Origin of the sequence: Wenyingzhuangia sp. 2_MG-2023 (genome assembly GCF_030548295.1) — a bacterium.
Lineage (GTDB): Bacteria > Bacteroidota > Bacteroidia > Flavobacteriales > Flavobacteriaceae > Wenyingzhuangia.
Genome location: NZ_JAUOSB010000002.1, coordinates 1 through 57,525, shown reverse-complemented (window position 1 = coordinate 57,525; position 57,525 = coordinate 1). Strand labels below are relative to the sequence as shown.

At 33.6% G+C, this 57,525-nt stretch carries 60 protein-coding genes (1 of these 60 only partly in view); 23 read left to right on the top strand and 37 right to left on the bottom strand.

The genetic code is table 11. The annotated features are described in order from the left end of the window. The 3 genes in view from dnaA to Q4548_RS03690 are tightly spaced (at most 6 nt apart) and all read left to right on the top strand, a layout consistent with a single transcriptional unit that may run on beyond the window. A protein-coding gene (gene dnaA / locus Q4548_RS03700) for a chromosomal replication initiator protein DnaA (protein ID WP_303451685.1) crosses the window boundary here: on the top strand, window positions 1-249 show its final stretch. 1,182 nt of this gene lie to the left of the window's left edge; 249 of the gene's 1,431 nt are visible here — the last part of the coding sequence; its start codon lies beyond the left edge, outside the window; its stop codon occupies window positions 247-249. 6 nt (window positions 250-255) lie between these two features. Continuing rightward, the gene (locus tag Q4548_RS03695; RefSeq protein ID WP_303451683.1) at window positions 256-717 is read left to right on the top strand and encodes a low molecular weight protein-tyrosine-phosphatase; all 462 of its coding nucleotides are present in this window, start codon (window positions 256-258) and stop codon (window positions 715-717) included. 1 nt (window position 718) lies between these two features. Next, window positions 719-1,426, top strand: coding sequence for an SAM-dependent methyltransferase (locus Q4548_RS03690; RefSeq protein ID WP_303451681.1), 708 nt, complete (start codon window positions 719-721; stop codon window positions 1,424-1,426). Window positions 1,427-1,460: 34 nt separating this feature from the next. On the opposite strand, the gene mltG is transcribed toward Q4548_RS03690, so the two are convergent. The 3 genes from mltG to dapF are packed head-to-tail and all read right to left on the bottom strand — an operon-like array spanning window position 1,461 to window position 3,791. After that, window positions 1,461-2,483, bottom strand: a complete 1,023-nt coding sequence (mltG, locus tag Q4548_RS03685) for an endolytic transglycosylase MltG (RefSeq protein ID WP_303451679.1) — start codon at window positions 2,481-2,483, stop codon at window positions 1,461-1,463. Further along, complete coding sequence (locus Q4548_RS03680; protein ID WP_303451677.1) at window positions 2,480-3,013, bottom strand: GNAT family N-acetyltransferase; 534 nt, start codon at window positions 3,011-3,013, stop codon at window positions 2,480-2,482. Before Q4548_RS03680 ends, mltG begins: the two co-directional genes overlap by 4 nt. Beyond that, the gene (gene dapF, locus Q4548_RS03675) at window positions 3,006-3,791 is read right to left on the bottom strand and encodes a diaminopimelate epimerase (protein WP_303451675.1); all 786 of its coding nucleotides are present in this window, start codon (window positions 3,789-3,791) and stop codon (window positions 3,006-3,008) included. The genes Q4548_RS03680 and dapF overlap by 8 nt, the downstream gene beginning before the upstream one ends. A gap of 117 nt (window positions 3,792-3,908) precedes the next feature. Between dapF and Q4548_RS03670 the strand changes: the two genes are divergently transcribed. The 9 genes from Q4548_RS03670 (at window position 3,909) to Q4548_RS03630 (ending at window position 12,554) form a co-directional block, all read left to right on the top strand. After that, window positions 3,909-4,259 carry a phage holin family protein gene (locus tag Q4548_RS03670; RefSeq protein ID WP_303451673.1) on the top strand — a complete coding sequence of 117 codons (351 nt, stop codon included), beginning with the start codon at window positions 3,909-3,911 and terminating at the stop codon, window positions 4,257-4,259. A 66-nt stretch (window positions 4,260-4,325) separates the two neighbouring features. Next, window positions 4,326-5,708: a trypsin-like peptidase domain-containing protein gene (locus Q4548_RS03665; protein WP_303451671.1), complete on the top strand. Its 1,383-nt coding sequence runs from the start codon at window positions 4,326-4,328 to the stop codon at window positions 5,706-5,708. A 153-nt stretch (window positions 5,709-5,861) separates the two neighbouring features. Next, window positions 5,862-6,746 (top strand): 4-hydroxy-tetrahydrodipicolinate synthase, encoded by an 885-nt coding sequence (dapA, locus tag Q4548_RS03660; protein WP_303451669.1) that lies wholly within the window; start codon window positions 5,862-5,864, stop codon window positions 6,744-6,746. 9 nt (window positions 6,747-6,755) lie between these two features. Further along, window positions 6,756-7,568 (top strand): outer membrane protein assembly factor BamD, encoded by an 813-nt coding sequence (locus Q4548_RS03655; RefSeq protein ID WP_303451667.1) that lies wholly within the window; start codon window positions 6,756-6,758, stop codon window positions 7,566-7,568. A gap of 5 nt (window positions 7,569-7,573) precedes the next feature. Next, a complete protein-coding gene (locus Q4548_RS03650; protein WP_303451665.1) occupies window positions 7,574-7,900 on the top strand; it encodes a DNA-directed RNA polymerase subunit omega in 327 nt (108 codons plus the stop codon). A 7-nt stretch (window positions 7,901-7,907) separates the two neighbouring features. After that, entirely contained in the window at window positions 7,908-9,119 is a 1,212-nt protein-coding gene (gene coaBC / locus Q4548_RS03645; RefSeq protein ID WP_303451663.1) for a bifunctional phosphopantothenoylcysteine decarboxylase/phosphopantothenate--cysteine ligase CoaBC, read from the top strand. Then, entirely contained in the window at window positions 9,112-10,008 is an 897-nt protein-coding gene (locus Q4548_RS03640) for a DUF4835 family protein (protein WP_303451661.1), read from the top strand. The genes coaBC and Q4548_RS03640 overlap by 8 nt, the downstream gene beginning before the upstream one ends. Window positions 10,009-10,024: 16 nt before the next feature. Then, on the top strand, window positions 10,025-11,683 hold the full coding sequence (gene recN, locus Q4548_RS03635) for a DNA repair protein RecN (RefSeq protein ID WP_303451659.1): 1,659 nt from the start codon (window positions 10,025-10,027) through the stop codon (window positions 11,681-11,683). A gap of 55 nt (window positions 11,684-11,738) precedes the next feature. Next, window positions 11,739-12,554 carry an enoyl-ACP reductase gene (locus Q4548_RS03630; protein ID WP_303451656.1) on the top strand — a complete coding sequence of 272 codons (816 nt, stop codon included), beginning with the start codon at window positions 11,739-11,741 and terminating at the stop codon, window positions 12,552-12,554. Between the two features lie 79 nt (window positions 12,555-12,633). Here the strand turns inward: Q4548_RS03630 and Q4548_RS03625 are convergent, their stop codons facing one another. Continuing rightward, window positions 12,634-13,293, bottom strand: coding sequence for a hypothetical protein (locus tag Q4548_RS03625; protein ID WP_303451654.1), 660 nt, complete (start codon window positions 13,291-13,293; stop codon window positions 12,634-12,636). 147 nt (window positions 13,294-13,440) lie between these two features. On the opposite strand from Q4548_RS03625, the gene Q4548_RS03620 reads away from it, so the two are divergent. Together Q4548_RS03620 and Q4548_RS03615 are read left to right on the top strand one after the other, a co-directional pair. Continuing rightward, entirely contained in the window at window positions 13,441-14,757 is a 1,317-nt protein-coding gene (locus Q4548_RS03620; RefSeq protein WP_303451652.1) for an aspartate kinase, read from the top strand. 88 nt (window positions 14,758-14,845) lie between these two features. Continuing rightward, complete coding sequence (locus Q4548_RS03615) at window positions 14,846-15,010, top strand: hypothetical protein (protein ID WP_303451650.1); 165 nt, start codon at window positions 14,846-14,848, stop codon at window positions 15,008-15,010. 149 nt (window positions 15,011-15,159) lie between these two features. Here Q4548_RS03615 and Q4548_RS03610 read toward each other — a convergent pair whose 3' ends face one another. The 6 genes from Q4548_RS03610 to Q4548_RS03585 all read right to left on the bottom strand — a co-directional run bounded on the left by Q4548_RS03610 (window position 15,160) and on the right by Q4548_RS03585 (window position 19,996). Next, window positions 15,160-16,419 carry an ammonium transporter gene (locus tag Q4548_RS03610; protein WP_303451648.1) on the bottom strand — a complete coding sequence of 420 codons (1,260 nt, stop codon included), beginning with the start codon at window positions 16,417-16,419 and terminating at the stop codon, window positions 15,160-15,162. Window positions 16,420-16,422: 3 nt separating this feature from the next. Further along, complete coding sequence (locus Q4548_RS03605) at window positions 16,423-16,761, bottom strand: P-II family nitrogen regulator (protein WP_303451646.1); 339 nt, start codon at window positions 16,759-16,761, stop codon at window positions 16,423-16,425. 131 nt (window positions 16,762-16,892) lie between these two features. Then, window positions 16,893-17,231: a P-II family nitrogen regulator gene (locus Q4548_RS03600; RefSeq protein ID WP_303451644.1), complete on the bottom strand. Its 339-nt coding sequence runs from the start codon at window positions 17,229-17,231 to the stop codon at window positions 16,893-16,895. Window positions 17,232-17,340: 109 nt separating this feature from the next. Beyond that, entirely contained in the window at window positions 17,341-18,516 is a 1,176-nt protein-coding gene (locus Q4548_RS03595; RefSeq protein WP_303451642.1) for an ammonium transporter, read from the bottom strand. A 35-nt stretch (window positions 18,517-18,551) separates the two neighbouring features. Beyond that, window positions 18,552-18,890 carry a P-II family nitrogen regulator gene (locus Q4548_RS03590; protein WP_303451640.1) on the bottom strand — a complete coding sequence of 113 codons (339 nt, stop codon included), beginning with the start codon at window positions 18,888-18,890 and terminating at the stop codon, window positions 18,552-18,554. Window positions 18,891-18,979: 89 nt separating this feature from the next. Next, window positions 18,980-19,996: an outer membrane beta-barrel protein gene (locus Q4548_RS03585; protein ID WP_303451638.1), complete on the bottom strand. Its 1,017-nt coding sequence runs from the start codon at window positions 19,994-19,996 to the stop codon at window positions 18,980-18,982. Between the two features lie 214 nt (window positions 19,997-20,210). Here Q4548_RS03585 and Q4548_RS03580 point away from each other — a divergent pair, with 214 nt between their 5' ends. The 3 genes from Q4548_RS03580 to Q4548_RS03570 all read left to right on the top strand — a co-directional run bounded on the left by Q4548_RS03580 (window position 20,211) and on the right by Q4548_RS03570 (window position 22,695). Beyond that, entirely contained in the window at window positions 20,211-20,627 is a 417-nt protein-coding gene (locus Q4548_RS03580; protein WP_303451636.1) for a MarR family winged helix-turn-helix transcriptional regulator, read from the top strand. A gap of 24 nt (window positions 20,628-20,651) precedes the next feature. Continuing rightward, window positions 20,652-21,215 (top strand): YceI family protein, encoded by a 564-nt coding sequence (locus Q4548_RS03575; protein WP_303451634.1) that lies wholly within the window; start codon window positions 20,652-20,654, stop codon window positions 21,213-21,215. 130 nt (window positions 21,216-21,345) lie between these two features. Continuing rightward, window positions 21,346-22,695, top strand: coding sequence for a dihydrolipoamide acetyltransferase family protein (locus Q4548_RS03570; protein ID WP_303451633.1), 1,350 nt, complete (start codon window positions 21,346-21,348; stop codon window positions 22,693-22,695). A 208-nt stretch (window positions 22,696-22,903) separates the two neighbouring features. Here the strand turns inward: Q4548_RS03570 and Q4548_RS03565 are convergent, their stop codons facing one another. Further along, on the bottom strand, window positions 22,904-23,728 hold the full coding sequence (locus Q4548_RS03565; RefSeq protein WP_303451631.1) for a 1-acyl-sn-glycerol-3-phosphate acyltransferase: 825 nt from the start codon (window positions 23,726-23,728) through the stop codon (window positions 22,904-22,906). 52 nt (window positions 23,729-23,780) lie between these two features. Next, window positions 23,781-24,410: a CoA pyrophosphatase gene (locus tag Q4548_RS03560; protein WP_303451629.1), complete on the bottom strand. Its 630-nt coding sequence runs from the start codon at window positions 24,408-24,410 to the stop codon at window positions 23,781-23,783. Between the two features lie 20 nt (window positions 24,411-24,430). On the opposite strand from Q4548_RS03560, the gene Q4548_RS03555 reads away from it, so the two are divergent. Next, window positions 24,431-24,709 (top strand): hypothetical protein, encoded by a 279-nt coding sequence (locus tag Q4548_RS03555; RefSeq protein WP_303451627.1) that lies wholly within the window; start codon window positions 24,431-24,433, stop codon window positions 24,707-24,709. Here the strand turns inward: Q4548_RS03555 and Q4548_RS03550 are convergent. Continuing rightward, window positions 24,699-24,992 carry a DUF6787 family protein gene (locus Q4548_RS03550; protein ID WP_303451625.1) on the bottom strand — a complete coding sequence of 98 codons (294 nt, stop codon included), beginning with the start codon at window positions 24,990-24,992 and terminating at the stop codon, window positions 24,699-24,701. The genes Q4548_RS03555 and Q4548_RS03550 overlap by 11 nt on opposite strands. A 59-nt stretch (window positions 24,993-25,051) precedes the next feature. Then, window positions 25,052-25,471, bottom strand: a complete 420-nt coding sequence (locus tag Q4548_RS03545; RefSeq protein WP_303451623.1) for a thiol-disulfide oxidoreductase DCC family protein — start codon at window positions 25,469-25,471, stop codon at window positions 25,052-25,054. Window positions 25,472-25,540: 69 nt separating this feature from the next. Between Q4548_RS03545 and Q4548_RS03540 the strand changes: the two genes are divergently transcribed. Next, window positions 25,541-26,389 (top strand): hypothetical protein, encoded by an 849-nt coding sequence (locus Q4548_RS03540; RefSeq protein ID WP_303451621.1) that lies wholly within the window; start codon window positions 25,541-25,543, stop codon window positions 26,387-26,389. 93 nt (window positions 26,390-26,482) lie between these two features. On the opposite strand, the gene Q4548_RS03535 is transcribed toward Q4548_RS03540, so the two are convergent. The 4 genes from Q4548_RS03535 to Q4548_RS03520 form a co-directional block, all read right to left on the bottom strand. Beyond that, window positions 26,483-26,902, bottom strand: coding sequence for a hypothetical protein (locus tag Q4548_RS03535; protein ID WP_303451620.1), 420 nt, complete (start codon window positions 26,900-26,902; stop codon window positions 26,483-26,485). Between the two features lie 104 nt (window positions 26,903-27,006). Next, window positions 27,007-27,942, bottom strand: a complete 936-nt coding sequence (locus Q4548_RS03530) for a peptidylprolyl isomerase (RefSeq protein ID WP_303452390.1) — start codon at window positions 27,940-27,942, stop codon at window positions 27,007-27,009. A gap of 1,605 nt (window positions 27,943-29,547) precedes the next feature. Beyond that, window positions 29,548-31,134: a peptide chain release factor 3 gene (locus Q4548_RS03525; protein ID WP_303451617.1), complete on the bottom strand. Its 1,587-nt coding sequence runs from the start codon at window positions 31,132-31,134 to the stop codon at window positions 29,548-29,550. A 101-nt stretch (window positions 31,135-31,235) separates the two neighbouring features. Further along, on the bottom strand, window positions 31,236-32,312 hold the full coding sequence (locus tag Q4548_RS03520; protein WP_303451615.1) for a serine hydrolase: 1,077 nt from the start codon (window positions 32,310-32,312) through the stop codon (window positions 31,236-31,238). Window positions 32,313-32,595: 283 nt separating this feature from the next. Between Q4548_RS03520 and Q4548_RS03515 the strand changes: the two genes are divergently transcribed. Further along, the gene (locus Q4548_RS03515; RefSeq protein WP_303451613.1) at window positions 32,596-33,105 is read left to right on the top strand and encodes a peroxiredoxin-like family protein; all 510 of its coding nucleotides are present in this window, start codon (window positions 32,596-32,598) and stop codon (window positions 33,103-33,105) included. 45 nt (window positions 33,106-33,150) lie between these two features. After that, complete coding sequence (hpf, locus tag Q4548_RS03510) at window positions 33,151-33,456, top strand: ribosome hibernation-promoting factor, HPF/YfiA family (protein WP_303451611.1); 306 nt, start codon at window positions 33,151-33,153, stop codon at window positions 33,454-33,456. Window positions 33,457-33,522: 66 nt separating this feature from the next. On the opposite strand, the gene Q4548_RS17380 is transcribed toward hpf, so the two are convergent. From Q4548_RS17380 to Q4548_RS03440, 14 genes are all read right to left on the bottom strand, one after another. Next, the gene (locus Q4548_RS17380) at window positions 33,523-34,800 is read right to left on the bottom strand and encodes a hypothetical protein (RefSeq protein WP_303451609.1); all 1,278 of its coding nucleotides are present in this window, start codon (window positions 34,798-34,800) and stop codon (window positions 33,523-33,525) included. 25 nt (window positions 34,801-34,825) lie between these two features. After that, window positions 34,826-35,368 (bottom strand): rhomboid family intramembrane serine protease, encoded by a 543-nt coding sequence (locus Q4548_RS03500; RefSeq protein ID WP_303451607.1) that lies wholly within the window; start codon window positions 35,366-35,368, stop codon window positions 34,826-34,828. Between the two features lie 3 nt (window positions 35,369-35,371). After that, on the bottom strand, window positions 35,372-36,142 hold the full coding sequence (locus tag Q4548_RS03495) for an ion transporter (RefSeq protein ID WP_303451605.1): 771 nt from the start codon (window positions 36,140-36,142) through the stop codon (window positions 35,372-35,374). Next, a complete protein-coding gene (gene speD, locus Q4548_RS03490; RefSeq protein ID WP_303451603.1) occupies window positions 36,139-36,441 on the bottom strand; it encodes an S-adenosylmethionine decarboxylase in 303 nt (100 codons plus the stop codon). The genes Q4548_RS03495 and speD overlap by 4 nt, the downstream gene beginning before the upstream one ends. Before the next feature lie 220 nt (window positions 36,442-36,661). Beyond that, complete coding sequence (locus Q4548_RS03485) at window positions 36,662-38,209, bottom strand: polyamine aminopropyltransferase (protein WP_303451601.1); 1,548 nt, start codon at window positions 38,207-38,209, stop codon at window positions 36,662-36,664. A 162-nt stretch (window positions 38,210-38,371) separates the two neighbouring features. Next, window positions 38,372-39,241 carry a DUF350 domain-containing protein gene (locus Q4548_RS03480; RefSeq protein WP_303451599.1) on the bottom strand — a complete coding sequence of 290 codons (870 nt, stop codon included), beginning with the start codon at window positions 39,239-39,241 and terminating at the stop codon, window positions 38,372-38,374. A 29-nt stretch (window positions 39,242-39,270) separates the two neighbouring features. Next, window positions 39,271-40,068 (bottom strand): hypothetical protein, encoded by a 798-nt coding sequence (locus tag Q4548_RS03475; protein ID WP_303451597.1) that lies wholly within the window; start codon window positions 40,066-40,068, stop codon window positions 39,271-39,273. 22 nt (window positions 40,069-40,090) lie between these two features. After that, window positions 40,091-40,642, bottom strand: coding sequence for a DUF4178 domain-containing protein (locus Q4548_RS03470; RefSeq protein ID WP_303451595.1), 552 nt, complete (start codon window positions 40,640-40,642; stop codon window positions 40,091-40,093). A 15-nt stretch (window positions 40,643-40,657) separates the two neighbouring features. Next, entirely contained in the window at window positions 40,658-45,475 is a 4,818-nt protein-coding gene (locus Q4548_RS03465; protein ID WP_303451593.1) for a DNA repair ATPase, read from the bottom strand. A gap of 166 nt (window positions 45,476-45,641) precedes the next feature. Then, window positions 45,642-46,139, bottom strand: coding sequence for a transposase (locus Q4548_RS03460; RefSeq protein ID WP_303451591.1), 498 nt, complete (start codon window positions 46,137-46,139; stop codon window positions 45,642-45,644). 88 nt (window positions 46,140-46,227) lie between these two features. After that, window positions 46,228-48,276, bottom strand: a complete 2,049-nt coding sequence (locus Q4548_RS03455) for an SPFH domain-containing protein (RefSeq protein WP_303452388.1) — start codon at window positions 48,274-48,276, stop codon at window positions 46,228-46,230. Window positions 48,277-48,336: 60 nt separating this feature from the next. Further along, window positions 48,337-49,035 carry an OB-fold-containig protein gene (locus Q4548_RS03450; protein ID WP_303451589.1) on the bottom strand — a complete coding sequence of 233 codons (699 nt, stop codon included), beginning with the start codon at window positions 49,033-49,035 and terminating at the stop codon, window positions 48,337-48,339. Window positions 49,036-49,102: 67 nt separating this feature from the next. After that, complete coding sequence (locus Q4548_RS03445) at window positions 49,103-49,801, bottom strand: PspA/IM30 family protein (protein WP_303451586.1); 699 nt, start codon at window positions 49,799-49,801, stop codon at window positions 49,103-49,105. Between the two features lie 93 nt (window positions 49,802-49,894). Beyond that, window positions 49,895-50,290 (bottom strand): molecular chaperone Tir, encoded by a 396-nt coding sequence (locus tag Q4548_RS03440; RefSeq protein WP_303451584.1) that lies wholly within the window; start codon window positions 50,288-50,290, stop codon window positions 49,895-49,897. 203 nt (window positions 50,291-50,493) lie between these two features. Here Q4548_RS03440 and Q4548_RS03435 point away from each other — a divergent pair, with 203 nt between their 5' ends. Beyond that, window positions 50,494-51,225 (top strand): helix-turn-helix domain-containing protein, encoded by a 732-nt coding sequence (locus Q4548_RS03435; RefSeq protein WP_303451582.1) that lies wholly within the window; start codon window positions 50,494-50,496, stop codon window positions 51,223-51,225. Window positions 51,226-51,284: 59 nt separating this feature from the next. On the opposite strand, the gene Q4548_RS03430 is transcribed toward Q4548_RS03435, so the two are convergent. From Q4548_RS03430 to Q4548_RS03410, 5 genes are all read right to left on the bottom strand, one after another. Further along, window positions 51,285-52,805: a Dabb family protein gene (locus Q4548_RS03430; protein ID WP_303451580.1), complete on the bottom strand. Its 1,521-nt coding sequence runs from the start codon at window positions 52,803-52,805 to the stop codon at window positions 51,285-51,287. An 18-nt stretch (window positions 52,806-52,823) separates the two neighbouring features. After that, window positions 52,824-53,327, bottom strand: a complete 504-nt coding sequence (locus tag Q4548_RS03425; protein WP_303451577.1) for a heme-binding protein — start codon at window positions 53,325-53,327, stop codon at window positions 52,824-52,826. Beyond that, window positions 53,327-54,013 carry a type 1 glutamine amidotransferase domain-containing protein gene (locus Q4548_RS03420; RefSeq protein WP_303451575.1) on the bottom strand — a complete coding sequence of 229 codons (687 nt, stop codon included), beginning with the start codon at window positions 54,011-54,013 and terminating at the stop codon, window positions 53,327-53,329. The genes Q4548_RS03425 and Q4548_RS03420 overlap by 1 nt, the downstream gene beginning before the upstream one ends. A 77-nt stretch (window positions 54,014-54,090) precedes the next feature. Then, window positions 54,091-54,672, bottom strand: coding sequence for a Crp/Fnr family transcriptional regulator (locus Q4548_RS03415; protein WP_303451573.1), 582 nt, complete (start codon window positions 54,670-54,672; stop codon window positions 54,091-54,093). Window positions 54,673-54,817: 145 nt separating this feature from the next. Then, window positions 54,818-55,036, bottom strand: a complete 219-nt coding sequence (locus tag Q4548_RS03410; RefSeq protein ID WP_303451571.1) for a TM2 domain-containing protein — start codon at window positions 55,034-55,036, stop codon at window positions 54,818-54,820. A gap of 105 nt (window positions 55,037-55,141) precedes the next feature. Between Q4548_RS03410 and ligA the strand changes: the two genes are divergently transcribed. Then, window positions 55,142-57,139, top strand: a complete 1,998-nt coding sequence (gene ligA / locus Q4548_RS03405) for an NAD-dependent DNA ligase LigA (protein WP_303451568.1) — start codon at window positions 55,142-55,144, stop codon at window positions 57,137-57,139. The last annotated feature ends 386 nt before the right edge of the window (window positions 57,140-57,525 follow it).

Sequence of the window (57,525 nt, the reverse complement as noted above, 5' to 3'; positions counted from 1 at the left end):
TATTTTGAAATTGATTTGGCAACATTACAGTCTAAGACAAGAAAAAGACATATTGTACAAGCAAGACAATTGGCCATGTATTTTTCTAAAAAGTTGACCAAATCTTCATTAGCAAGTATTGGTTCTCAGATAGGAAAAAGAGATCACGCTACTGTATTACATGCATGTAAAACAGTAGATAATTTAACTGCTACAGACAAACAGTTTAAGAAATATGTTGACGATATTTCTAAAAAATTATCTTTTTAAGTTGTTATGAAAACTGCTAACGTTTTGATGGTTTGTTTAGGGAATATATGTAGATCTCCTCTTGCAGAAGGGATTTTAAAGTCCAAATCAAACGGATTGAATATTATGGTAGATTCAGCGGGAACCGGGGCTTATCATGTAGGTAATTTACCAGATGCTAGATCTATTTTGGTAGCAAAACAACATGGAATTGATATTACTGACCAAAGAGCTAGAAAATTAGAAGCATCGGATTTGGACGCTTTTGATTTTATTTATGCGATGGATGAATCTAATTATAGAAATATTTTGATGCTGGCAAAAAACGAAGCACAAAAAAGAAAAGTCTCTATGATTATGAACGAAGTGGTTGAGGGAAGTGATATTTCTGTACCTGATCCTTATTATGGAGGTGATCAAGGTTTTGAAAACGTGTATCAAATGTTAGATAGTGCTTGCGATGCTATTCTGGCCAAAATAAAACAATAAGATGAAAGGTAATTTGTATCTAATCCCAACTACATTAGGCGATAATGAGCCATTGGAAGTAATGCCTATTTCTGTAAAAGCTGTTGTAGAACAGTTGACACATTTTATTGTGGAAAATGAAAAATCGGCAAGAAGGTTTATTAAAAAAATTACTCCCCTTAAGTCGCAACCTAGTTTGCAGTTAAAGTTGATAGATAAGTATGTAAATCCTATTGAGGTAAATACATATTTAGATGCTTGTTTGGAAGGTGAATCCATTGGTTTGTTGTCCGAAGCTGGTGTTCCTGCGGTGGCAGATCCTGGTTCTGATGTGGTAAAACTAGCTCATGAGAAAGGAATTAGAGTAGTTCCTTTGGTAGGGCCTTCTTCTATTTTAATGGCTATGATGGCTTCTGGAATGAACGGGCAGAGTTTTGCTTTTAATGGTTATTTACCTATTGAAGCATCGCAAAGAAAAAAAGAAATCAAAAGACTAGAGCGTTTGTCTAAAGAACAAGGTCAGTCACAGATTTTTATAGAAACACCTTATCGTAATCATAAAATGTTGGATGACTTAAAAACTACGTTGTCTCCAAATACACGTTTGTGTATTGCTGCGGATATTACCATGCCTAAGGAATACATAAAAACATTTACCATTGCAGCGTGGAAATCACAAAGTCCAGAACTGCATAAAATCCCAGCTATTTTTATCATTCACGCATCGTAATAATTCAAAAAACATCATTTATAAGTATCTAAATTTATCGATGTATTCTCTGTTTGTTTAGCCAACGTTGGTAAGCTGCTGCGTTTCGGTTGTGTTGACTTAGGTTTTTGGCGAAATTGTGAGTTCCTAATTTTTGAGGACTCGCACAGAAATAATAATAAGGATGTTTTTCTGCATTCAATACGGCATCAATAGCATCTATATCTGGCATGGCAATGGCTGCTGAGGGAATTCCTAGTGAAAGATATGTGTTGTAAGGAGATTCGATTGATAAATCTTTCTTTAGTACTCTTTTGATGACAGTGTCTCTTCCGTATTTTTCTTTCAAAGCATATATAATTGTTGGGTCGGCTTGTAATGGCATTCCCACGCGTACTCTGTTCAGATAGACTCCTGCTACTTTAGATCTTTCTGCTTTGTGTGATGTCTCTTTATGAACAATAGAAGCAAGAGCAATGACTTCATTTTTGTCAAGGTTAAAGCGTTTCGCTTTGGCAATTCTGTCTGCATTCCAAAATCTATTGTAGGCATTTAAAAGTTTGGTTCGTAATTGGTTTGGGCTGATGGTCCAGTAGCATTCATAAGTATAAGGCATACACATATGTAGTACTGTTTTGTGAGTAAAGCCTTCTTGTTGTAAAAAATCAACATCAGTAAGACTGTTGAGAATACTTAACGAATCTGCTTCAATTTGTGTTGCTAGTCTTCCTGCTAAATCTTCAATATAGGTTTGATTGTTGAACGTAACTTTTATTGGGGTTTGTCTTCCGCTTCGTAACAATGTAACTACTTGGTTGGCATTCATTCCTTTTTTTAGAATGTATCTACCTGCTTTTACATGGGTGTATTTTTTTAAAGAAATTACAGTTTTCACGTGATCAATATCAAGACAGATACTGTCTAAATTCTGAACAACTTGAGCTATAGAATCAGTTGACTTTATGTAAATAGAAGTTTCTTTTTCTATTTGAACACTGTAGATGATTGTATAAAAGTAAAAGGCAACACCAAGAATCAACAAACTAAAGATTCCGAGACTGTAATATATTTTTTTCATGAAATGTTAGAAGGATAAATCAATTGATAAAAGGCAACATCTTTAAAGGCATGATTGTTATAAATCCAATTTTTTCTAGTACCAACATATTGGTAACCTAGTTTTTCAAACAAATGGATGCTCTGTTTGTTTTTCGTGTCAATATTGGCATAAACTTGCTGAAGGTTAAGGACTGAAAAAGCATAGTTTTGGGCAAGTTGAATAGCTTGCAATGCATATCCTTTTTGTTGGTGTTCTGGGGCTATTAAAATACCAATACCTGCTCTAAGGTGTTGTGGGTTGAAATCAAATAAATCAATCAAACCTACAAGAACTCCTTGGTTGTTTTCAATAGCAAGTCTCAACTGCTTGGCTTCGTAAATATCCAAATGAGCATTTTCTAAATATTGTTTTAAAAGAAAGCGAGAGTAGGGCGTTTGCGTATTGCTTACTTCCCATAAATTCTCGTTGTTTTCAATTTGATATAGAAAATTCAAGTCCTCTGGTTCTAAGGCACGCAATTGTATGTTTGTTCCTTTGAGTTTAAGCATTGTATGAAATTACACCTTGAAAAACAAAAGTAGCAGGTCCTTTTAAAAAGACATTTTTATATCCATTTTCTGTTGGTTCAAAAGAAACTTCTAAGTCACCACCTTCCACTTTTAATGGAATTTTGGTGTTCTGAGTTTGTTTTTGTTCAAACATAGCAATGGCTACGGCAGTAACTCCAGTTCCACAAGCCAATGTTTCATCCTCTACACCTCTTTCATAAGTCCTTACTCTAAAGGCATTATTAGGCAAAGCTTCTACAAAATTTACATTGGTTCCTTCCTTAAAATAAGGAGCACCATATCTAATAGTTTCTCCGTTGTCTTTTACATTGTACGTTTCTATGTTGTTAACCATTTGAACATGATGAGGAGATCCAGTGTTTAAAAAACAATGTGTGTCAAAAATGTTGATTGTATGTACATCAATCATTTGCAAATTGGTAACTCCATCTTCATAGGTTGCGTAATGCAAGCCGTCAACAGCATCAAAAGTTGTTTCTTTGTCAATAATTCCTAGTTTATTTGCAAAAGCAACCAAACATCTACCCCCATTTCCACACATGGTACTTTCGCTACCATCAGCATTGTAATAGACCATGGTAAAGTCGTGTTTGTCAGAAGGATTCAACAGCATCAATCCATCGGCACCAATACCAAATCTACGGTCGCATAAAAAATGTACCAGTTGAGTATTCTTAGTGGGAAAGCTTAAATTACGGTTGTCTATGATGACAAAATCATTTCCTGTTCCTTGGTATTTGTAAAAAGTAATTTCCATTATAATGTCAGATTGGTTCGCAAAAGTACAAAGAAAATATAGTAGAAAAATAGTGTTGTGTAGATTGAACAAAATTTTGTGTTTCGTTAAATAGAATTGTAATTTTAAAAATAAAACATGAGAAATTATATTGTACAGATTTTAGTAAATGCTATTGCCGTTTTTTTAATAGCAAAATTTTTGCCAGGAGCTGGAGTAGAAGGCTTTGTAACGGCTGTTTGGGTAGCGTTTTGGTTAAGTGTGTTAAATTTATTGGTAAAGCCTATTTTAGTGATATTAACACTACCTATTACCATTCTTACATTAGGGCTTTTCTTGTTGATCGTCAACGCAATCATTATTAGTATTGCAGATTCTTTGATTGGAGGTTTTTATGTGAATGGAATTTTTGTAGCGCTGATTTTTAGTTTGTTACTTTCTGTAGTTCAGTCCTTTTTACATTCTTTATTTGGCTTAAAGGAAGATTAGATACTTGTGTTTTAAATGTGTTGGCATAGTTTTTGAAAAATTGATATTAATTAAAAATATAAAGACATGAAACAGAATATTAAATTATTTGTAGTAGCCTTATTAGGAGGTTTTATTTCATTGACACTATATAGTCGTTTTTTTCAAAATGAAGTTAAAGTTGTAGCGTCTGATGAAAAACAACAATTGCCAGTTTTAACAGCAAATACACATACAAGTCTTGTGGCAGCTGAAAAATTGACAGATTTTACAACAGCGGCTGAAGCAACTTTAAACGCAGTAGTCCACGTTAAAAACACATCTGTAGGAGTGCAACAAGATCCTTTTGCAGAATTGTTTTATGGTCATGGTTATGGAAGTAGAAAGTATGAGAGAGTAGGAACAGGAAGTGGTGTGGTTATTTCACCAGACGGCTACATTGTAACAAACAACCATGTGATTGATGGGGCTAGTGAAATAGAAATTAGCTTGAACAGTCAGAAAAAATACAAGGCAGAGTTGATTGGTGCTGATAAAGATAATGATATTGCTTTGTTAAAAATTGATGCCGATGATTTGCATTACATCACATTTGGAGATTCTGATACCTCAAAAATTGGTGAATGGGTATTGGCGGTAGGTAATCCTTACAATTTAACTTCTACAGTTACCGCAGGAATTATTAGTGCTAAAGGAAGAGATTTGGAAGGGAATTCTAACATAGAATCTTTCATTCAGACAGATGCAGCTGTGAATCCAGGAAACAGTGGAGGTGCTTTGGTAAATACCCGTGGGGAGTTGATTGGAATTAACACGGCAATTTCTTCTCAAACAGGATCTTTTGTAGGGTATTCTTTTGCAGTTCCTTCTAACATAGCAAAACGTATTATTGAAGATTTGATGGAGAACGGTTCTGTAAAAAGAGCAGTTCTAGGTGTCACGACTCAAGCTAAATCAGATATTGATGGTGTGTATATTTCAGAAGTTTCTAAAAATACAGGAGCAGACAAAGCAGGTATGAAATCTGGTGATATTATTAAAAAAATCAACAATGTGAAAATTCATAAGTTTTCAGAATTGGTAGGGCAATTGGTTGCCAAAAGACCAGGAGATGAGGTTTTAGTTACTGTAGAAAGAGATGGAATTGAGAAGGTTTTGAATGTGAAATTGTCTGAAGTTAGTGCTTTTGTTTCAGAGGCTTTTGGAATTCAATTTGGTGAATTAAAAGTGAAAGAAAAACAAGATTTAAGAATTTCTGGAGGTATAAGAGTGAATAAAATCAACAACAAAGACTTGCAAAAGTTAGGAATTAAGCCAGGATATGTAGTCTTATCGATCAATAATTTTAAAATGAATAGTGTTGCTGATTTGGAAAGAGTGAAGCAATCTATCAAGAGTGAAGAACAGGTTAATAAGTTAGTAGTTATCAACCTTGAAGGGGAAAGAGAGACTTTTTCTAGAGGCTGGTAATAGGGCTTAAATAGAGTTTAAAAAACGACTTATATTTTATTTATGTTAAAATTTTTGAAGGAACTGAATGATGCTTGTTTTTTAAGTGGATATTCTCTAAATAAAATACTAAATTTGCAGGCTAGCACAATTATTAAAGAGCATAAGTAAAATATGAGTAGTTTTTTGGGTACAGGTGTTGCTTTGGTAACTCCTTTTGATCACGATGGAAATGTTGATGTACAAGCTTTAGAAAAGCTTGTAGAGTTTCAGATAGAAAATGCTGTAGAATATTTAGTTGTTCTTGGGACTACTGCTGAGTCTGCTACATTAACAAAAGAAGAAAAAGAATTGGTAAAACAAACCATAGTTAATGCAAATAAGGGAAGATTACCTGTTGTTTTGGGTATTGGGGGGAACAGTACTGCTGCGGTTATACAGGAAATAAAAGAAACAGATTTAAGCCCTTATCAAGCAATTTTGTCCGTTTCACCTTGTTATAATAAACCAAGTCAAGAAGGAATATACCAGCATTTTAAGGCCATTGCAGAAGCATGTCCAATAGATATTATTTTGTACAATGTACCAGGAAGAACAAGTTCTAATGTTTCTCCAAAAACGGTAGTAAGATTGTCAAAAATATCAAACATCGTAGGAATTAAAGAAGCAAAAGGGGATATGGATCAAGCTTTGAAATTGATCAAATCTTTACCTAGTGACTTCTTAGTAATTTCTGGTGACGATATGTTGGCATTGCCTATAACATTGGCAGGAGGATCTGGAGTAATTTCTGTTATTGGTCAAGCGTTTCCGTCAGAGTTCTCACACATGATTCGTTTAGGATTGTTGGAGGAGTCTAAAAAATCATTTAGAATGCATTATAAGATTCAAGACAGTATAGATTTGATTTTTTCGGAAGGAAACCCAGTAGGTGTAAAAGCCTTGCTTGAAATTTTAGGATTGTCATCTAGCACTGTAAGATTGCCATTGGTAGAAGCTACCTCAGGATTAAAAAATGAATTGAGACAATTTGTAGAAGCATTCTACGTTGCCTCATAAACAATAATTATGATAAAAATTTTTAAGTGTAGTTTGGTTTTTATGACCTTACTGTTGTTAAACTCTTGTGGAGAATACAATAAAGTACTAAACAAGGGAACAAATTCTGAGCGTTACATTTTAGCGAATAAAATGTACAAAGAAGGTTCTTTTGATAAAGCAATACGCTTGTACGAATTAATTTTACCATCATACGCTGCCAAGCCACAAAGCGAAGCAATTATTTTTCGTTTGGCAGAGTCAAATTACAAAACCAAAGATTATTTGACAGCAGTGTACTACTACGAAAAATTTATCAGAAGTTACCCTAAAAGCACTGAGATAGGAACCGCACAATTTTTGATTGCTGAAAACTATTATCAATTATCGCCAAAGTTTAGTGTTGATCAAAAAGACACAAGAAAAGCGATGGCAGCTTTTCAAAATTTTATAGATGAAAATCCAGATTCAGAAAGATTAGAAGAGGCTAACAAAAGAATGGAAGATCTTAGTTTTAAACTAGAAAAAAAATCTTTTGAAATAGCAAAACAGTATTATAAAATAGGAAATTATAAATCTGCTATTGTTGCTTTTGACAATGTAATTTTGGATTATTTAGGAACATCATTCAAAGAGGAAGCGATGTTTTACAAATTCAAATCAGCATATTTATTAGGAGTAAATAGTGTAGATTATAAAAAAGAAGAAAGGATTAAAGAAGCGATTAGAGTTTATAATAGATATAAAAAAGCTTTTCCTACATCAAAATATTTAAACGAAGCTGATGATTTGTTCGAGAAATTGGACAAATTCAATCAGGCAAAACCCGAACTAAACAGTTAAGAATTATGGATTATAAAAAAACAGAAGCTCCTTTGTCTACAATTACGTATGACAAATCTAAAGTAGAAGCACCAACTCAAAATATTTACGAAGCAATTGCTATTATAGCTCAAAGAGCTACACAAGTAGGAAGTGATTTGAAAAAAGAGTTGGTAGACAAATTGGATGAGTTTGCAACTTACAACGACAGTTTGGAAGAGGTTTTTGAAAACAAAGAACAAATAGAGGTATCTAAGTTTTACGAAAAATTACCTAAACCACATGCCATTGCAGCAGAAGAATGGTTAGAAGGAAAAGTTTACTACAGAAGAGCAACTACAGAACAAGAATAGTTATTCTATGAGTGTATTAAGTGGGAAGAAAGTTTTGTTGGGGGTTAGTGCAGGCATTGCAGCCTACAAAACAGCTCATTTAGTAAGGCAATTTATAAAAGCAGGTGCAGAAGTGCAAGTAGTACAAACACCTGCTTCTAAAGAATTTATCACTCCGCTGACACTTTCTACTTTGTCCAAAAATCCAGTACATTCTACTTTTTATCATGAAGAGGATGAAAATGCTGTGTGGAACAATCATGTAGATTTGGGTTTGTGGGCAGACATTATGTTGATAGCTCCTGCTACAGCAAATACCTTGGCGAAAATGACCAATGGTGTATGTGATAATTTATTGTTGGCTACCTATTTATCAGCCAAATGTCCAGTGTACTTTGCTCCAGCAATGGATTTGGATATGTACCAACATCCCTCTACAAAAACAAGTATTCAAAAATTAACAGAGTTTGGTCATATTTTTATTCCTGCAACTAGTGGAGAATTGGCTAGTGGATTGGTAGGAGAAGGAAGATTGGCTGAACCTGAAGATATTGTTGCTTTTATTGAAAAAGATAGTTTATCAAAGCTTCCGTTAAAAGGGAAAAAAGTTTTGATTACTGCTGGACCTACTTATGAAGCAATTGATCCTGTTCGTTTTATAGGGAATCATTCCTCTGGAAAAATGGGGTTTGAACTTGCTAAAGCAGCAGCCAATTTAGGAGCTGAGGTTATTTTAATTACGGGACCTTCTTACCAACAAATTTCACATTCTTTAGTAAAACGTATTGATGTGATTTCTGCGGATGATATGTACCATGCTTGTCATGATCATTACAAAACGGTTGATGTTGCGGTTTGTTCTGCGGCTGTTGCAGATTACAAACCCGCTCATGTTGCTGATCAGAAGATAAAGAAAAAAGATGCCAGTTTACAGATAGAACTAGTTCCAACAAAAGATATTTTAGCTTCATTAGGAGTTGAAAAAAAACATCAGTTATTGGTTGGTTTTGCATTAGAAACAGACAATGAAGAAGAAAATGCAAAAGGAAAAATTGAGAGAAAGAATTTAGATTTTATAGTCTTAAATTCTTTGAGAGATAAAGGTGCAGGTTTTGCAAAAGATACCAATAAAATTACTATTATTGATAAGGATTTTAGCATACAGAAGTTTGACACAAAATCAAAACCAGATGTTGCAAAAGACATTCTAACAGTCATAATTCAAAAACTACATGTTTAAGCAGTTTCTCTTAGGTTTGTTTCTTATCGTTTTTACAACTGTAAAAGCACAAGAATTGAATTGTAGTGTAACTGTAAATGCAGATAAAATAGCTGTATCTAACAACAGAATATTTCAAACATTGGAAAATTCTTTAACAGAATTTGTCAATCAAAAAAAATGGACAGATATAAAGTTTAAAGATCATGAGCGAATCAAATGTTCTTTTACACTGCTGTTAACGGAGCAAACAGGCACAAATTCTTACAAAGGAAGTATACAGATACAAGCATCGAGACCTGTTTTTAATTCTACTTATTACAGCCCTATTTTTAATTACAAAGACGATAGTTTTTCTTTTAATTATACAGAGTACCAACCATTAAATTACAACCCTAATGGTTTTGATTCTAATTTGGTTTCGGTGATTACTTATTACACTTATATGATTTTAGGTATTTACGTAGATAGCTTTGATTTAAAAGGGGGAGAACCTTATTTAAACACTGCACTTGCAATCGTAAATCAAGCACAACAATCTGGTTATATTGGGTGGGAAAATTCTAAAATAAACATTTCTCGTTTTACTTTGGTAGATCAATTGTTAGCGAGTGAAAATGAACTTTATAGAGAATTATTTTACAATTATCATTACGAATGCTTAGATGCTTTTGAACGCAATCAGAAAATAGCAGCAGGTAAAATTGTAAAAAAACTATTGATTTTGAAAGATATTTACGATGCCAATCCAAACAATATTGCCATCAGGTTGTTTACCGATGCCAAATCGGACGAGATTGTAAATATGTTTCGAAAAAATAGAAATATAGATACGGCAGAATTGGTTTCTGTCTTAAAAAGAGTTTCTCCTAACAACTCAAAAAAATGGAGACAAATTTATACCAACTAAAATTTAATACTTTTTTATGTTAGTTTCATTAACTGTTCAAAACTATGCTTTGATCAAGAGATTACAAGTAGATTTTTCTGAAGGATATTCTGTAATCACCGGTGAAACGGGAGCAGGAAAATCTATATTATTAGGTGCTTTAGGTTTGGTTTTGGGAAACAGAGCAGACTTAACTCATTTAAAAGATAAGACTGAAAAATGCGTTATTGAAGCAGAGTTTCAAATACAAGCTTATCAATTAGAAAGCATTTTTGAAGATTTAGAATTGGATTACGAAGCCAATACAATTGTAAGAAGAGAATTGTTGCCAAGCGGAAAAACAAGAGCTTTTATAAACGATACTCCTGTCAACTTAAAATCACTACAAGCTTTAAAAGAGTATTTGTTAGACATCCACTCTCAGCACAATACGATGGCTTTGTCAGACAAAAACTATCAATATTATATTGTAGATGCCTTGGCGGGAAATTTAGATTTGCTAAAAACGTACAAAAGCGCTTTGAAAAATTATAAGGCTGTTGTTAAAAAATTAGAAAATTTAAAAATAAGTCAAGAAGAGGCACAACAACAGTACGAATACAATTTGCATTTGTATCAAGAATTACAGAGTGCTAAATTGAAAGAATTGGATGAGATAGAAACATTAGAAGCAGAAATTGAAAAATTATCTCATGCAGAAGAAATTAAAATCAATTTGTTTGATAGTTTACAAGTTGCTAGTGAAGAAGAAATAGGAGTTCAATCACTTTTAGGAAGATTTCAATTATCATTATCAAAAATAGCTCCTTATGATGCGAGTTATGCGTCTTTGTCAGAACGAGCTAAAAGTTTAAAAATTGAATTGGATGATTTGGTTTTTGAGTTGGAAAAACAAGCTGAAAAAGTTGATATTGACCCAGATGAATTGGAAAGAATGAATCAGCGTTTGACTTTACTGTTTGATTTGCAAAAGAAACATTTTGTATCTTCTATAGAAGATTTGATAGTAGTAAGAGAAACATTGGCAGTAAAAGTTGGGCAAGTAGAAGATGCAGCAGATTTGCTAGTAGCAGCAGAAAAACAAGTTGATTTGTCTAAAAAACAAATTTCAGAATTTGCGAAAAAATTGTCTAGCAATAGAAAAAAAATTGTGAATCAATTGCAAGTGGAATTGGAGCAAATTTTAGCCGTTTTGGGAATGGAAAATGCACAGTTTAAAGTTGATATTACCACAGCAAAAGAGTTTACAGACTATGGAGTAGATGATGTTTCTTTCTTGTTATCATCTAACAAAGGCTCTGACTTTGGATTGTTGAAAAAAGTAGCATCTGGAGGAGAATTGTCTAGAATAATGTTGGGAATTAAAATGATTTTATCAAAGTTTGTACACCTTCCTACCATCTTATTTGATGAAATTGATACTGGAGTTTCTGGAGATATTGCAACTAAAATTGCAGACTTAATGCAAGCTATGGGGAAAAATATGCAAGTAATTACCATTACGCATTTGCCACAGGTAGCAGCAAAAGGGCACATTCATTATAAAGTTTACAAAGAGGTAGAAGGAGAAGAAACCGTAACGCATTTGACACAGCTTAGCACTGAAGAAAGAGTACATGAAATAGCAGAAATGTTAGGAGGAAAGGAAAAAACTCAATCTGCTTTAGAACACGCTCAGCAATTATTAAGTATTTAATTAGAATCCATTATATTTGCAGTCAGAATAACTACGAATAATACAAACGATACATATGTACAATTTATTAAAAGGAAAAAAGGGAATTATTTTTGGAGCTTTAGATTCAAATTCTATTGCTTGGAAGGTTGCAGAAACTGCTCACGCAAATGGAGCTGAGTTCGTTTTAACAAACGCACCTATTGCTATGCGTATGGGAGAAATTAATGAGTTGGCAGAAAAAACTGGTTCTCAAATTGTTCCTGCAGATGTTACTAAAATGGAAGACATCGAAAATTTAATTGAAAAATCACTTGAAATTTTAGGTGGTAAAATTGATTTTGTATTGCACTCTATTGGAATGTCTGTAAACGTGCGTAAAAAAATTCACTACACAGAAAATAACTACGATTTTACTCACAAAGGTTTTGATATTTCTGCGTTGTCTTTTCACAAAGTAATGCAAGTATTGTATAAGAAAAATGCCATGGCAGAATGGGGGTCTATTGTAGCGTTGACTTATATGGCTGCTCAAAGAGTTTTTCCTGATTACAATGATATGGCAGATAACAAAGCTTATTTAGAGTCTGTTGCTCGTTCTTTTGGATATTTCTTTGGTAAAGATCACAAGGTACGTGTAAATACAATTTCTCAATCTCCTACTGCAACTACTGCTGGTAACGGGGTAAAAGGATTCTCTGGGTTTATCAACTATGCAGAAAAAATGTCTCCACTAGGAAATGCTTCTGCTCAAGATTGTGCAGATTATACGATTACATTGTTTTCTGATTTGACTAAAAAAGTAACTTTACAAAACTTATTTCATGATGGTGGATTCTCTAATATGGGAGTTTCTAACGAAATTATGGAGGCTTTTGAAGATCAAGAATAGTCTGAATTTTATAAAAATAAAAACTCCAATAAATTTTAATTTATTGGAGTTTTTTTATGAGTTGTAAGGGGATTGAACTTTAATTCTTTTTCATATCAATCAATATAGAAAAAGTTTTGTTAATGTCTATTTCTTTCACCACAATAGTAATTTCGTGGGTGGTAGAAATAATTTCTTGTACAGGAATGTCTGCCCAAGCTAATTGCTTTAAAATAAAATAATAAATACCAGACTGTTCTGAATTGGCTTTCGGTAATTTAATGGTGATAGAAGCCAAATCTTCTGAATTAGACAATATTTGTTCAGATTTAAAAATCTCAGCAACTTTGTTGTGAAGTTTTTTACTGGTGATAATTGTTGTCTCAAAAATACCTTGAGATATCGTAAAGAAATAATCTTTGTCCTCTCCAAATTCATTGATCAAATCACCAATGCATTTCAACAATGTAGGAGTATTCTTGTAGGTGAAATTCCCCAAGTCTGAACGTACAATAAAATCACCCAAAGTAAGGGTTATCTTTTTGATGTTTTTTCGAATTTTTAAGATACTTGAAGGAGAAAGTCTGTTGATAGCCATCATGATAGCTCCAGATTTTACTTCTTTGTTTAGATCCTTTTCTACATCTGGTTGTATGACTCTTGCCAATGAAGAGACATTGATTAATTTGTCATTTAAAGCTTCTTCCAAAAAAGGCGTTTTTCGGATAATTCCCTCAACCGATTCCTGTATGGTTTTCATACGTGTTCAAATTTTAACAATTCGTAATAAGATGTAAAGATATTATTATTTTCTTGTACAGATGATACAATTATAGAACCTTTGCATCTTTTTATCTGGATTTTTCAGAATAAATTAAAAAAACAGAAACTAGAAACTAAATTATTTATGAAAGTATTAAAATTTGGAGGAACTTCCGTAGGAAGCCCTTCGAGTATAAAAGAAGTAGCTAACATTGTTAGAAATGTAGAGGGACAGAAAACTGTTGTTTTGTCTGCTATGTCAGGTACTACAAATTCATTACACGAAATTTCGGATCACATTATCAATTACCGAGAAGAAGAAGCAAATGACTTGATTGATCAAATGATTGGTAAGTATGTAGATGTTGTTGATGAATTGTTGACAGAAAAAACGAATCAGAATGAAGCAATTGCTTTGATTTCTGATCGATTTGAATTTATAAGAGAACATGTTGGAATTGAAATTCCATCTACTCAAATAGAGAAAAACATTGTAGCACAAGGAGAAATTTTGTCTACCAATTTATTTCATTTTCATTTGAAAGAAATAGGAGCAAGTGCAACTTTGGTTTCTGCTTTTGATTTTATGGCTATTGATGATGCTAACGAGCCTGTAATTTCTAAAATAACAGAAGCGTATGGTAAAATTGTAGCAGCAAATGAAGGAATTGAAATCTTTGTTACTCAAGGTTACATCTGTTTGAGCCATACAGGAAAAATAGACAACTTAAAAAGGGGAGGATCTGACTATTCCGCATCTTTGATAGGGGCAGCAATTTTAGCTGAGGAGATTCAGATTTGGACAGATATTGATGGAATGCATAATAACGATCCTCGTTTTGTAGAAAACACTTTTTCATTAAAAGAACTTTCTTTTGACGAAGCTGCTGAGTTGGCTTATTTTGGAGCTAAAATATTGCACCCACAATCTGTAATTCCTGCACGTAAAGCAAATGTACCAGTATTGTTAAAAAATACGTTTGAACCAAAAGCACCAGGTACAATTATTAAAAACTGCGAAGTACCAAATGGAGTAAGAGCAATTGCTGCTAAAGACGGAATTACAGCGATAAAAATAAAGTCGTTCAGAATGCTGATGGCTTATGGGTTTTTGAAAGGTATTTTTGAAGTTTTTGAGAAATACAAAACCTCTATTGATATGGTTACCACTTCAGAGGTTGCGGTATCTGTAACAATTGATGACACTACTTATTTGAATGAAATTATAGAAGAACTACAAGAAATAGGATCTGTAGATGTAGATACAGATTTGAGTATTGTTTGTTTGGCTGGAGATTTTTCGGAACAAAAGACAGGACTTAGCACACCTATTTTTAATAGTTTGTCTAACATTCCTATTCGTATGATTTCTTACGGAGGATCAAATTACAATGTGTCCTTGGTGATAAGTACCGTAAATAAAAAAGAAGCATTGGTTGCCTTAAACAACGGTGTTTTTTAGTAGATAATTATTGATAAATTAAGAGTTTTATATTTAAAAAAAGTTTATTTTTGCAGGTATATAACTCACGAAAAAGATTTAATATAAAATGGATATTTCTCAATTCTCAGGATTTTTAGCATTCTTATTTGTATTTACAACTGGTTTTTGGTTGTTAATTTTCTTATTAACTTTTGTAGTACCTTATTGGATTACAGGAACTATCATTGAAAATATTCAATTGAAAGCTGCTGCTAAAAAAGGAAAATTGTAAGAAATAAGTTTTTACACACATAAGAAAAGCCATAAGTACTTATTGTATTTATGGCTTTTTTGTTGACTGCTATTTTTAGCAACAAAAAAAGGAAGGGAGCAATACTATTTTGCTCCCTTCCTTTTTTAAATATTATAAACCAAGTAAAATCAATCGTTGTCACTTAAATTGATGTCCTCATAGGCATTCATTCCGTGTTCAAAAATATCCAAACCTTGTTTTTCTTCTTTTTCACTAACTCTTAAACCAACCGTTTTTTTAATGGCAAAAAGAATTATAAAAGAAGTAATCAAACAAGTGATTCCTACCACTATAATCCCAAAGGCTTGTGTACCTAATTGAGTAAAAGATCCTGTGTTAAAAACTCCTTTATCACCCCAAATTCCAACAGCAAGGGTTCCAAAAACACCACAAATTAAATGTACTCCAATAGCTCCAACAGGATCATCCATTTTCAATCGATCAACAATTCCAACTGCAAAAACAATAATGACACCCGCTATAAAACCAATAATGATAGCATCTAGAGGAGACATTAGATCTGCTCCTGCAGTAATTCCTACCAAACCAGCCAAAGCACCGTTAAAAGCCATGGTAATGTCATATGTTTTAAATTTTAAGTACGACGTTATAAAAGCTGCTAAAATACCAGCAGCAGCTGCTAAAGAAGTTGTAACTAAAACCAAAGAAACAGTAGCGGGATCTGCAGATAATACTGAACCTCCGTTAAAGCCAAACCACCCAAACCACAATAAGAAGACTCCTAATGCTGCTAATGGAATGTTGTGTCCCACAATAGGTTTTATACTTCCATCTGCTAAATATTTACCCAAACGAGGTCCTAACAGAATAACGGCAACTACGGCAGCCCATCCACCTACAGAATGTACAAAAGTTGATCCAGCAAAATCATAGAATCCCATTTTGCTAAGAAATCCGCCTCCCCATCCCCAAGAACCGATAATAGGGTAGATGACTCCTACATAAAAAACTGAAAAGATTAAAAAAGCATTTAGTTTGATTCTTTCAGCAACAGCTCCAGAAACAATGGTTGCTGCGGTTGCTGCAAACATTCCTTGAAACAAAAAGTCTGTCCAATAAGTAAAACTACCATTGTAATCAACTGTAAGACCATTTTCTGGTAAAGTCAATCCAAATCCAGAAAAGCTAAATATTCCAATACTAGATTCTTCAAAACCTGGGTACATTAAGTTGAAACCACTAATGGTATAAGTCAGCAAACCGATAGCCACAATCATAAAGTTTTTAAACAATATATTGATGGCATTTTTTGATCTGGCCAGTCCCACCTCTAAAGCAGAAAATCCTAGGTGCATAATAAATACCAATGCAATTGATATCATTATCCATAAGTTGTTAATTGTAAAGTTTATTGTTGTAGTATCCATAGTTTATCTTAAAGTTGCTTCTCCTTTTTCACCGGTTCTAATTCTGTAAGTTTCTTTTACATCATAAACAAATATTTTACCGTCACCAACATCACCAGTTGCACCTGATTTTAGAATAGTTTCGATGGTTATTTGTTCAAAATCATCATTTACAATAATAGACAAGTAACGTCTTTGGATATCGGCAGTACTAAAAGAAATTCCTCGATATACTTTACCAATTCGTTCATTACCTAGTGCGGTAACATCCCAATAAGAAAAAAAATTCACCCCTACATCATGGAGCGCTTTTTTGACATCAGAAAATTTAGATTTCCTAATGATTGCTTCAATTTTCTTCATTTAAGTTTGTTTTATATTCGCTAACAAATATAATACTATGTTTTTAAAAAATATTAAAGCAAAAAAATACGTAATACTCTAAGAGTACTACGTATTTTTATCAAAAAAGTAATTCTACGTATTTAAACGTATTACCTTAAAGTTGCTTCTCCTTTTTCACCGGTTCTAATTCTGTAAGTTTCGTTTACATCATAGACAAATATTTTTCCATCACCAACTTCACCAGTTGCTGCAGATTTTAAAATAGTTTCGATAGTGATTTGTTCAAAGTCATCATTTACGATAACGGATAAATACCTTCTTTGGATGTCGGCAGTACTAAAAGAAATACCTCTATAAACCTTTCCTACTTTTTCATTACCTAGTGCGGTAACATCCCAGTAAGAGAAGAAATTTACACCTACATCATGCAACGCAGCCTTAACATCGCTAAATTTTGACTTTCTAATAATTGCTTCTATTTTTTTCATCCTGTGTGTAATTTTTAATGTAATAAATTTACTAAAATTTTAGGTATAAAAACAGCCTAATTCCATAATAGAATTAGGCTGTTTTATAATATAAACTTAGAACAAATAATTATTCGTTGTAAACTCCAATTCCGTGTTCAGCTTTGTCTAATCCTTCGATTTCTTCTTTTTCAGAAACTCTCAATCCGATAGTAACTTTTAAGATAGTAAATACGATGAATGCTAATACTAAAGCCCATACCATGTAAGATACAGCACCAATTGTTTGAGTTAAGATATCAGCATCAGGAGAGAATACACCTAATAAGATAGTTCCTAAAGTACCACATACTCCGTGTACAGAAACTGCTCCAACTGGATCATCAATTTTTAATGTTTCGTCAATAAAAGTAATAGAGATTACTACAACAACACCAGCAATCATACCCATAATAGCAGCAGCACCAGGCTCAACATTTCCACATCCAGCAGTAATACAAACCAATCCAGCTAATGCTCCGTTTAATGTCATAGAGATATCTGGCTGTCCGTAACGTAACCAAGTGTAGAACAATGCAGCAGCAGCACCAGCAGCGGCAGCTAAGTTTGTGTTAATCAACACCAATCCAACAGCATCAACATCTTCTTCAGATCCAAAAGCTAATTGAGAACCTCCGTTAAATCCAAACCATCCTAACCATAAGATCATTACACCTAATGCACCAATCAATAAGTTGTGTCCTGGAATTGCTTGAGAAACTCCATCTTTGTATTTTCCAATTCTTGGTCCAACTAAGATAGCACCAATTAAAGCAGACCATCCACCAACAGCGTGTACAATAGAAGATCCTGCAAAATCAATGAATCCCATTTGAGCTAACCATCCATCACCATTCCATTGCCAGCTACCTGCGATTGGATAGATAATAATTGTCATGATAAAAGAGAAAATGATATAAGTAGAAAATTTTGTTCTACCTGCAACAGCTCCAGAAACGATAGTTGCAGCAGTTGCAGCAAATACAGTTTGGAAAAATAATTCAAAGTTTTTAGTACCTGCCAATCCGAACAATTCAGGAGTACCAATAAAACCTGAGATTGAAGATCCGTACATTACAGAGTATCCAATTGCCCAGAATCCTAAAGATCCTACAATTAAATCCATAATGTTTTTCATGATAATGTTACCAGCGTTCTTAGAACGAGTAAATCCTGTTTCTACTAGGGTAAAACCTGCTTGCATAAAAAATACCAAGATTCCTGATATAATTATCCACAAAGCTCCCATAATTGCACTTGTATCCATATAATTAAAATTTTAAATAGTTTGTAGTTTTAGTTTTATTTTAAAGTTTCTGCTCCTTTTTCTCCAGTACGGATACGGTACGTTTCTTTTACTTCTGAAACAAAGATTTTTCCATCTCCAACTTCGCCAGTACCAGCTGTTTTTAATAAAGTGTCAACAGTAATTTGTTCAAAGTCATCGTTTACAATGATTGACAATTGACGTCTTTGGATATCGTTAGTGCTGAAAGATACCCCACGGTATACTTTTCCTACCTTTTCGTTCCCTAACCCTGTTACATCCCAGTAAGAGAAGAAGTTTACACCTACCTCGTGCAAAGCTTCCTTAACCTCAGAAAACTTAGATTTTCTGATGATTGCTTCGATTTTTTTCATAATTGAAAGTTTAAATTAAGTTGAAATTATTTTTGTTATCTGGCAAGGCTCGCACCTTACCAGATGATTTGTTTTAAACTTTTCTAAGATTAGAAAGAGTATACAGCAGCAACTAAGATAGAAGACATTGATTTTTCATCAACACCATCTTTTGCAAATGAAGCTTCAGAAGCAGAATCCATTCTAATTTCAGGAATCAAAGTTAAGCTATCGTCTAATTTGATGTTTCCAGTCAATGTTAAAGCAAAGATATCTCCCTCCATGTCAGTAGCATCTTCATTGATTGCACCAAATCCGTTTTCTTCGTAGAAGTATTCAGGACGTAATCCTAAAGAGAAAGTATCAGATACAGCATATTGTAAGTACAAAGCAGCACCATAGTAAGTTGGGTCATCTTCACCAGCATCAGTAGTGTTGTAAGAAGCGTTGATTCCTACGTAGAAAGCGTCAGATAAATCAAATCCTCCAGTATAGTCAATTTGAAATTGATCACCAGCTCCACTGTTACCATAAATTAAGTTCAAGTATTGACCTTTGAAACCAATTTGTCCACCTAATACTACGTTTCCAGTAATGTTATAATCAGTGTTGTCAGTTCCGTTCATAGCAGCTAACATGAAAGATAAATCTTCAGTTGCAGCATAGTCTAATTTAATTCCTGTATGAGAAAAAGGTCCGTAAGAAAATAAGTAAGATGTAGAATAGTTAAAGTTAGCAGCAGGAGAAATAACTTCGTACCCTAAGAAAGTGTTAAAGTTACCTAATGTAAGAGTTGTACTTTCAGTAACATTGTAGTAAACATACAATTGGTTCACAATAGGAGTACTTCCAACTGTAGATCCAAAAACCGCATCGTTACCTCTAGGTCCAAATACTAAATCAGCAACAACTCCAGACTTAGCTCCATCATAAGAAGCAATTAAGTTTGCCATACCTAAAGCAAAACCTGATTGGTTTGCAAAAGATGAAGTAGGTGTAACCCCGTGGTCTGCATTTAAATTTGTCTTAGCATAAACATCTACTGTTCCTGAAATGTTTAATTTTGACTCTTGTGCAAAAGTTAACATTCCAGTTAACATGATTGCTGATAAAATAATTTTTTTCATGATAAAGTTTTTTATGTTTTTAAGTTTTATCTGAGACAAAGCTACGTATTAATACGTATTGTCCAAGAAAAAACCACCTGTTTTTTCGCAGTTTATTACGTATTCCCTTGGTTTACTTATTAAGTAGCCTTAAAAAAAAGTTAAATTTTCCTTGTTTTTTAATACTGTTGTATATACATTTGTTGTAGTAACAATATTTAAAACTGTCAAAAAAATGAATGATCTTAATAGTAGAGCTGTAATAAATCTAATGATAGGAGGAAATTTTATGGCAGAAAACATGAATGCTTTTTTTAAAATATATGATCTGACAGTGCAACAGTATAATATTTTACGAATTTTAAGAGGACAAGATGGTTTGGCTATAAATTTGTTTGAATTGCAAAAGCATATGATTCATAAAATGAGCAACACCACAAGGCTGGTAGATAAATTAAAAATTAAAGGACTGTTGGAACGTAAGGTGTGTGAAGAAAACAGACGTAAGATAGAGATATTTATTACTGACAAAGGATTGGGGTTGTTAGCAGGAATTGATCAATATCTAATAGATTATGAAAAAAAATTAACAAAATCGTTTACCAAAGAAGAGCTTATTCAATTGAATACATTATTAGAGAAAATAAAATAACAATTAAAATTAAAATCAATTAAAATGAAAACAACAAAAATCAAATCAGGAATTTTAGCAGTATTGGCAGTGTTAACACTATCTTTTAGTGCAGATGCAGCAAACAAAAAACCTATAAACACAGAGAAAAGTACCATTGCTTGGGTAGGTAAAAAAGTAACAGGTCAGCATAACGGAACAATCAACTTTAAAAGTGGATCTGTAGATTTAAAAGCAGGAAAGTTAGTAGGTGGATCTTTTGTGGTTGATATGACAACAATTACCGTCAAAGATTTAGAAGGAGATTACAAAGGAAAATTAGAAGGACATTTAAATTCTGACGACTTTTTTGGAGTTACAAAACACCCAGAAGCTACATTTGTAATTACAAGTGTTGAAGGAAACAGTGTAAAAGGAGATTTGACAATTAAAGGGCATACAGAAAAGAAAGCATTTACATTGACTAAAAAAGGAAACACTATTTCTGGAGATATTAAAATAGACAGAACTAAGTTTGATATTCGTTACGGATCAAAATCTTTTTTTGACAACTTAAAAGACAAAGCAATTGATGATGAATTTGAATTGTCTGTAAACATTGTATTCTAAGTAAGTTTCTAATTTTTAAAACTACAAACCCGATAACAGACGTTATCGGGTTTGTTTTTTAGAATCTTTTGGTTGTGATATCCTAAAGACAGCTATATTTATTAAATTCGCAAAAGAAAAAAGCATACAGATGTCTAGATTTGAATTAAAATTACCGAAAATGGGTGAAAGTGTTGCTGAGGCAACTATTACATCATGGTTAAAAGAAGTTGGAGATTCTATAGAGTTGGATGAATCTGTGGTAGAAATTGCAACAGACAAAGTAGATTCTGACGTACCTTCTGAAGTTGAAGGAGTTTTGATAGAGAAAAAATTTCATGAAGGAGAGGTTGTAAAAGTAGGTCAAGTAATTGCTGTTATTGAAATAGAAGGAGAATTAGCAGAAGTTCCTCACAATTCATCTATACAAGATGAGGTTTCAGTTGATGATGAAGAATTGATAACACAAGTAACGTCTGAAGTAGATGAGGTAATTCAACAAAATACGAACACTCAAAAAACAGTCATTACTAATTCTGATGATAAATTTTATTCTCCATTGGTGAAAAATATTGCAGCTACAGAGGGAATTTCTCAATCGGAATTGGATGCAATTCCTGGTTCTGGTTTGGAAGGAAGAGTTACCAAAGAAGATATTTTAGCTTATGTAGAAAATAGAAGTAAAAACATAGCAAACGAAGCTAAAAATTCTACAAAATCAGCAAAAAAAGAATCTAAAAGACCTGTTCCTGTTGCAAAAGAAGAAGTTTCAGTATTAGAAGTTCAGCAAGGAGATGAGTTGATTACTTTGTCTAGAATGGGGAAATTGATCTCAGATCATATGGTACATTCCAAACGTAAAGCTGCTCATGTGCAATCTTTTATAGAGGTAGATGTAACCAATTTAGTAAAATGGAGGAGTAAAGTAAAAGATGCTTTTTTGAAAAGAGAAAATCAAAAATTGACTTACACACCAATTTTTATGATGGCAGTAGCGCAGGCTATTAAAAAATATCCGTTGGTAAATATTATGTTTGATGGAGAAGATAAAATAGTAGTGAAAAAATCCATCAATTTAGGGATGGCTTCTGCTTTGCCTGATGGAAATTTAATTGTACCCGTAATTAAGAATGCAGAACATTTAAATTTGGTTGGAATGACCAAGTCTGTAAATGATTTGGCTTTGCGCTCTAAAAACAACCAATTAAAACCAGAAGATGTAAAAGGAGGTACGTATACAGTAACTAATATTGGAGGATTTGGGTCTATTTTTGGAACACCAATCATCAATCAGCCAGAAAGTGCTATTTTGGCTTTGGGAGCTATTAGAAAAGTGCCTGCTGTTATTGAGACTCCTGATGGAGATTTTATTGGGATTCGACAAAAAATGTACATTTCACATTCTTACGATCATAGAGTTATCAATGGTGCTTTGGGTGGAATGTTCATTAAAGAAATTAAAGATATTTTAGAAGCTTGGGATGAAAACAAAGAGTTTTAAAAAAATGTTTTTATCGGTGTAACTAAATTAGGATACATATAAAAATAAAAAAGAGAGTTCAACATGCGATGAACTCTCTTTTTTTGTACTGTAGACATATTAAAAGTATAGATGAATCTTATAAAATATAGACAAACTAAAAAAGAGACCTTCTGATACGTGTATCAAATGATCTCTTTTTAACTAATATATAATTTTGTGAAATTAACTATTCTACTTCTGTTTCAGAACTCCAAAACTCTCTTTGTTTGTTTAGTTTTCTTTCTTGCTCTGCGTATTCTTCAATAGAGATTACTTTTAAGAAAGAAGGATGTTGTTCTATAGCGTATTCAATTTTTTTCAAAATATCGTTTACATCTTCGGTTTCGTAATCAATTTGTAAAGGTTGTTTGATCACCATAGATTGAAGAATCCCACGTTTTTTAATCAACAATCCTTTTTTGTCAAAAGATCTTCTAAAACCATCAATTACAATGGGAACAACAATAGGTTGGTAAGTTTTAATCAAATGTGCAGTTCCTCTTCTTACAGGATTGAAAGGTTTTGTAGTTCCTTGCGGAAAGGTAATTACCCAACCATCATCCAATGCTTTTTTTATGTTGGTAATGTCAGACATTTTTACTTGTCTGTTTACATCTTTTCCTGCAGCTCTCCAAGTACGTTCTATAGAAATAGAGCCTACATAGGCAAAAATTTTAGGCAATAAACCTGCTTTCATAGTTTCTAAAGCAGCAATATAATATAAGTTTAATTTGGGATGTAGTAAGTATGTCCATCTTTTTAGCGTGTTGTCTCTACCATTAAGCGTTGCGAAAAACACGTGGTACATTGCTGCTACATCAGCAAAATAAGTCTGGTGATTAGAAATAAACAAAACATTCTTATCTGGAAGTTCTTTTAGAATTTCAGAACCTTCAATTTGTAACTTATTGAAACCATTATATCTACGGTAAGAAATAATACCAAAAACACTGATGATGATTCTTTTTAAAAAAAGGAATTGCCCAAAAGGGTTCTTTTTAAATAGGCTCATTTATCTATTCTTTTTTTTTAAGTTGAAAAGCAAATTTACAATATTTTCATCCCTAAATAAGAGTTTTTAAGACTTCTTTTACTTCGTTTAAAATCATAGCAGTTGCACCCCAAATGAAATGATTTTGATATTGAAAACAAGGAACCTCTATATTTTTAAATTTACCTGTTGATATTGGGAAGGTAGCTAAAATTTTTGGATTTAATAATACCTCCACCGGGAACTCAATAATTTGCTCAACTTCGTAGTTTGTTTTAAAAATAGGATTTTCTGTAGCAATGCCTATATATGGGTTTACACTAAAATTACTTGGAGGAATGTAAATAGTGCTCAGTTGTTTTAAAACATCAATTTGTTCTTTTACAACCCCAACTTCTTCTAGAGTTTCTCTTAATGCAGTTTCTTTTAGAGTTGGATCCGTTAGGTCTTTTTTACCTCCTGGAAAACTAATTTGGTTGCTATGCGTTCCTTTGTAAACCGCTCTTTGGGTCAAAAGAATGTTTGTGGTATTCTTATTTGGATAAAATAGTACCAAAACGGCTGCTTTTTTGGCATCGTTGGGAATGTTGTATTCCGTAAAAACAGGTCGTTGGTATGGGGCTAATTCTCGATGAGCACTGATTCCTGGTAAAGGTGTTTTTTTTAATTGCTCTATTTTTAAAAGGAATTGCTCAAACTCCATGTTTTGTTTATTTTTATGAAATGAAATCTAAATATAAAAAATTAGCACTCAGTATTGTATTGGATTTGGTAGGAATTGTTTCTTACTTTATTCCTGGAGTTGCCGAATATATTGATATTGTTTGGGCTCCATTGTCAGCCTATTTAATCACCAAAGTATTTCAAAACAAAATATCTAAATACACAGCTGTGGTTGGTTTTGTAGAAGAAGCATTGCCTTTTACAGATATCTTTCCAACGTTTACAGTTACTTGGGTTTTAAGTGTGTTTTTTGATAAAGAAGAAAAGACTAAGATTTAAGTTTCATTCTTTTGAACATTTGCTCTTGCATGTTTTTAAAAAAACGATATTGTCCTACCAACCAACCTGAATAAGGAAGTGTAAATTGGTATACAATAAAAACGGGAATTAAATACAAAATGTAAAATAGAACAACATTTAAATTCTCTTTGGTAATACCTATCAATGCCAAAGAGGGTCTTACAATAAAAGCAGCAAAAGAACCGTTAATGCTAAAAGCGACTAAGATTGCCAATACTTCCCAATTAGATTTTAAACCCCAACGTTGTTTTAATTTTTCCATGTATAATTATTTGATACAAAAATAATTGATAATATAGGATATGCAATACAATGCGGGTTTTATAAAAATTTATTTTTTAATGCTTTTGTAGGAATCATACACTGGTCTTGTTTTCCATACCATCGATAACGATTTTTAGCAATAAAATCATAAACCAAATCTCTAATAGGTTTAGGTATTAGGTAAAATACATACAACAAAGCATACATTCCTTTCAAATTTTTGGCAATGGTTAAGGCTGCACTAGATTTGGTATATATTTTTTGTGGAGTAAGTAGCAATATAGAGTCAACACCATTAAAATCTTCTTTTTGATTTTGAAGGTATATCTGAACTTCAGGATTTTGTAAAGGAGCAAATTTAAAGATGTTTTTCACATCATTTTTAATGACAATTTGTACAGAGGTATTGCACAAATTACAGACCCCATCAAATAAGACAATCGGGTGTTTTTTTAAAATATCTTCTATTTTTTTCAAACTATTACTCATTTGTATTCCCTAAATTTGTCCTTACTTTTTAAATCAAATATACTTATTTATATATTCATGAAAATTTCAAAATTATTTTTGTTGTTGATGATGATTTTAGCAACAACATTGCAAGCTCAAGAAATGGATACCAAGTTAAAAAACAAAGGTAAGTTTTATGCTTATTGGGGTTGGAACAGAGCTAAGTATTCCGCTTCTGACATTACTTTTAAAGGAAATGATTATAATTTTACCCTAAAGGATGTCGTGGCTAAAGACAAGCAAATTCCATTTTCTGTTAACAAGTACTTAAATCCAGGAAATATTTCTCTACCACAAACTAATGCGGCTATTGGATATTTTTTTCATGAGAACTATAGCGTAGTTTTAGGGTTGGATCATATGAAATACGTAACCGTTCAAGATCAATGGTTGACTATTGATGGAGAAATAGATCCTTCATATGGTGTTACAGGTGCAGATGGAGCAGTAACTCCTTTTGTGAATGATGGAATCAAACAAACAAAAGATTTTTTACAATTTGAACACACAGATGGTTTGAATTACATTCACGTTTCTATCAACAGATTTGATGATATTAGTGAGCATTTAGGAATACATACTGAAAATTTTAGAATTAATTTGACAGAAGGTGTGGGAGCAGGATTTTTGATGCCTAAGACCAATGCAACTTTGTTAGGAAAAGAAAGGCATGATGATTTTCACATTTCAGGATATGGAATTCACACTCAGTTTGGTTTGAATTTTGTCTTTTTCAAGCACTTTTTTGTGCAAACAGATTTAAGAGGAGGTTACATCAACATGCCAAACATTAGGACCACTAATGACAAAGCTGATTCGGCATCTCAAGATTTTACTTTTTTACAAGGAACATTGTTAATAGGAGGTAGGTTTAAAATTTTCTAGAAAATGTAAGCTTGCTTAATTTCAATTAAAAAGTCATAAGAGAACAAACTCTTATGACTTTTTTTGTTTGATTTTGGAATTACATCAGCATTTTTATTTTGCTCTATTCAAAGCAGATTCATTGGTAAAGCTAGGAATGATTTGTTTTTTAACATCGTCATAAGTAATTACCGCCACCCCAACATCACCTGTTTGCCACTCAGAATAAGATTTTGAGGTTCCTTTTATGTAACATTTCAAGCGGTGTTGGTCTACAAAACGAATCAATCCAGAGAGACTTAAGTTTTTGTTCTTTTTAATTTCTCTAGAAATTTCAGAAGCACTTTCTAAAGTAATGGCATTTAATAAAGCAATTGCATAAAAATCTCCATTTTGTTGTTGAAACTTAGCTCCGTTTTCGTAGCTCTGTTGAAATTCATAAATCTCAATATGTTCATAAGCAACATCAGATTCGTCCAAAACGGCTATTTTTTGTAAGGTAGTTTCTATGTAGTCTTTTAGTTTTGCATCCATAAAGGGAATAGATTTATTTTTTTTGAATCAATTTTGTAAAACAAAGATGTAAAAAAAACGTCCAACATTAGTTGAACGTTTTTAAAATATACTTGTGTGAGTGCTTATTTTACTGCCACCAATTCTACGTCAAAAATTAAGGTTGCGTTAGGAGGAATAACACCACCAGCTCCACGAGATCCGTATCCTAAATCAGAAGGAATTACCAAACGAGCTTTGTCTCCAACTTCTAACAATTGAATCCCTTCATCCCATCCAGAAATTACCTGTCCTACACCAATTGCAAAATCAATAGGTTGTTTTCTTTTGTAAGAAGAGTCAAACACAGTTCCATCAGGCAATTGTCCTTTGTAGTGTACAGAAACCATTTGTCCTTTGTTTGCTTTTTGTCCAGATGCACTAGCTTGAATAATTTTGTAACGCAATCCACTAGCTGTTTTTTCGTATCCAGCAGCCAATTTTTCCAATTCCATTTCTTTAGCTTCTGCTTCTGCTTTTATTTTTGCTTCTCTAGCACCTTCAAAAGTTCTAAAAGCTTCAATTGCACTAAATTTTTCTGCAGCTTCACCTACACGAATAATTTCTAAAGCTTCAATTTCATCACCTTGTGCAATAGCGTCTACAATATCTTGTCCTTCTACAACACTTCCAAAAACAGTGTGTTTACCATCTAACCAAGGAGTAGCTGTGTGTGTGATAAAAAACTGAGAACCATTGGTTCCTGGTCCAGCGTTGGCCATAGATAATTTCCCAGGAGTATCGTGCTTTAATTCTGCTACAATCTCATCATCAAAACTGTATCCAGGGCTTCCTGTACCTGTTCCTTGTGGACATCCTCCTTGAATCATGAAATCAGCAATGACACGGTGAAATTTCAATCCATCATAATAAGGAGTTCCTTGTGGTTTTGCATTGTTTTCCATGTTTCCTTCAGCCAAAGCAACAAAGTTACCCACGGTACCAGGAGTTTTTTCAAATTCTAAATTTACTAAAATAGCACCTTTTGAGGTGTTGAATTTTGCGTACAATCCGTTGTTCATTTCTTTCTTTTTTATTTTAAATATAGATTTAAGTGATGAAAAATCCACACTCAACCCGATGTTTACATTATTTGAATTGATGCTGGTAATTGGAGAGATTACCTTTCCTACAGAACCCATGATGGAAAAATGATCGTTTAATCTATAATAACCACCAATTTTTGCTTTGGAAATAACTCCCTCTTCAGTATCAACTCCAGCACCTCCACCAGCTCCTAAAAGAAACTCTGTGAATAGCTGAATTTTTTGTTTTGCAAATATAGGAGAATAGAATCCGAATCCAACCATTCCGTCGGCATATCCTCCTGCACCTATGTTGCTATTAGAATCGTTTCCATTGTAAGTGCTTTCATAAGCAAAAGCTGCTTGTCCAGTAATGTACAAGTAGTTGTTAAGATCGTAATTTACTTGCAAAGCAAACAGATGCAAATCGATAGGTTCTCTTTCGTGCCTATGTACATCAAAATAAGTTTGGTGTTGTGCGCTTACTCTAATTCCATGACTTTTTAGTTGATATGCTCTTTTGTTGGTTTCAGGATGGTAAAAACCTCCTGTATACGTATTTATTTTTACACCTCCTCCAAAAGTATAAGCTTCAAAATCTCCATCAATAGCTCTCAAATAACCTCCGTGTGCCTGAAAAGAGAGTGTAGGTGTAATTTTATATTCCAAACCAAGGCTTGGGTAAATAGTAGCTCCACCTTCTTCTTTTATCCTTCCTCCAGCTGCTCCAAAAGCAAATTTGGTATACACATTAAAATATTTAGTTTGGATAGGTTCGTAACCAATACCTCCAAACAAATCCATAAAACCAGCAGTTAGTCCTTTATAAATAGCATCTGTATGTACAAAAGCAAAAGTGTTTTGGTTGATGTATCTCTGGTATTCAAATCCTAACAAATAGAGAATGGTATTGTTTAACGGATCGTAGTTTTCGGAGGCTTCTTTGCGGGAATTTCCTGTTGCTATAAATTGATCTAGCCTTAGCACAAAACCATTTTTGTGAAAAGCAGTGTACCAAGGGGAATTGGGTTTGGGTCTAAATGTTTTGTTGGCTTTGCTGTAACTACTAAGGTTTACACCAATAGGAATTTCTGCAAAAATAGAAGCTGTATTGCTATGAATTATTCCTGTGTAAAAGTTGAAATGACTGTATTGTAAACCTACATTAAATTTAGGAAAATGATATCCCAACCCTATATTTGAATTGATGTAAGCTCCTTTGTTAATCAATGATCTGTAACCACCACCACCACCAAAGTTAAAATTGGCATCCAAAAATAAATTTGAAAATAGGGGTTGTGTATAACCTAGTTCAGCCCCCAAAGTAAACAAACCACCTTGGTCTCCAAACAATGCCGCTTGCATGTTTATACCTCCATAAAACGATTCCGAAATTGGAACCAAATAGTGCAAGCCAGCCAAGCCCATTGTTTTAGGTGTATATACGGTACCTCTTATTGGCATGGTTACTGGAATGTAATTCAGTCTTACGTTGTTTTCTAAAGAATATTTAGGAATATTGGACAGGTTTTTTGTCTGAGCAAATGTTGTCAAACCTATCAAATAGAAAACAAAGAGAAACAGATTTTTCATTACAGTAGTTTATTTAAACTCACTAGTAAAGTGAAGTTTGACTGATGGATATTTATCTTGTGTCATTTGAATGGTAAAAGCAGAATCTGCTAAAAACACCAATTGTCCTTGTTTGTCTTTTGCCAAATAACGTTGTTTTACACGTTTAAATTCTTCAAATTCAGCTTTGTTGTTTGTAGGTTCTACCCAACAAACTTTGTGCATGGCTAAATTTTCGTAAGTACATTTTGCTCCGTATTCGTGTTCCAAACGGTACTGAATAACTTCGTATTGCAAAGCACCAACGGTTCCAATTATTTTACGACCATTAAGTTCTAAGGTAAACAACTGAGCAACTCCTTCGTCCATCAACTGATCCAAACCTTTGTACAATTGTTTTGCTTTTAAAGGATCTGCATTGTTTACATAACGGAAATGTTCTGGTGAAAAACTTGGAATTCCTTTAAAGTTGATAATTTCTCCTTCTGTTAATGTATCTCCAATTTTAAAGTTTCCAGTATCGTGCAAACCAACAATATCTCCTGGATAGGATTCGTCCACAATTTCTTTTTTCTCTGCAAAGAAAGCATTGGGACTAGAAAACTTCATTTTTTTACCGTTTCTTACGTGTAGATAAGGTGCATTTCTTTGAAAAGTTCCTGAAACAATTTTCACAAAAGCCAAGCGGTCTCTGTGTTTAGGATCCATGTTGGCATGAATTTTAAAGACAAAACCTGTTAGTTTTTCTTCTTTAGAATCTACCAAACGCTCTTCTGCTTTTTTAGGTTGAGGAGTTGGAGCTATTTCTATAAAACAATCCAACAATTCTTTTACTCCAAAATTATTCAATGCAGAACCAAAAAATACAGGCTGTAAATCTCCGTTTAAATAATCTTCTTGATCAAAAGGAGGATAAACTCCTGTAACCATTTCTATTTCTTCACGCAATCTATCCGCAGCTTTGTTACCAATCATTTCGTCCAATTCTGGCACGTTGATGTCGGTAAACTCAATACCTGTGGTTACTTTTTGTTTTTTATCTCCTGCAAACAGGTTTATCTTCTTTTCCCAAATATTGTAAATTCCCTGAAAATCGTAACCCATACCAATAGGAAACGAAAGTGGGGTGGTGGTCAATCCTAATTTTTGTTCTACTTCGTCTAACAAATCAAACGCATCTTTTCCTTCACGGTCCAATTTGTTGATGAACACAATCATCGGAATTTTACGCATTCTACACACTTCTACCAATTTCTCGGTCTGAGGTTCTACCCCTTTGGCAACATCAATTACAACAATAACAGAATCTACCGCTGTTAAAGTTCTAAACGTATCTTCGGCAAAGTCTTTGTGACCAGGCGTATCTAAAATATTGATTTTACGATTTTTGTAGTTGAATGCCAATACAGATGTAGCAACAGAAATACCACGCTGACGTTCTATTTCCATAAAATCGGAAGTAGCTCCTTTTTTTACCTTGTTGTTTTTTACAGCACCTGCCTCGGTGATTGCACCTCCAAAAAGCAACAACTTTTCGGTCAAGGTAGTTTTACCTGCATCCGGGTGAGAGATAATACCAAAAGTTCTTCTACGTTTAATTTCGTCTAAAAATGCCATTTAATTTCTTTAAGGATTGCAAAGGTACATTTTCAATTAGCATTGTGCAACGGCTATTTCTACTAGTTGTAATGGTTTAAAAAGAAAATATGTTTTTTAAATTAATTGATCACGTCATTTATTTTTTCCCAAAGGTAATTATCAAAATTAGAAAGAGCAGCATTTCTGTTTTCTGGATCTGCGGAGTCTCCCATTCTTATGATAACGATGTTTTTACTCGGAATAATATAAATACGTTGGTCTTGTGCACCCATGGCAGCATACATTTCTGCAGGAGCATTCGGAACTAAATATCCAGAATTAACTGTTTGACTACCGGATAACATATAGCTTGTTTTACCATTGAGCCACCAAAGATAGCCGTATGATGGATTGATGTCTTGCGAGGAATTAATACTCTCATTAAAAAAAGATTCATTCACTATTTGTTCCTTTTTCCATTTTCCTTGGTTAAGAGAAAGAAGTCCAAACCTAGCCATACTACGTGTATTACTGTGGTATATTTTAAAAATAATTCCATCGTCCCAGTTACCGTCCATGCCTATTTTATCTTTTATTTTGGTATTGAAATAAGATTCAAACTCTTGATTGCTAGATGCTGCAACTACATCCATTAATTTCTGAAAAACATTGTGGTATGCCCATCTTGTTCCTGCATCTGCCACATAGGTTAAGTTAGATTTGATGACCCAGTTTTTAGAATCGTCCATTCCAGAAGTCATGGAAAGTAAATTTTTAGAGGTTATTAAGTTTTCCTTTATTATGGATTCACTTGTCCAGCCTGTACCTAAATAATCAGATACTTTGTTTTTAATAGTAAGAATTCCTTCTTGTTGAGCAATTCCTACAGTTGCTGTTACTAAGGTTTTACCAGCACTGTTCCATTGCCAAGAAGAAGTTGCGGTATGGTCGTTGTAATACTCTTCCATAACAATTCTACCATTTACCAAAATCATAAAAGATTTGGTATTGTTATCTATAAGGTATTGATTTAAAACAGGGATGGCATTTTCATTCCATTCCAAACTAGCAGGAGACATAGTTTCCCATGTGTCTGTATTATTTTCTGGAAAATACATGGTTTCAGAGATATTGGAACTAATACGATCATCGTTTTTACTACATCCCACCAGAAATAGTAATAAGGCTAAAAGAAATGTAAAATACTTAGTATGCATAGAGTTGTTTGTATATATGACCACTATAAAGATAAGATAGTTTTATGATTCCTTGTAATTACGAATTTCTTAAGCTGTTTTTTAATTAGCATATGCGTTCACTTCTCCTTGTTATGCGTTAATAGAGACGATTCTTATCAGATAACTTTGTTTTAAAATTAGTGAAAAGGGATGAGCTAACTTTTTACATCCCTGAAAAAGTATAAATAACAAATTATAAGTTTTGCTAATGATGTAAAACTAGAAATAGAATAAATATTAATAATTGAAAAAATCAAATAAAATGATGAAACCAAGAGAAAAAGCACCCAACTTAAAAATAAATTTAGTGAACGGAACTCAATGGAGTTTAGAAGAGCAACATCCAGAGAACTTTACCCTGGTTTTATTTTACAGAGGAAAACACTGTCCGGTTTGTAAAATGCAATTAAAAGATTTAGAAAGAAAAATGGAAGACTTTTCTAGTAGAGGTGTAAACGTAATTGCTATTAGTGTAAATACAGAAGAAGTAGCAAAAGAAACACATGAAAACTGGGATCTAAAAAATGTGCCATTAGGTTACGGTTTGTCTGTAGAAGAAGGTAGAGAATGGGGATTGTTTATCTCTAATGCAATTTCAGAAAAAGAACCAGATCAATTTGTAGAACCAGGAATATTTTTACTAGATAAAGAAGGAAAAGTTTATTGGGAATCTATACAATCAATGCCTTTTGGAAGACCCGACTTTAAAGATGTTTTAAATGGAATTGATTATATTTTAAAAGAAGGTTATCCTGCAAGAGGAGAAGCCTAAAAAGGGTATGATAGACTTAATTTATAAATCTTAAAATTCATTAATATGCAAATCAATTTTGAATACAAAAATGTTACAGCAAGTGAACATTTAGAACAATACACAACAGAAAAATTGAACGATTTAGATCATAAATATAATTTTTTAATAAATGCAGATGTGTATTTTAAAACAGAAAACACAAGTTCAGACAATACAGGAATCCTTTGTGGAATTAGAATAGAAGGAAACAATGTTACCTTTTTTGCAGAAGCTAGTAAAGACAATTTTGAACATGCTGTTTCAGAAACAATTCAGCAACTAGAGTCGCAACTCAGAAAAAAGAAGAGCAAATTACTTGCTTCTCATTAACACAAAAAAGCCATCATTTATTTGATGGCTTTTTTTGTGTTTAAACATTGTCTGGTAGCAAACAAGTTACTTTTTGTACTTTCTAAAAGATTGAACGGTTTCGTACAAACCGTAACCAATTACTATTTTTCCAAAAATAAAAGGAAGCCATTCCCCAAAGTATTTCAAGTATTCTCTGTTTTCTGACAAAGGGTCGTAAAAGTTGGTGATTAAAAAGAATTTGAAGTAACCGCTTGTAAAATGATTAAAACCGTTTAATGTAATATTAAAATCATTATGGAGGTTTTTAATGATGTATAGGACGGTGTAAAAACCAAGACTAAATAACACAGTCATCCCAATGGCTCTTCTCCAACTAATTCCATGTTTAGAAAATAAGCTATTTAATGATAAAATAAATAAGTCTTTAAAATGCCACCATTTTTCTTTTTTAACTAAGTCATTTTTGTACAATTCCAACTCGTAACTTCTAAACGTATCGTAGTCTATTCGGTTTTCAGTTTTTTGCAACTCTTGTTTGATGGTTCTGATGGTTTTTCTGTCACATTTGGTAATCTCTTTAACGGAGAGGTCATCAAAATAAACCCGTGACATAAAATGAGAATTTTTAAATTTTATGCTTTTAACAGTGTTGTTTTGAAATGAACTTATACCATAGAAAAAAGTTTCATCTATTTTTATAGAAGAGAAATTGTTGTCTTCAATAGTTATTTGTTTGTTAAATATACAATGATTGAGACTAAATTCACAAGTATTAAAATCAAAACCCACATCGTTATTAGTTTTTTCAATTATTACTCGTCCATTGAGTTCTAGTTGATTAAAATTTATGTCACTAAAAGAAGAGTCAGATATCTTTAATTGTCTATTTACAATATTGTTGTTATGTGTGAAATTAAGTGAATTATCAGAATTAATATTTTCTATAGATAATGTAAGACATTCAATCCCCATGAAATTGTATCCTGGTGATTTGATTTTTTCATTGTTTTTTATTGTAATTTCATGAATTTTCCCAGATATTATTACTGCTATATCTTTTTTTCTAAAACTACAATCGGTGATGTTTAAACTATCTATTTCATTGAATTTAATGTCACAAAATGATAAAAACTCGCATTTATGAAAGCTTATACTAGTTCTAGAGGATAAATTTTTTAAAATAGAAAAATCAATACGATCAAACCTACATAGTTGGAAATTTAAGCTAGAGCAATTTTTTATTTGGTCAAAAGTAATATCCCAGAATACATTACAAGGAGTTTCGGTTTTAGGATTTATATTAACCATATCCTTTATACCACTCTTATTTAAGAACTCAGAGGCAAAATATTTCTTCTCCATAACACAGCAATTTTTTCTTACGAAGTTACACAATTGTATTTTTGAGTCCTTTTAACAAAAACACAGCTGCAAAACCAGCTACAGCTCCAAACAAATGTCCTTCCCAAGAAACATAGGTGCGGTAAGAGGGAAAAATACCCCAGAAAAGACTTCCGTAAACTACGGCTACAGCAATAGAAATAAGTATAGGTACAAATTTTTGCTCGGTAAAACCATTCACAATTAAAAAAGCAACCAATCCGTAAATCAATCCGCTGGCACCAATATGGTTGGCATTTCGTCCAAAAAGCCAGACTAAAATTCCGCCCAAAACAATAGAAATTACCACCACACTCATGGCTTTGTTAGGGTAAAAAGAATAAAGCACAAACAACAAAATAGTCAACGGAACGGTGTTAGAAACCAAGTGTCTTAGGTTGGCATGCAAAAAAGGACAACTAACAATCCCTATCAAACCCCGTTGCGTTCTGGGAACAATTCCGTAGCGAGATAACGGAATTACAAGGTCTAAAACGTATACAAAGTATAAAAAACCAACAAATAAAAAGATGTTTTTTGCGTGTGCCATAGTTTACTCTATTTTTTTACCACAATGCGGACAGTTACATGTTTGATTGGGGTGTTTCTTTTTATCGTTTTGTATTTTTTCTATAAAAGCAGAACTGATAATTCCTGTAGGAAGTGCCACAAAACCAATTCCGATAAGGGCAATAATTCCGCTCAACAATTTTCCCCATGCAGTTACAGGAAACACATCTCCATAACCTACCGTTGTAAGTGTTGCTACAGACCACCAAAAAGCATCTCCTATGCTACCAAATTGTTCTGGTTGATCGTCATGCTCTATGTAATACATCAAAGTAGAAGAAAGGATCATCAACACAAAAGTAACAAATACGGTAATGGACAATTCTGCTTTGGTTTCTTTAAAAATGTATCGAATGGTTTTTAAGGATTTGGAATAACGTCCTAATTTGAAAATTCGCAACAGACGAAACAAACGAAGAATACGGAGAACTCTCAAATCAAAAGGAAAAATAAAAGGCAAATAAAAAGGCAGAATGGCAATCAAATCTATAATTCCCATGGTAGAAAACGCAAAGTTGATGCGTTCTCTTTTGTCTTCTTTGGTTTTGTCCGAAATCCAAATACGGATAAAATATTCTAAAGTAAAGATGGCTACAGAAAAGACTTCAAATGCATGAAAGAAAAAAGAATAGTGTTGGCGGAGTTCGTCGTAAGATTCTAAAATAAGCGCACAGACATTTAGTACAATCAGCGTATATATAAATTGAATAAAATAAGGATTGTAATTGATGAAATTGCTTACTTTTTTTTTCATGAGATTTTATTGTTTTTAAGCTTAAATACCTCTAGTTTTTCTTTGTTACAACTGCTCAATTCTACATAACTTTTATTGCTTTCTGGAAAAGTATGTATGGCCAAATGACTTTCTCCCAACAACCAAAAACAGGTATAACCTTGCTCTGGAAAATGGTGTTCGTTAAAAAGTAAAATGGTGAAACCTGCTTTTTTTAACAATGTTTCGTATGTTTTTTTTAAGGCAGTAGGGTCTGTACAATCTGTCCAAAATTGGTGATTGTAAATGCTAGCTTCTATTTTTTTATAAGTTGAATTCATTGTTTGTAATTGCATCTCGACTCCGCTCGATGACCATTTTAAATGATGGTTTTGTTGATGTTGTTTCTACTTTTTATAAGTTGAATTCATTGTTTTTAATTGCATCTCGACTCCGCTCAATGATCATTTTTTAATGATGGTTTTATTGATGTTATTTCTACTTTTTAATAGTTGAATTCATTGTTTTTAATTGCATCTCGACTTCGCTCGATGACCATTTTTAATAAAGATCCCAATTTCCTTTTAAATAATAATTGTACAAAACAGGATTGTGTACTTCGTTTACTCCAACGCTGTCTTTTACTTTATAAAAATCTTTTCCAAAAGAAGTAATGAGCAACATTGCTTCATGGTTGATCCAGTTTGTGTTTTTAAAATGCAAAGACTGCAAACGTTGCTTTAACATCTTTTTATCTATGGATTGTTTGCTTCCTAAAATCCAACCCCATTCTCCCATAGACAATACTTGGTTGTGTAGTTTTGCTGTAGTAAAACCACTGGCGGTAATAGTTTTGTCTATACATTGGTACGCTTTGGTGGCAAAATAAGGACTTCCGGCTTGGGTAATTATCAAACCATTGGGTCTTAATTTTCGGTAACAAAGCGTGTAAAATTCACGGGAATACAATCTTCCCAATTCTATGTTTCTAGGATCGGGCAAATCGGATATTATAATGTCGTAAAAATCCGTGTTGTTTTGTTCCAAATAAATGTAGGCATCTTGGTTGTAAATGGTCACTTTTTTGGAGTTTAGGCTTCCTAAATTGTTTTTTAGCAATACAGGATGGTTTTTTCCTAAATCAGTCATTTTAGGGTCCAAATCCACCAAATCTATTTTTTCTACAGAAGGATATTTTAAAATTTCACGAACAGCACAACCGTCACCACCTCCTAAAATTAGGATTTTTTGCGGATGTTGATGCAAGTTCATGATAGGATGCACCAAAGGTTCGTGGTACATTTTTTCATCAATAGAACAGAATTGTAAGTTTCCGTTTAAGTACAGCCAATTTTCATTTTTCCATTCGGTCAATACAATTTTTTGGTATTTGGTTTGTTCAGATAATATTACTTTGTCTTTGTATTTTTTTTGTTCTCCCCACTGAATGATGGGTTGCGTTACAAATACTCCTCCAATAATAATGACAAATACGGTTCCTAAAATAAGTTGCATTTTTACAAATGGGGCGTTTTTTATTTTGTCTTTAAAACGGAACAAAACAATCAAAGCTACTAAAAAGTTGATGATTCCCAGCACAAAAGGAGTATAGGTCAATCCTAAAATGGGCAAACCAATAAAAGCAAAAAAGACTCCACCCAACAAACTACCGTAATAGTCTTTTTCTAAAATAGAAGAAATGTTGCTTTTTAAATCTTCGTATTCCTTATTGATTCTAACCACAAGTGGAATTTCCAATCCAATTAGCAATCCAATCATCATACTCAATAAGTAAATAACTGCTGTATATAGTTCTGTAAAAGAGGCCAATGTGTAGACCAAAACAGATGAGAAAGCGACTAAAATAGACAAAGAAGCTTCTAGAAGTAGAAAATTCTGAATTAAATTTTTGGTAATCATTTTACTCAATCGGCTTCCCAATCCCATGCAAAAAAGCATTAAGGAAACAATCATAGTCCATTGAAAAATGGAGTTTCCTATAAAATAAGTAGCTAGTGTAGATAAGATATACTCTGCTACAATACCTGCAAATCCTGTAGCAAAAATTGCTGCTTTTAGTACGAATGAATTTTTTTTAAGAAAGTTCAATTTTTTAATGCTTTTAGCTGTTTTGTATAATGAATTCTCTCGTTACTTTATTCCATTTTCTACTTTATGTGTCAGTATCAAAATAGGGGGTAAAATAGTAAAGAACAGTGCTGTGTATTTTAAATAATTTAAGAGATGCAAATAAATCAACAATTGATCAAATTAAAAGCACCAAGAAATCAAAACTGCAGATCCTGCGTAAGCAAAAGCCTCTACCAATCCTGCACCTAAATTTGGTTTTTCTTGATTCACAATTTCATCCGTTAATTTTTGTCCTGGCAAAAGAATGTTGTCGGCAAAAAAACGCATGATTGGCAACAATAAAGAAGCAACCACCATTTGCACAGAAACATCAACCAAAGTAGTTGTCCAATCTATAAAAGGAGCAATCAACGCATTCATAATAATGATTCCAATAGCCAAAATAGCACCTGAAAATGCAATTCCTGCAGCTACATTGTCTTTTTCTATTTCTTGGTGAATGTTGTAATTCAGCCAAAGAGTGTAAATTTTAGAAGTGATGATCAACATTACATTTCCAATTGCCCAATACACCACAAAAGTTAGGATTCCCTCAGTTAACGTTTCCGATTCTCCCAACAAAGCACCGTATAAAATCAATCCGTTTACAATGTAGATGATGGCTTCAATAATTCCAGTACCTTCATTTTGATCCTCAATAATTTCTTTTTTCAAATCAAACTTAGGCAAGATGAGTTTGTTTCCTAAAAATGAAGAAACTTGAAGCAAGAGAATGGAAAGAATTCCATAAATAAAAATATGTTCTATGTCTATCCAAAAACCATAACTTTCTCCCACAATACTACCTCCAATAGTAATGAGCAATCCTACAAAATAACCTACATAAGAAATGATAAAAGCAAAATTGTCTTTTTCTACCAATTCATGTTGAATGTTGATTTTGGAGTGCGTTAATTTGAAAAGGATTTTTCCAAGGATGAATATCAGCAATCCAGTAAGTACGTACCCTCCGGAGTTTAACAATTCGGTAAAATCAATATATTCGTTCATGTCAATGTTTTTTAACGTTGTTGTTTGTGTTATTTTCCAAATCCTCCACTGCGAGATCTAGAAGACGAACTGTTGCTGTATCTACTGGTACTTCTGGTCGTTTTTTGAGAGCTATTTCCATAACTACTTCCCGAAGAATACGATTTTGATTTAAGAGTAGCAGCACTCTTTTTTACTTTGCTTTGTACTTTTTGTTTAAAGCTTTGTGGTTTGTTTGCCCAAGTAGAAGTGTTGCTTTTGTAGTTGTTGGTTCCAAATGAATTGTTTCTACCATAGTAGTTTTGACGACCTCTGTAGCTGTTGTAATAATTGTAATCATCTCGGTAGTATCGGTATCCAGATCCCCATCCTAACATAGAACGCATGAACGCATATTGACCGTAAAATGCCCAAAATGATGTTCCGTTAGAGCTAGTTTGCCATTGTCCGTATTTTTTGTTCCCTACATAATTGTCATAACCTGCAGGAGCTGTTTTTTTGTCTAAAACGCCATTTTTTTTAGAAAGTACCGTCATTCCTAAATCGTTTTGATGCTGCTCAAACACAAGAAGAGAAACTTTTTTCCAATCGGTGTTGATGATTTCAAAATCGTTTTCAGAACCTGTAGGAGTGGCTGTTTTAGGAATTACAATTCGATATTTGTGAAAATAGGAATCGTTGCTTTCTTCGTAATTCATGTCAGCCAGAATCACGCTATAATTTTGCTGGTCTATGTACGTTGTTACAATTACATCTAAAGGAGATTTTACGTACGGTTTTTTCTCAGAGCCACAAGAAACGACTATTAGGGTGATGAGCAGAATGCTAAAGGTTTTAAAAAACTTCATAGTTGATTTTTTTCAAATTTAATTAATTATCTTGTTGTGAGGGCAATATATTGCTAATGTCTCTTTCTTTAATAATGATTCCTCTACAAGCTTCAAATTCATGCTCCCCATATTGGGTAATGCACAAGGTTTTTTCTTCTTCATCGTCAAGATAATCAAAGGAAATCAACTCTTCCCAATTTTCATTGTCTACATTTCTGCTGTAACCTGGACTCTTTTCATCTAAGTAGTAAAGTACACCTTCGTAAACAATTTTTTTAGGCGGCTCGTTGTTACGGTCTATATGATCGGTTACATCGTCTCCTAATTTTCTCAATTTTAGACCTTCAGACATTGTTAAAATAATACCTCCATCGTCTTCTATTTCTAAATATTTCTTTTTTTTGCCGTTGACCAACGTATACTCTCGGGTAAAATAATTATTTCCCCAGTCGTATTCAAACATAGCAGCTACAGTCCAAGTTTCAAACTGGTAATCTAGCAAGTAGTTTTTTTCCAAATCAGCTACTTTAATGTTCAAAGGATCAAAGTGTCTTTCGGTTTCTTTCTTCTTAAAAAAGTCAAATATTCCCATAGTGTTTTTTATTTCTTAGTTTTTGCCAAATCCATTTTTCAGTACGTTTTTAATTCCCTCTAAATTATCAGAGAACTCCATCATTTGTTGCAAAACCTGAGCCATTTCATTCTGATTTCCAAAACCTTTCAACTTGTTGTTTTTTACAAAGGTTTCTTTCATTTTTTCCCAACGCTCGGTTTCTTCTTCTGTCAGAGATTTGGTCATTTCTTTGTATTTTAACAAATTGGCTTCGGCTGCTGAGGTTAAGGTTTGTGATTCACTTTCGTAGTGACTTAATAGCAGAGAATCCAACTCTTTATCGTTCATGATTGGTACTACTTTGGCTGTTAATTTCCCCATATCACGATAAGAACCTTGTAGTTTAAAACTCGGTTCGGTTCTGTAAGCATCTTCCATCGCTGCAGATTTTATGTATTGCTCGTTCACTTTTACCACAGTATTTCTCAAAACAATCACTTTTTGCAATACAGAAATATAATCGTTGATTTCTTGTTGGGTGTGGTTTCCTTTCAAGTTCAAACTTTCTGAACTGTTTTGTTCTATATGATTTACCAAAGTGTACAAATCGTCAAAATTTTTACTGCTCAATTGTCTAAGAGTGTCATTAGCGGTTAGTGCATTTTCAATCAAACTCATTCTGAACAAATCAGCAGTTTCTCCAATCACATCTCCCAAGTTGTAAATATCAGCTCTGTTGGCCAACATGTCTGGAATTCTAAATTTGTCACCACTTTCTGTATAAGGGTTTCCGGCCATAATTACACAGAATTTCTTGTCTTTAAAATCGTAGGTTTTGGTGTTTCCTTTGTAAACTCCTTCTATTTTACGTTGTCCATCGGCCAGTGAAATAAATTTCTGTAAAAACTCAGGATTGCAATGTTGAATATCATCCAAATATAACATTACATTGTTTCCCATTTCAAACGCCAAGTTCAGTTTTTCTAACTCTTGTTTGGTGGCTGAGTTGGTGGCTGCCATAGGGTCTACAGAAGTAATTTCGTGTCCAATAGCAGGTCCGTTTATTTTCATAAAGATCAATCCCAATCGTTCAGAAATGTATTCCATCAACGTAGTTTTACCATATCCAGGAGGGGAGATTAACAACAACATTCCCATTCTGTCGGTACGTTTGTTGTCTCCAACCGTTCCTAATTGTTTGGATAAATTATCTCCAAACAGAGGCAAATAGACCTGATCGATCAATTTATTTCTAACAAAAGAAGACAATACTTTTGGTTTGAATTCATTTAGTTTTAAAGCGTTTTTCTGTTGGTGAATCACTTGTTTCTTAGCTTCTCTAAACGCTAAAAATTTAGCAACAATGGCCGTGTTGTAATCGTTTAATTTTTGAATAAAATTAAAATATTCAAACGTGTAAATTCCATTTACAATAGTTCCGTGATCTCCTTTTAAATTGTTGATAGGAACGTTGGTTTTTACAAACAAAGGCAAGGTAGAATTGTTGAATAGTAACAAAGCTACCGCTTCTTGAATGTAAAAGGTGGAATGTTTTGATTCGTTACTACAGTAAGATTGCAACCATTGTGTGCACAGTTCTGTTTTGTCTGATAGGACTGTGAAATTGTTTAACGATTGCTCAAAAGACAGCCAAGCATTGTTGCTTTGCAGATAATTAACAAAGTCTGTTTTTAAATCCAAAGCTTGTTGACTAACACTAAACAAATCATTTTGTTTTAGTTCGTGAAACAAGTAATAGGCAACATGTTGATTTTTATGAGGTAACAATTCCAAAATAGCAGCTATACAAGCGCTGTATTCTGTAGCGTTTGGAAATACATTTAGAATAGCACCTGTAGCTTTTATTTTTTGATTCAATTTTTTTTGAACTTCACCGTTCAATTCCTGCCAGAAAAATTGAGCTTCGGCACGAATGCTAGGAGGGAAGCTAAGTAATTTCAAATCGTTTTCAGTCTGAATCCAATGTTTCAAAAGTACAAATGCATCCAAATCATGCACTCCCTTTACATAACCTTCCGTATAGTTTTCGTTACTTTCTTGTTTTACCAAATCACTCAGAGATTCTGGAGTGTGGTTTGATAAATTTTGCAAACCATATTTCTGATAGATTTTAGCAGCCAAATATTCAGACCTATAAACTTCGGTGTTTTCAGAAATCAATTCTTGTTCCCAAATTTCTTTAGCACTGTTTAAAATTTTGTTTTCTATCAGTTCGTAAAAGTCAGTACCCGTTAAATGAAAATACAACCGACCATCTTTGTTGACAATATTCAAGTCTAAATGTTGTTTGTTAACTCCAAATCGGTGGTTTCCAAACTTGATGACATTTTCACCATCTTCATACAAATCCAAAGTATCTTTCAGTTTTCTAATAACTTCTTCTTTGGTTGTTTTTAAATTGGTTTGTAGACTTTCTGCTTTTCCCGTTTCTTCTAGTTCTTGCAATTGCGTTACAATGTTGTGCAATTTGCTCACCATCAAATCCGAAGCAAAATAACCGTGAATTTCTTCTTCACTTTTAAACGTTGCCGCTTTTTTGTGAATGCTTTTTAAAATGCGTTCTGCAGCACTTTGTAGCGCAATTCCTTTTTTATTACGAGCCGCTACCAAGCTGGTTTTTCTATTTTCAAAGGCACTGTAAACTTCTTCTCTTTTGCTGATAATTTCGGTGATGTATTCATCAAAATCGGCAAATTTTCCTTCCAATTCTTCTAATTGAACAGAGAGTTTGGTTAGGTATTCGTCACATTTTTCTGGAGTGTTGGCAATGTCTATAAAATTGATGATGCTTTGATCAAACAGTTTTAGTTGCGCAACAAAATCGGCTTTACTTTCTTTGTTGTTGAGATCTTGAACTTTTCTTTTGATACCTGCTTTTAGTTGGTTAATTTCTGCAAATAACAAAGAGATGTTGTCAATAATTTTAGTGGAGTGAGAAGTGTCTTCAATGTCCAAATTGTTGACAATATCTACCAAAAGTTCCAAATCGTGACTGATTTGATTGCTGTTCTTTTCTAGTTTTTTCCCTTCAATTACTTTGGTCAAAGTTTCTAAAACTTCATTGTTTTCTTGAATCCTTTTTTGATAAGGAATCAAAGCTTTGTCATCCAATAGAAATGTAACACATCGTCTAGAAATACGTTCTGTTTGTTCTTTAATGCTATCACTCACCTCATCCAAACGTTCTAAATTAATGTAACGGATGTCTCTAAGCGCAATGGTGTTTCCTTGTGAAGCTCTTAAATTAGTCAATAACAATACAAAATCATCAATAGAGGTAAACGTACTGTGTTTTATTTTGTTGAAAAGTTCAGCAATTTCGGATTCTAAATTTTCGGCAGCTTCAACCGCAATTTTCTTTAGTTGTACTACTTTTTCAAATTCACCAATAGCAGCATTGGCGGTAGATTTTAATTCTTCTAAAGGAACATTTAAGCTAGAAGTATCGGGTTCTGAAATCCAAAAATAAGCATCCAAAACATCGGTGCTTTGTTTGGAAATATCAGCATACAAACCATCGTAATTGTCTTCTTTGTTTAACAAAGTGATGATTTCTTGACACTCAGCCATTGCTTTTACAATGTCTTTGTTTCCTATTTTAAATAAGAGCGAATCACTGTTTTCTGTATTTACTTGTATGTTATTAGAAAAAGGAGTTTGCCAAATCTGAATCACATGGTGTTTGGTAGCTTCACTTTCGGATTTGAAATAACTCAATTCCCCATTTTCCAAAAGTGTATACCCATTACAAACAATTGGAGTGTGAATGGTTTGTTCAATAATGTTGTAATGCATCAACACATAATCTCCTTCTTTTTCTTCGTAAAAAACGTAGAGATAATCCTCTCCGTTGGAAGAAGCTATTTTTTTCTGAAACTTGACATTTTGAACAACACGATCAAACTTTTTAAACGTTCCTGTTTGTAAGTAATATCCTTCAGGAAAAATCAATCCTTGACTATCTGGCAACAATACAGCGGTGTCTTGTATGCTTTGAATTCTAGAAACTTGCTGTACTTTGTGATTGTACACAAAATAACGAGCCGTCTCTTGGTAAGGCGTAATTTCTAGAACGGTTATATTTCCCAAATCAGCAAATCTGTATTTTGCATCTTCTAGGGTTTGATCTTTGTGATCTACAGGTTCTGCATAAATCCCTTTTCCAGTTTCAGAATTGTCTTCTATTTTTATGGTCAAATCACCACCAATAGCTTCTACAAATAGTTTGTCTAAAATAGAAACATGAGGATGACTTCCTTTTCTAAAGTTGTCATAAGTAACCTCTTGCCATCTAAATTCGTGTTGGTTTGGAAACGTATATTCGTGATCACTACGGTTGTCTATGTAGGTAATTTGGTTGTCTTTTACCAACCATTTGAATGTTTTGATGTCTTCAACTTTTTCCCCAATCTGAAACACCATGTGTAGGTATTGCTCGGTAAGCATGAATTTGGTGAAAAAGGTATTTCGGTAATATTTGTAAAGGTTCTTAAAATCAGAAACAAATCCCTCTTGGTTGATGAAACTCAAGTCTTGAGATTGAAAGCGATTGTTCTGAAATTTGTAAACGCTAAATACATCTTCCAGTTTTATTTCTGATCGTAGTCCAAAATGCACATTGTACCCTAACAAACAGGTGTTTCCTAAGGAAACAATATCTCTAGCAATGCATGAATTTTGGGTGTTGATTCTATCGTTGGCAATCAGTTTGGTTTCTACAGCTCCAAAGACCTCTTTTCTGTTTTCGTTGAGAGTTTGTAAACGCAGCACCAAATCATTTTTATGCTTTTGCAAACGATTTTGAATGATTTCGTACGTTCCTCCTTCTAGTTCTATAGCGTTATTTTTCATTTGTATTGTAGACCTGTTTTGTTATTTAGTTCCTGAGTCACTTCGAGTGCTTTTTGTAACGTAGCGGAAAAAAGTGTATGGAGAAGTAGTTTCGTTATTTTCTAGCTAATTATTTCAATGGGCTTAAGCCCATTGATTACAGTTGATTACAGTTGATTACAGTTGATTACAGTTGATTACAGTTTTTCTCGTTTAGCTTCTTTAGAAGAGGCTTAGATTCATTCAACAAATTTCCCCATCTTTTGTAATGTTTTTCTGTATTTTTATGGATGTAATTTACGACTCGGGCTATGTTGTTCAATTCAGAATCGACCTCTTTTTTGTGAAATTTTTGAGACCAAACATGATTTTCTCCTTTTTTCCATTCTTTGTATCGTTGAAATTGATAGGAGGTGAACCCTTTTAATTTTCGAATTTGTTCATTTAATTCTTTCTTATTTTTAACATCAACTAACAGATGAACATGATCTGGTATTACTGTAAAGGCAATTGTAACTATTTTATATTTTGTTATCGCTTCTGCAACCAAGTCAATCATTTTTAGATAATCGCTGTCTAATAATAAAAAAGGCTTTAGATTTTTAATGAATTCTGGAGAGCAAAAAGTAACCATTCTATCGGAAATTCTTGAATTATGAGTTGTGAATGTTACTAAATATAGCATCTTTAGATCTGTTAAAAACTAATGAATAAACTAATGAATTGTCCAACAGGATACCCAAAGGGCTTAAGCCCCTTGGGTAGTTGTTAGATTAACCCAACTTCTGATCTCCCAATCCTAATGCTTTGGACAAATTGGTCAGATTAGAGAATAAATTCTTCTCATCGTTAGAACTTGCTTTTCCATGTAGTTTTAACAACAAACTAGAGATGGTTAAGTTTTTAATGTCTTCAGAACCAATTCCGTAATCCGTGGCAAAACTTTTAACTTTGTCTAACAAATTTCCTTTTACGTCATTAGAACCTAAAATGGCATCTTTTACTTCTGTAATGTTTGCAGAATGATTTACCAAGCGGTCTATTCCTTTAGAGCGAGTAATTTGTCCAATTATTTGGTCAAAGAACATGGTTTCACCACCTACAATATCAATATTAGCAGCTTTCAAAGCTTCTCCAATTACGTCTGCTTGTGCATCGGCAATTTCTTTTTGTATGTTGATTTCTGCCAAGTCTACTTGCAATTCTTTGTCTAAACGCAGTTTGAATTCTTCGTGCTCTTTTCCAACTCCATCTAGTTTTTTCATAGCCTCTGCTTTCTCTTCAATACCGGCCGCATCTGCAAGTGCTTTTTCTTTAATAATATCTGCTTCTGCCAACCCTTGTTTTTTCATGGCTGCAGCTCGTACTTCAATTCCAACTGCTTCTGCCAAGGCTGTTTTTTCTATAATATTAGCTTGTACCAAACCTTCACGTTCGTGAGCATCTGCTTTTGCATGCAATACTTGTGCTTCAGACAATCCAATAGTTGCTTCTTCTTTGGCAGTAGCATCTGCAATAATTTTTCTAGCTTCTGCTTCTTTGGTAGAAGCTTCTTTTTTAGCCTGTGCATCAATGTTCATTTCTTCTGCTCGTTGTTTTGAAGCTTCTTTTTGTGCTTCGGCAGCTTTGATGACTGTAATTAAGGATGCTTCTGCATCTTTTTCTGCCAAGGTAATGGCTACTTTCTTTTCACGATCTGCCGTTTTAAATGCTTCAATATCTTTGGTGTTTTCTTGTTCTTCTACCACACCTTTTTCTAAAGAAACACGTTCACGAATTACATCTTGAATGTTTTTACGTTCTATTTCAACGGCTTTTTCTTTGTCAATTTCTGCCAAGGCAACAATCTTCATTCTTTCAGTAGCTTCTAAATCTCTATCTTTTTGTACACGTTCTGTTTCTACAGCTTCTGTACGTTCTTTGTTTTTAGCGGCTACTATAATTTGGCGGTCTTTATTTTCTTCTGCAATTTTTACTTTCTCATCCGTAATAATTCTAGCAGATTCAGATTTTAAACGTTCTTCTTGAGATACTTTTGCTATTTCTGCTGCTTCTCTAGCTTTGATATTGGCAATTTCACGACCTTGTTGCTCTTCTTTTTCTGCCAATTGTTTGTCCAATTCTAGAATGGCTTCTCTGGCTTCTACATCTTGTTTTCGAATCACTTTTTCTTCATCACGTCTAATCAAATTGGCTTTGATGTTTTGTGCTGCCGTCAATTCTGTAATCTTTTTGATTCCCTCAGAATCTAGAATATTGTCTGGTTTTAGGTATTTGATGGGCGTTTGTTCTAAATAATCAATCGCACAATCTTCTAGTGTGTATCCGTTTAAATCTGTAGCAATAATGTTGATGATTTCATCTCTAAACTCTCTACGAGCTTCGTACAAATCGATGAAATTGAACTTTTTACCTACTGTTTTTAAAGCTTCTGAGAACTTAGCTTCAAACAATTCGTACAAAGTTTCTTCGTTAGAAGCTCTTTCACAACCAATGGTTTGTGCAACTTCTATTATAGCATCTTTGGATTTGTTTACTCTTACAAAAAAGGCCACTTTTATGTCTGCTCTTAAATTGTCTTTACAAATCAAACCATCTTCTAGCATACGCTCTACCTTGATTTTTTTTACAGAAATGTCCATAATTTCTACTTTGTGTAGAACAGGTATTACGTACATTCCTTTGTCAAAGGCAACTTGTGTGCCTCCAAACCCTGTTTTTACAATAGCTTCACCTTGCGGTATTTTTTTGTAAAACATGGCTATAAATAGCACAAAAAGTAAAATTAATCCTGCCAAACCTCCAACGGCGATTCCTACCATAGAAGACGCAATGTCTGAGAATGCTAGTGATATGATACTTAAATTCATAGTAATTTTTTGTTAATAGTTGTTTTTTATGTAGTAAAATTTTTTGCTTGTATCTTCTTTGATAATCAATATTTCTGTTCCTGATTTTAAAGCTTCACCGTTTAAAGATTTTCCGTAGATAAGAATAGGATCATCGTCAATCTTTACTTTTACGCGACCCATTCTGTCTCCAGAAATATTGGAATCTAAAATTCCTTTTCTTCCTAAAAGGTCAAGGGCATCAACTCCTTTTCTTTCTAGTTTTTTAAATACACTTTTGAAAGGAGTGGTGAAAATTTTGTTTAAAATTAAGGAGGGAATGATAGCAGCTGCAAAAATGACGAATCCAAATGCGTTGTGATGGCTAAACGTAATGTACGTTCCCAATACGGTGATGAACCACCAGAAAAATACCCAAGAAGTTAGTGTAAACATAAAGGGCAATTCTGTAAAGTTGAAATAGATCAGCAAGACTTGCCACCATTTTAAAGACTTTCTTCGGTTGCTAACAACGGTTTCGTTTTTCAGTTCTACATTAGAAATTTCTTCCAAATCTACAGCGGTACTATCTGTAGAAGCATCCATGTCTACATCAATATCTAGATCTATGTCTACATCAAAGTCAAAATCTAGTCCTATAATTGTGGTGATAATTCTATAAACGGTAAGAGCGATTAAGAAAATCGTCAAAGGAGTGTTTATGGGAGAAAAAACTAGTTCGTAAAGTGTCATTTTTCTTTTGCAATTTTTTTAAAAACTCAGAGTCTGAAATTTATCAAACTCTGAGTGGGGAGGTTTTTTATAAACCCATCTGTTTTTTCAAAGCATCAAGGTCATTATCAGCACTTGCTTGTGTGCTGTCTAAAACTTTGTCTATTTCTTCGTCAATGCTTCTAGACTCGTTGGCAATATCACCGTACGCATCTGCCAAAGCTTCTTCTTGAGCTACTTTTTCTTTCATTTTTTCTAACATGTTTACCGTACTAGAACTGTCAATGGCAGCCATTTGTTTGTTTAAGTTTTTGGTAGCATTAGAAACTTTTACTCTGGCTTTTAAGGTTTTCAATTCGTTTTCCCATTTGCCAATGTTGCTCTTTAATTTGTTTACATTGCTTTCTAATTGCGATACAGATTGAGAGAATTTTTCAATTTCTGCGGTAGCACGACTTACATGGGCTTGATTTTCTTCTTTACGAACCAATGCTTCTTTGGCCAAACGATCTCCATCCTCAGCTGCCAACTCTCCTTTTTGCACTTTTTGCAAAATCAACATGGCTTTGCTTTGGTAGTCTTTTGCTTTTGCCTCAAATTCTGTCTTGTCGTTTTTAGAACGAATCAACATGGCTTTTACTTGTGCCAAACCTTCTAGCGCTTTGGTCAAATCACCTTTCATGTCTCTAATTCCTTGTTCGGTCATTTTGATGGGATCTTCCATCATGTCAATTGCAGAATGTGCTTCTGCTTTTCCTACGTTAAATAATCTTTTGAATATGTTCATAACGAATGTTTTAATAATTTATACTCTACTCTTGTTGATTGTTTTACCACAATCAATCTTATTTTCTGTTTCCAGACTTTGTGTGTTTTGGTTTTATGCTTTAGAAAACTCAATGATGTTTTGTGAGTATTCGCTCAACAATAAACTTAGGGAGTTGATAGAACCTTCTAATTCGTTCAAATCAATATTTTCTAGTTGCAACGTATCTCTAAAAATGACTTTTTCTCCCGATTCGTCCAACACAAAAGCACCGTGAACAATGTCTCTGTTTTTTTGTAACAATTGTTTGAAAATATCTTGGTTAGGACTGTTGATTTTAAATATATATTGCTCGATGATTAAGATAGGATCGGCAATACCTAAAATTAAATTGTTAATTCCTTCTTCTTGATTTTGAATCATTAAGATCCCTTCTTCGTTATCTTCGTGAGTGATGTTGTAGTTCAACTCCAGCAAATAATGTTTGATCTTATCAAAATAGTTTTTCATATATTTTATTTTTTTACTGTTTAATATTACAAAACACTTTTGGATAATAAGTGGTTGTTTTATTAGTTTTTATTCTTTTGTTGCTAATTTTTTTTGCAATTCTGTTTTTTGCTTTATTTTTGAATCATTCTCTTTGGTTTATGTGTTATTTGTACCTCAAATATAAGAGTAATAAGTTAAATTGCAAATAAAATTAGCAAAATATGTCTTTTTTTGGAAGAAATGTTAAAAAAATTAGAGGAATTAAGAAAATGAGTCAACAATCTTTTGCCGATCTCTTTTCGTTGAAAAGAGCTACGTTAGGGGCTTATGAAGAGGGTAGAAGCGAGCCAAAAATTGATACGATTGTAAAAGTTGCTAATTATTTTAGCATTTCTATTGATGATATACTGACGAAAGAAATCACTGTCAATCAATTGTTAAGTTTTGATGGCGGAATTACAACGGATTTGAATCAGGTTGTGAGGAGTAGTTTTGTAGAAATTCCTTTTGTAACCCATTTGAACAAAAGTTTGTTTGTTGCAGACTTTACTCATTCTCAAACGTATGATTTTTTGCCAAAAATTAAAATACCAACAACAGATGACAAAGATGTTTTGGCTTTTGTGGTAGATGATTTGGTAATGGTACATCAACAAGAAGGCTTGTTTCCTGGTGATGTTGTGATTGGAAAGCGTGTTTTGTTAGAAGATGTAAAAACAGGAGAAGTAGTGCTTGTATTGACGCAAGAAACAATGTTTGTTCGTAGGTTTTCTAAAACAGAAACACATTATATGTTTTTGGCAGATCAAATCAATGTAGCCCCTATAGAGGTAACCCTGGAAACGGATGTTTATTTATGGAAAGTTACCGAAGTGATTTTGAAAAGATACCCTCAGTTTGTTTCTGATTTGGAAAACAAGGTCAATCAAATCATCAATAAGTTGAATGATTGATAGAATGTATTCAAACAGCTATATTTCTATAACTTGTTTGAATACATTGTGTATAGATGTTAGTAAAAGTAATCCATTACAAAAACATCTTCAATTAAAGGACCAATTACACTAATCAACTTTAAATGAGCTGGGTGAAAGAGGTAGGTTTCTCTAGCATGTTGGTCTTTAAAGGTGATGACATAGCAATGCGTAAATACTTTGCTATTACCTTCTGTACTGTCGTTTGTTCCTCCTTCAAAATGTGCAATTTCTGGAATATCATTTTTAAGATTTTCAAAAATGGCCATTCCCTTGTCAATAGCTTCTTGACTAGCGCTGTCTTTAAACTTAAGGTTGACCACGTGTTTTATGCTTTTTCCTTTTGTTTTGGTATTTTCAGGAGCCACTTTGTAGGCAACTAACTTTTTAAAATCAAACCTGTTTGAACCTGCAATTAGAAAGTAATCTTCTCCAATTTTGTGAGATTTTAAACCGTAATATATAGAGAATCCTGTTTCTAAATAGTTGATGGGACTTAACATTCCATCTTTGTCTAATTTGCAAAGTTGAATGCTAGCATCATCTCTTGTACCTACTGCCAAAATAGCTTCGTTGTTGTTTGTAGAAAGAACCTCTATTCTTGTTTGACCAGATAGTTTGGTTGTTTCATCATCTATCAATAGAGAATGAGGAATTAATTTTCCTCTTCTATCAATTTTAAAAACACTCACGGCATCTCCATGGTATGTAAAATTAGGTCTTTTTATAAAGCCACCTCTTTTGTAATATTTGTGATGTCTATGTCCTACAATCACATAATGATCGTCTCCAAAAGTAACTCCAGTTACTGGGTAGGCTCCTGTTAAGTATCTATCAGTGGTATTGTCGTCTATGTTGTTGATGTTTTTAAAAGTTCCATTTTTATATACTCTAAAACCACTAACACCGTTGTCTTGAAAACCTCCTGTATACAAAAAGGTTTTTCCTTTTATTTTGTGCGTAAACATTCCAATAATTCCATCGGTATGAATTTTTTCATCGTCTTTCATAGATTGAACGTGGGTTAGTTTTCCATCACTTTGTATTTTAAAACAACTCAATCCTGGCGTTTCTTCCAAACCACCAATAAAGAGGTAAGAAGCTTTTTTCATGTGCACAACTTGTAGTGTAATAGCAGTACCTAAGTAAGTTTCTTCAGTATCTTCTACCAAAGCAACTCGTTCCAAAGAACCGTTGTTTAAAATCTTAAAAGTTTCTATAGCATCACCATATTTGTTTGCTACAAACAGAAAGTCTGTACCGTTAATTTTGTCGGCAACCATTCCTCTAGCAGGTCCCTTTTGTTTGTAAAGTTCGTGATTGCTAATAGGTGTCAGTTGTCCTTCTTTGTTTAAACCAAATACGTCTATATTTCCGTAGCCACCTGCATATACGTAATGAGATCCTTCTTTTTCGTAACTGGTTACCGTTACGGTGTTGTTTGCAGATATGTCTTTAAAATCTTTTCTATACAAGGTTGGGTTGTCAGAAACTTGTGCAACACAAATTTGAGAGACCAACACTACAAAACCAATAAAATAGCTTGTTATACGATTCATATTTTTTAATTAATTAGGTTATTTTACGATTGATTTTGCACCCGCAGTAGCAATTTCTCTATCTTGTTCAATTGTTCCACCGCTTACGCCAATGGCTCCTATAATATTTCCTTTTTTGTCTTTGATGGGCACACCACCAGGAAACGTAATCAACCCTCCGTTAGAAAGTTCAATATTGTAGATAATTCCACCTGGTTGCGTTAATTCCCCCAATTTACCCGTATCGATGTTGAAATAACGAGCTGTTTTTGCCTTTTTAATAGCAACATCTATGCTTCCTAAAAAGGAATTGTCCATGCGGATGAATGCTTTTAGATTGGCTCCTGCATCTACCACAGCAATGTTGACCAAAACATTGTCTGCCTCTGCTTTTTTCTTGGCTGCCAAAACAGCTTTAAGAGCAGCATTGTCTGTAATGTCGTACGCATTTTGAGCTGTGCTTGTTTCTGTTGCTAGTAACATTGCCGTTGCCAAAAGGAATACCATTTTTTTGATGTTGAATGGAGGTTTAAAGATACCCATTAGTTTGCAGTTAATTGATTGGACAATAATTTTGCAACGGATACGGAGCTGGCTGGGTTTTGACCTGTGATGATGTTGCCATCTTCAATTGCATAATCTTGCCAATCGTCTCCTTTAGAAAAAATTCCGCCATTGTTTACAAGTTCTGTTTCTACCAAAAAGGGCACAATGTTTTCTAGCTGCATTGCTGTTTCTTCGGAGTTAGAAAATCCGGTTACTTTTTTTCCTTTTACCAAAGGTTCTCCTGTGGATGTTTTGGCATCTTTTAGCACAATAGGAGCGTGGCAAACAGCCGCTACGGGTTTGTTGGCATTGTTAAAGCTCTCAATAAGTTTTACAGATACGTTGTCTTCGGACAAATCCCAAAGAGGTCCATGACCACCTGGATAAAATACAGCATCAAAATCCTCATGATTTACGGCAGCAATAGGTTGTGTTTTAGCCAAATCTTCTTGAAGTTTTGTGTCTTTGTTGAATCTGATTGTTGCCGGTGTTTGAAAATCGGGTTCGTTACTTTTTGGGTCTATAGGTGGTTGTCCGCCTTTTACAGAGCTTAAGGTTACTTGCATTCCATTGTCTATCAAATAGTAATAGGGAGCCGCAAATTCTTCTATCCAAAATCCTGTTTTTTGACCTGTGTTTCCTAAATCTGAGTGACTTGTTAAAACAAATAATACGTTTTTCATCTAAGTTATAATTTTGTGTTACAAAGATTACAAACGATTTTAAGAAAATAGTAGAACAAGTTCAACAACCCAAAAAATTAGGTATTGATGCGCTTCTTTTTTATTTTACTTAAAAATTCATGCGTAATGCCCAAATAGCTAGAAACATGACGATCTGTTAGTTTGGAAGCAATGTCTGGGTAGGTTTTTAAAAAATAATGGTAACGCTCTTTGGCGGTTAAACAGTGGTTGCGGATCAATCTTTTTTGCCAAGCGGCCACTGCTTTTTGAGACATGATGCGGAAGAGTCTTTCTACAGTTTGAGATTGGTTGTACAAGGTTTCTTTGTCTGTTTTGTTGATCAACAAAATTTCACTATCCTCTAAAGCTTGCATGTTTAAATCCGAAGGTGTTTGATTCATAAAACTATCAATGTCCATCAACCACCAGTCTTTTCCAGCAAAATAAAGCGTATTTTCTTTCCCTTTGGCATCAATTATAAACACCCTAAAACATCCTTTAACTACAAAACCCTCAAACTTGCATACAGCACCTTGTTCCAATAAAAAATCTCCTTTGCTGATGGATTGACTTTTGAAATAGTGGCAAATTTTATCCAACTCGGAATTGGTAATAGGGATGTGTTTGGCTAAATTGGTTTTTAGTAAAGTGTTGTTCATTTATAGAGCTGTCATTCTTTGGAGTGGATTTGTTGCAAATATATTTAAATTCTTTTTGTTGAATTCCATTTTACAACTGAGTAGGTATGGAGAATACGCAGTTTATGTGTTGGTATTGGGGATGTGTAATGCTATACAAAGTTTGTTAGTTTTTGATGTAGTACCCATCACCGTCTTTAAAACTACCTACTAAAATTCTGATAAAGTCTATAAAAACCCAAATTCCAAATCCACCAAAAGTGAAAAGTTGAAGAATTCCCGTTCCTACTTTTCCTACATAAAAACGATGCACTCCTAAGGCTCCAAAAAAGAAGCATAACAAAGCTGTGGCTATAAAATTTTTGTCACTTTTTACAATTTCCATTTTTTTTATTTTAAATACATGACTAAAATAGTTAAAATAATTTAGTAGAATGCTTGAATTATTTAGCAGAACAATTTTATTTTTACCCTAGAAAACAAACAAATAATGAGCAAGACCATTGAGCAACAAATAGAAGATTTAAGAAACGTATTGCACAAGCATAATTACGAGTATTATGTGTTGGACAAAACAACCATTTCTGATTTTGAATTTGATGCCTTGTTAAAAGAGTTGCAAACTTTAGAGTCTGCTCATCCTGAATATGCAGATGTCAATTCTCCCACCCAAAAAGTTGGGGGTATGGTTACTAAAAACTTTGAAACGGTTGTGCATAAAAACAGGATGTATTCTTTGGACAACTCTTATAGCAAAGAGGATTTGTTGGATTGGGAAAAAAGAATCTCCAAAATTATAGAGGGAGAAATTACCTATACTTGTGAGCTTAAATACGATGGAGCTTCTATCAATTTGACGTATGAAAACGGTGTGTTGGTAAAGGCGGTGACCCGTGGAGATGGTGTGCAAGGAGATGATGTGACCCATAATGTAAAAACCATAAAATCGTTGCCGTTAAAATTGCAAGGAAATTTTGTTGACAATTTTGAAATTAGAGGAGAGATTGTTTTGCCTTTGGATGGTTTTAAAAAAATGAACGAAGCTAGAGAGGCTGCGGGCGAAGAAACCTACAAAAACCCTAGAAATACAGCCAGCGGAAGTTTGAAGTTGCAAGACAGTGCCGAAGTAGCAAAACGTCCTTTAGACTGTTTGTTGTACCAAGTGTTGACGTATGAAAATGAATTTGAAAGTCATGCCCAAGCTTTGGAGAAAGCAAGATCTGTAGGGTTTAAAGTGCCCGATACGCTTAGTGTTGCCAATTCTATAGATGAAGTGCTTGCGTTTGTGAATTATTGGGACAAAGAACGTTTTAATTTGCCTTACGAAACGGATGGAATTGTGGTGAAGGTGAACAACATCCGTCAGCAAGAAGAGTTGGGCTATACGGCCAAGTCTCCACGTTGGGCAATTGCTTATAAATTTAAAGCCGAACAAGTTTCTACCCGTTTGAATAGTATTGATTATCAGGTAGGCCGAACAGGAGCTATTACTCCTGTAGCCAATTTAGAACCTGTGCAGTTGGCAGGAACTACGGTGAAAAGAGCATCGTTGCACAATGCAGATCAGATTGCGTTGCACGATATTAGAGTAGGAGATGAGGTGTATGTGGAAAAAGGAGGAGAGATTATTCCTAAAATAGTAGGGGTAGATTTGTCTCAAAGACCTAGTGATTCCTTAGAAACTATTTATGCTACGCATTGCCCTGTATGTAGCACTCCTTTGGAACGAAAAGAGGGAGATGCAAAACATTATTGTCCTAACGAATACGGATGTGCTCCGCAAGTAACAGGAAAAATAGTGCATTTTATCAGTCGTAAAGCAATGGATATTGATGGGTTGGGAGCAGAAACGGTGGAATTGTTGTGCAAAGAAGGATTGATTGAAAACTATGCGGATTTGTATGCCTTAACGGTAGCGAAAGTTGTTCCATTGGAACGCATGGCAGAAAAATCTGCCAACAATATGATTGCAGGAATAGAAGCTTCTAAACAAATTCCGTTTGAAAAGGTTTTGTACGCTTTGGGAATTCGTTATGTGGGTGAAACCGTGGCTAAAAAATTAGCCAAAGCCTTTAAAAATATAGATGCTTTGTTTGAGGCAGATTTGGAAACTCTAATTGCTGTGGATGAAATTGGCGATAGAATTGCAGAAAGCATTATTGCTTTTAGAAATGAACCGTTGAACCAAGTGCTTATAACTAGGTTGAAAGATTATGGTTTGCAGTTTTCATTGTCTGAAGAAGATTTACAAAACCAAACAGAAACTTTGGCAGGAAAAACATTTGTGGTATCTGGAGTTTTTCACAAGGTGTCTCGTAACGAATTGAAAAAGTTGATAGAAGATAATGGGGGAAAAGTAAGTAGTTCTATTTCTAAAAAAACTGACTTTATTGTGGCAGGAGACAACATGGGACCTGCAAAATTGCAAAAAGCCACAGACTTAGGAATCTCTATTATTTCAGAAGATGATTTTTTAGGAATGGTGTAGTTTTCTTTTAACACTTTGCTTCTCGACTTCGCTTCTCGACTGCGCTCGAAGACCCTGCAATACGAAGTTATTTAAAACCTACATGGTGTTCGAGCGTGGTTGCAGAGCGCAGTCGAAGTAGAGTCGAGAACCTCTAATGCTTCTTAGTATTGTCATTTTCCTTTGAGACTTTGCTTCTCGACTTCGCTCGAAGACCCTATAATACGAAATTATATAGTACCTACACGGTGTTCTAGTTTGGTTGCAGAGCGCAGTCGAAGTAGAGTCGAGAACCTTTAATGTTTCTTTGTATTATCATTCTCCTTTGAGACTTTGCTTCTCGACTTCGCTCGAAGACCCTACAATACGAAGTTATATAATATCTACACGGTGTTCGAGCGTGGTTG

Coding starts and splice junctions, on each gene's coding strand:
- Q4548_RS03695 (WP_303451683.1), top strand. CDS start 256: ATGAAAACTGCTAACGTTTTGATGGTTTGTTTAGGGAATATATGTAGA.
- Q4548_RS03690 (WP_303451681.1), top strand. CDS start 719: ATGAAAGGTAATTTGTATCTAATCCCAACTACATTAGGCGATAATGAG.
- mltG (WP_303451679.1), bottom strand. CDS start 2,483: ATGAAAAAAATATATTACAGTCTCGGAATCTTTAGTTTGTTGATTCTT.
- Q4548_RS03680 (WP_303451677.1), bottom strand. CDS start 3,013: ATGCTTAAACTCAAAGGAACAAACATACAATTGCGTGCCTTAGAACCA.
- dapF (WP_303451675.1), bottom strand. CDS start 3,791: ATGGAAATTACTTTTTACAAATACCAAGGAACAGGAAATGATTTTGTC.
- Q4548_RS03670 (WP_303451673.1), top strand. CDS start 3,909: ATGAGAAATTATATTGTACAGATTTTAGTAAATGCTATTGCCGTTTTT.
- Q4548_RS03665 (WP_303451671.1), top strand. CDS start 4,326: ATGAAACAGAATATTAAATTATTTGTAGTAGCCTTATTAGGAGGTTTT.
- dapA (WP_303451669.1), top strand. CDS start 5,862: ATGAGTAGTTTTTTGGGTACAGGTGTTGCTTTGGTAACTCCTTTTGAT.
- Q4548_RS03655 (WP_303451667.1), top strand. CDS start 6,756: ATGATAAAAATTTTTAAGTGTAGTTTGGTTTTTATGACCTTACTGTTG.
- Q4548_RS03650 (WP_303451665.1), top strand. CDS start 7,574: ATGGATTATAAAAAAACAGAAGCTCCTTTGTCTACAATTACGTATGAC.
- coaBC (WP_303451663.1), top strand. CDS start 7,908: ATGAGTGTATTAAGTGGGAAGAAAGTTTTGTTGGGGGTTAGTGCAGGC.
- Q4548_RS03640 (WP_303451661.1), top strand. CDS start 9,112: ATGTTTAAGCAGTTTCTCTTAGGTTTGTTTCTTATCGTTTTTACAACT.
- recN (WP_303451659.1), top strand. CDS start 10,025: ATGTTAGTTTCATTAACTGTTCAAAACTATGCTTTGATCAAGAGATTA.
- Q4548_RS03630 (WP_303451656.1), top strand. CDS start 11,739: ATGTACAATTTATTAAAAGGAAAAAAGGGAATTATTTTTGGAGCTTTA.
- Q4548_RS03625 (WP_303451654.1), bottom strand. CDS start 13,293: ATGAAAACCATACAGGAATCGGTTGAGGGAATTATCCGAAAAACGCCT.
- Q4548_RS03620 (WP_303451652.1), top strand. CDS start 13,441: ATGAAAGTATTAAAATTTGGAGGAACTTCCGTAGGAAGCCCTTCGAGT.
- Q4548_RS03615 (WP_303451650.1), top strand. CDS start 14,846: ATGGATATTTCTCAATTCTCAGGATTTTTAGCATTCTTATTTGTATTT.
- Q4548_RS03610 (WP_303451648.1), bottom strand. CDS start 16,419: ATGGATACTACAACAATAAACTTTACAATTAACAACTTATGGATAATG.
- Q4548_RS03605 (WP_303451646.1), bottom strand. CDS start 16,761: ATGAAGAAAATTGAAGCAATCATTAGGAAATCTAAATTTTCTGATGTC.
- Q4548_RS03600 (WP_303451644.1), bottom strand. CDS start 17,231: ATGAAAAAAATAGAAGCAATTATTAGAAAGTCAAAATTTAGCGATGTT.
- Q4548_RS03595 (WP_303451642.1), bottom strand. CDS start 18,516: ATGGATACAAGTGCAATTATGGGAGCTTTGTGGATAATTATATCAGGA.
- Q4548_RS03590 (WP_303451640.1), bottom strand. CDS start 18,890: ATGAAAAAAATCGAAGCAATCATCAGAAAATCTAAGTTTTCTGAGGTT.
- Q4548_RS03585 (WP_303451638.1), bottom strand. CDS start 19,996: ATGAAAAAAATTATTTTATCAGCAATCATGTTAACTGGAATGTTAACT.
- Q4548_RS03580 (WP_303451636.1), top strand. CDS start 20,211: ATGAATGATCTTAATAGTAGAGCTGTAATAAATCTAATGATAGGAGGA.
- Q4548_RS03575 (WP_303451634.1), top strand. CDS start 20,652: ATGAAAACAACAAAAATCAAATCAGGAATTTTAGCAGTATTGGCAGTG.
- Q4548_RS03570 (WP_303451633.1), top strand. CDS start 21,346: ATGTCTAGATTTGAATTAAAATTACCGAAAATGGGTGAAAGTGTTGCT.
- Q4548_RS03565 (WP_303451631.1), bottom strand. CDS start 23,728: ATGAGCCTATTTAAAAAGAACCCTTTTGGGCAATTCCTTTTTTTAAAA.
- Q4548_RS03560 (WP_303451629.1), bottom strand. CDS start 24,410: ATGGAGTTTGAGCAATTCCTTTTAAAAATAGAGCAATTAAAAAAAACA.
- Q4548_RS03555 (WP_303451627.1), top strand. CDS start 24,431: ATGAAATCTAAATATAAAAAATTAGCACTCAGTATTGTATTGGATTTG.
- Q4548_RS03550 (WP_303451625.1), bottom strand. CDS start 24,992: ATGGAAAAATTAAAACAACGTTGGGGTTTAAAATCTAATTGGGAAGTA.
- Q4548_RS03540 (WP_303451621.1), top strand. CDS start 25,541: ATGAAAATTTCAAAATTATTTTTGTTGTTGATGATGATTTTAGCAACA.
- Q4548_RS03535 (WP_303451620.1), bottom strand. CDS start 26,902: ATGGATGCAAAACTAAAAGACTACATAGAAACTACCTTACAAAAAATA.
- Q4548_RS03530 (WP_303452390.1), bottom strand. CDS start 27,942: ATGAACAACGGATTGTACGCAAAATTCAACACCTCAAAAGGTGCTATT.
- Q4548_RS03525 (WP_303451617.1), bottom strand. CDS start 31,134: ATGGCATTTTTAGACGAAATTAAACGTAGAAGAACTTTTGGTATTATC.
- Q4548_RS03520 (WP_303451615.1), bottom strand. CDS start 32,312: ATGCATACTAAGTATTTTACATTTCTTTTAGCCTTATTACTATTTCTG.
- Q4548_RS03515 (WP_303451613.1), top strand. CDS start 32,596: ATGATGAAACCAAGAGAAAAAGCACCCAACTTAAAAATAAATTTAGTG.
- hpf (WP_303451611.1), top strand. CDS start 33,151: ATGCAAATCAATTTTGAATACAAAAATGTTACAGCAAGTGAACATTTA.
- Q4548_RS17380 (WP_303451609.1), bottom strand. CDS start 34,800: ATGGAGAAGAAATATTTTGCCTCTGAGTTCTTAAATAAGAGTGGTATA.
- Q4548_RS03500 (WP_303451607.1), bottom strand. CDS start 35,368: ATGGCACACGCAAAAAACATCTTTTTATTTGTTGGTTTTTTATACTTT.
- Q4548_RS03495 (WP_303451605.1), bottom strand. CDS start 36,142: ATGAAAAAAAAAGTAAGCAATTTCATCAATTACAATCCTTATTTTATT.
- speD (WP_303451603.1), bottom strand. CDS start 36,441: ATGAATTCAACTTATAAAAAAATAGAAGCTAGCATTTACAATCACCAA.
- Q4548_RS03480 (WP_303451599.1), bottom strand. CDS start 39,241: ATGAACGAATATATTGATTTTACCGAATTGTTAAACTCCGGAGGGTAC.
- Q4548_RS03475 (WP_303451597.1), bottom strand. CDS start 40,068: ATGAAGTTTTTTAAAACCTTTAGCATTCTGCTCATCACCCTAATAGTC.
- Q4548_RS03470 (WP_303451595.1), bottom strand. CDS start 40,642: ATGGGAATATTTGACTTTTTTAAGAAGAAAGAAACCGAAAGACACTTT.
- Q4548_RS03465 (WP_303451593.1), bottom strand. CDS start 45,475: ATGAAAAATAACGCTATAGAACTAGAAGGAGGAACGTACGAAATCATT.
- Q4548_RS03460 (WP_303451591.1), bottom strand. CDS start 46,139: ATGCTATATTTAGTAACATTCACAACTCATAATTCAAGAATTTCCGAT.
- Q4548_RS03455 (WP_303452388.1), bottom strand. CDS start 48,276: ATGGTAGGAATCGCCGTTGGAGGTTTGGCAGGATTAATTTTACTTTTT.
- Q4548_RS03450 (WP_303451589.1), bottom strand. CDS start 49,035: ATGACACTTTACGAACTAGTTTTTTCTCCCATAAACACTCCTTTGACG.
- Q4548_RS03445 (WP_303451586.1), bottom strand. CDS start 49,801: ATGAACATATTCAAAAGATTATTTAACGTAGGAAAAGCAGAAGCACAT.
- Q4548_RS03440 (WP_303451584.1), bottom strand. CDS start 50,290: ATGAAAAACTATTTTGATAAGATCAAACATTATTTGCTGGAGTTGAAC.
- Q4548_RS03435 (WP_303451582.1), top strand. CDS start 50,494: ATGTCTTTTTTTGGAAGAAATGTTAAAAAAATTAGAGGAATTAAGAAA.
- Q4548_RS03430 (WP_303451580.1), bottom strand. CDS start 52,805: ATGAATCGTATAACAAGCTATTTTATTGGTTTTGTAGTGTTGGTCTCT.
- Q4548_RS03425 (WP_303451577.1), bottom strand. CDS start 53,327: ATGGGTATCTTTAAACCTCCATTCAACATCAAAAAAATGGTATTCCTT.
- Q4548_RS03420 (WP_303451575.1), bottom strand. CDS start 54,013: ATGAAAAACGTATTATTTGTTTTAACAAGTCACTCAGATTTAGGAAAC.
- Q4548_RS03415 (WP_303451573.1), bottom strand. CDS start 54,672: ATGAACAACACTTTACTAAAAACCAATTTAGCCAAACACATCCCTATT.
- Q4548_RS03410 (WP_303451571.1), bottom strand. CDS start 55,036: ATGGAAATTGTAAAAAGTGACAAAAATTTTATAGCCACAGCTTTGTTA.
- ligA (WP_303451568.1), top strand. CDS start 55,142: ATGAGCAAGACCATTGAGCAACAAATAGAAGATTTAAGAAACGTATTG.